This window comes from Rubritalea tangerina, assembly GCF_042683245.1.
Lineage (GTDB): Bacteria > Verrucomicrobiota > Verrucomicrobiia > Verrucomicrobiales > Akkermansiaceae > Rubritalea > Rubritalea tangerina.
The window spans coordinates 1-57,671 of sequence record NZ_JBHUJB010000020.1; the positions used below are offsets into that span (position 1 = coordinate 1).

Annotated in this window: 48 protein-coding genes and 2 tRNA genes (1 of these 50 running past the window's edge); 22 read left to right on the top strand and 28 right to left on the bottom strand. The window is 51.2% G+C overall.

Annotated features, from left to right (window positions below):
- Positions 1-322: 322 nt before the first annotated feature.
- On the top strand, positions 323-1,837 hold the full coding sequence (locus ACFSW8_RS03835) for a DUF1214 domain-containing protein (protein ID WP_377177493.1): 1,515 nt from the start codon (positions 323-325) through the stop codon (positions 1,835-1,837).
- A gap of 46 nt (positions 1,838-1,883) precedes the next feature.
- On the opposite strand, the gene ACFSW8_RS03840 is transcribed toward ACFSW8_RS03835, so the two are convergent.
- Complete coding sequence (locus tag ACFSW8_RS03840; RefSeq protein ID WP_377088774.1) at positions 1,884-2,777, bottom strand: LysR family transcriptional regulator; 894 nt, start codon at positions 2,775-2,777, stop codon at positions 1,884-1,886.
- A 298-nt stretch (positions 2,778-3,075) separates the two neighbouring features.
- Here ACFSW8_RS03840 and ACFSW8_RS03845 point away from each other — a divergent pair, with 298 nt between their 5' ends.
- The 3 genes from ACFSW8_RS03845 (at position 3,076) to ACFSW8_RS03855 (ending at position 6,147) form a co-directional block, all read left to right on the top strand.
- Complete coding sequence (locus tag ACFSW8_RS03845; protein WP_377091434.1) at positions 3,076-4,101, top strand: DUF1852 domain-containing protein; 1,026 nt, start codon at positions 3,076-3,078, stop codon at positions 4,099-4,101.
- A gap of 24 nt (positions 4,102-4,125) precedes the next feature.
- On the top strand, positions 4,126-5,154 hold the full coding sequence (locus tag ACFSW8_RS03850; protein WP_377088776.1) for a methionine synthase: 1,029 nt from the start codon (positions 4,126-4,128) through the stop codon (positions 5,152-5,154).
- Positions 5,155-5,316: 162 nt separating this feature from the next.
- Positions 5,317-6,147: a sulfite exporter TauE/SafE family protein gene (locus tag ACFSW8_RS03855; protein ID WP_377088777.1), complete on the top strand. Its 831-nt coding sequence runs from the start codon at positions 5,317-5,319 to the stop codon at positions 6,145-6,147.
- Between the two features lie 343 nt (positions 6,148-6,490).
- Here the strand turns inward: ACFSW8_RS03855 and ACFSW8_RS03860 are convergent.
- Positions 6,491-6,580: transfer RNA gene (locus ACFSW8_RS03860), tRNA-Ser, on the bottom strand.
- Between the two features lie 129 nt (positions 6,581-6,709).
- Between ACFSW8_RS03860 and ACFSW8_RS03865 the strand changes: the two genes are divergently transcribed.
- Positions 6,710-7,552: a sirohydrochlorin chelatase gene (locus ACFSW8_RS03865; RefSeq protein ID WP_377088779.1), complete on the top strand. Its 843-nt coding sequence runs from the start codon at positions 6,710-6,712 to the stop codon at positions 7,550-7,552.
- A gap of 59 nt (positions 7,553-7,611) precedes the next feature.
- Complete coding sequence (locus ACFSW8_RS03870) at positions 7,612-8,589, top strand: PEP-CTERM sorting domain-containing protein (RefSeq protein ID WP_377088780.1); 978 nt, start codon at positions 7,612-7,614, stop codon at positions 8,587-8,589.
- A gap of 140 nt (positions 8,590-8,729) precedes the next feature.
- Here ACFSW8_RS03870 and ACFSW8_RS03875 read toward each other — a convergent pair.
- A tRNA-Gly gene (locus ACFSW8_RS03875) sits at positions 8,730-8,803 on the bottom strand.
- Between the two features lie 48 nt (positions 8,804-8,851).
- On the bottom strand, positions 8,852-9,760 hold the full coding sequence (gene metF, locus ACFSW8_RS03880; protein WP_377088782.1) for a methylenetetrahydrofolate reductase [NAD(P)H]: 909 nt from the start codon (positions 9,758-9,760) through the stop codon (positions 8,852-8,854).
- A 207-nt stretch (positions 9,761-9,967) separates the two neighbouring features.
- Between metF and ACFSW8_RS03885 the strand changes: the two genes are divergently transcribed.
- Positions 9,968-12,214: a carboxy terminal-processing peptidase gene (locus ACFSW8_RS03885; protein ID WP_377177495.1), complete on the top strand. Its 2,247-nt coding sequence runs from the start codon at positions 9,968-9,970 to the stop codon at positions 12,212-12,214.
- Between the two features lie 61 nt (positions 12,215-12,275).
- Positions 12,276-12,794, top strand: coding sequence for a SprT family zinc-dependent metalloprotease (locus ACFSW8_RS03890; protein WP_377088785.1), 519 nt, complete (start codon positions 12,276-12,278; stop codon positions 12,792-12,794).
- Positions 12,795-12,831: 37 nt separating this feature from the next.
- Here ACFSW8_RS03890 and ACFSW8_RS03895 read toward each other — a convergent pair whose 3' ends face one another.
- The 3 genes from ACFSW8_RS03895 to ACFSW8_RS03905 all read right to left on the bottom strand — a co-directional run bounded on the left by ACFSW8_RS03895 (position 12,832) and on the right by ACFSW8_RS03905 (position 16,254).
- A complete protein-coding gene (locus ACFSW8_RS03895) occupies positions 12,832-14,100 on the bottom strand; it encodes a hypothetical protein (RefSeq protein WP_377088786.1) in 1,269 nt (422 codons plus the stop codon).
- Between the two features lie 44 nt (positions 14,101-14,144).
- On the bottom strand, positions 14,145-14,813 hold the full coding sequence (locus ACFSW8_RS03900; protein WP_377088787.1) for a choice-of-anchor R domain-containing protein: 669 nt from the start codon (positions 14,811-14,813) through the stop codon (positions 14,145-14,147).
- A 127-nt stretch (positions 14,814-14,940) separates the two neighbouring features.
- Positions 14,941-16,254: a glutamate--tRNA ligase gene (locus ACFSW8_RS03905; RefSeq protein ID WP_377177497.1), complete on the bottom strand. Its 1,314-nt coding sequence runs from the start codon at positions 16,252-16,254 to the stop codon at positions 14,941-14,943.
- A gap of 316 nt (positions 16,255-16,570) precedes the next feature.
- Between ACFSW8_RS03905 and ACFSW8_RS03910 the strand changes: the two genes are divergently transcribed.
- The 3 genes from ACFSW8_RS03910 (at position 16,571) to ACFSW8_RS03920 (ending at position 19,184) form a co-directional block, all read left to right on the top strand.
- Positions 16,571-17,959, top strand: coding sequence for a dicarboxylate/amino acid:cation symporter (locus ACFSW8_RS03910; protein ID WP_377091437.1), 1,389 nt, complete (start codon positions 16,571-16,573; stop codon positions 17,957-17,959).
- Positions 17,956-18,690: a sulfite exporter TauE/SafE family protein gene (locus tag ACFSW8_RS03915; protein WP_377088789.1), complete on the top strand. Its 735-nt coding sequence runs from the start codon at positions 17,956-17,958 to the stop codon at positions 18,688-18,690. Before ACFSW8_RS03910 ends, ACFSW8_RS03915 begins: the two co-directional genes overlap by 4 nt.
- Before the next feature lie 68 nt (positions 18,691-18,758).
- Positions 18,759-19,184, top strand: coding sequence for a hypothetical protein (locus ACFSW8_RS03920; protein WP_377177499.1), 426 nt, complete (start codon positions 18,759-18,761; stop codon positions 19,182-19,184).
- 7 nt (positions 19,185-19,191) lie between these two features.
- Here the strand turns inward: ACFSW8_RS03920 and ACFSW8_RS03925 are convergent, their stop codons facing one another.
- Complete coding sequence (locus tag ACFSW8_RS03925) at positions 19,192-19,830, bottom strand: class I SAM-dependent methyltransferase (protein WP_377088791.1); 639 nt, start codon at positions 19,828-19,830, stop codon at positions 19,192-19,194.
- A 101-nt stretch (positions 19,831-19,931) separates the two neighbouring features.
- Between ACFSW8_RS03925 and ACFSW8_RS03930 the strand changes: the two genes are divergently transcribed.
- The 3 genes from ACFSW8_RS03930 to ACFSW8_RS03940 are packed head-to-tail and all read left to right on the top strand — an operon-like array spanning position 19,932 to position 23,706.
- A complete protein-coding gene (locus tag ACFSW8_RS03930) occupies positions 19,932-21,371 on the top strand; it encodes an NfeD family protein (RefSeq protein WP_377177501.1) in 1,440 nt (479 codons plus the stop codon).
- 18 nt (positions 21,372-21,389) lie between these two features.
- A complete protein-coding gene (locus tag ACFSW8_RS03935) occupies positions 21,390-22,097 on the top strand; it encodes an RNA polymerase sigma factor (RefSeq protein ID WP_377177503.1) in 708 nt (235 codons plus the stop codon).
- Between the two features lie 7 nt (positions 22,098-22,104).
- Positions 22,105-23,706: a serine/threonine protein kinase gene (locus ACFSW8_RS03940; RefSeq protein WP_377177505.1), complete on the top strand. Its 1,602-nt coding sequence runs from the start codon at positions 22,105-22,107 to the stop codon at positions 23,704-23,706.
- Between the two features lie 245 nt (positions 23,707-23,951).
- Here ACFSW8_RS03940 and ACFSW8_RS03945 read toward each other — a convergent pair whose 3' ends face one another.
- The 4 genes from ACFSW8_RS03945 to ACFSW8_RS03960 form a co-directional block, all read right to left on the bottom strand.
- Complete coding sequence (locus ACFSW8_RS03945) at positions 23,952-26,474, bottom strand: glycoside hydrolase family 20 protein (protein ID WP_377088797.1); 2,523 nt, start codon at positions 26,472-26,474, stop codon at positions 23,952-23,954.
- 381 nt (positions 26,475-26,855) lie between these two features.
- Positions 26,856-27,287, bottom strand: coding sequence for an EF-hand domain-containing protein (locus tag ACFSW8_RS03950; RefSeq protein WP_377177507.1), 432 nt, complete (start codon positions 27,285-27,287; stop codon positions 26,856-26,858).
- Positions 27,288-27,436: 149 nt separating this feature from the next.
- On the bottom strand, positions 27,437-27,811 hold the full coding sequence (locus ACFSW8_RS03955; protein WP_377088801.1) for a hypothetical protein: 375 nt from the start codon (positions 27,809-27,811) through the stop codon (positions 27,437-27,439).
- 101 nt (positions 27,812-27,912) lie between these two features.
- Positions 27,913-28,107: a hypothetical protein gene (locus ACFSW8_RS03960; RefSeq protein ID WP_377177509.1), complete on the bottom strand. Its 195-nt coding sequence runs from the start codon at positions 28,105-28,107 to the stop codon at positions 27,913-27,915.
- A 140-nt stretch (positions 28,108-28,247) separates the two neighbouring features.
- Between ACFSW8_RS03960 and ACFSW8_RS03965 the strand changes: the two genes are divergently transcribed.
- A complete protein-coding gene (locus ACFSW8_RS03965; protein WP_377177511.1) occupies positions 28,248-30,041 on the top strand; it encodes an Hsp70 family protein in 1,794 nt (597 codons plus the stop codon).
- Positions 30,042-30,072: 31 nt separating this feature from the next.
- Here ACFSW8_RS03965 and ACFSW8_RS03970 read toward each other — a convergent pair whose 3' ends face one another.
- The 6 genes from ACFSW8_RS03970 to purU all read right to left on the bottom strand — a co-directional run bounded on the left by ACFSW8_RS03970 (position 30,073) and on the right by purU (position 34,108).
- The gene (locus ACFSW8_RS03970; protein ID WP_377088804.1) at positions 30,073-30,930 is read right to left on the bottom strand and encodes an alpha/beta hydrolase; all 858 of its coding nucleotides are present in this window, start codon (positions 30,928-30,930) and stop codon (positions 30,073-30,075) included.
- Positions 30,931-30,939: 9 nt separating this feature from the next.
- Positions 30,940-31,797, bottom strand: coding sequence for a sialate O-acetylesterase (locus tag ACFSW8_RS03975; RefSeq protein WP_377177513.1), 858 nt, complete (start codon positions 31,795-31,797; stop codon positions 30,940-30,942).
- 72 nt (positions 31,798-31,869) lie between these two features.
- Positions 31,870-32,322 (bottom strand): DUF4437 domain-containing protein, encoded by a 453-nt coding sequence (locus ACFSW8_RS03980; protein ID WP_377088806.1) that lies wholly within the window; start codon positions 32,320-32,322, stop codon positions 31,870-31,872.
- Entirely contained in the window at positions 32,300-32,722 is a 423-nt protein-coding gene (locus tag ACFSW8_RS03985; RefSeq protein ID WP_377088807.1) for a DUF4437 domain-containing protein, read from the bottom strand. The genes ACFSW8_RS03980 and ACFSW8_RS03985 overlap by 23 nt, the downstream gene beginning before the upstream one ends.
- A gap of 148 nt (positions 32,723-32,870) precedes the next feature.
- Positions 32,871-33,209 (bottom strand): nuclear transport factor 2 family protein, encoded by a 339-nt coding sequence (locus tag ACFSW8_RS03990; RefSeq protein ID WP_377177543.1) that lies wholly within the window; start codon positions 33,207-33,209, stop codon positions 32,871-32,873.
- A 50-nt stretch (positions 33,210-33,259) separates the two neighbouring features.
- Positions 33,260-34,108, bottom strand: a complete 849-nt coding sequence (purU, locus tag ACFSW8_RS03995) for a formyltetrahydrofolate deformylase (RefSeq protein ID WP_377088809.1) — start codon at positions 34,106-34,108, stop codon at positions 33,260-33,262.
- A 173-nt stretch (positions 34,109-34,281) separates the two neighbouring features.
- Here purU and ACFSW8_RS04000 point away from each other — a divergent pair, with 173 nt between their 5' ends.
- On the top strand, positions 34,282-34,950 hold the full coding sequence (locus ACFSW8_RS04000) for a hypothetical protein (protein WP_377088811.1): 669 nt from the start codon (positions 34,282-34,284) through the stop codon (positions 34,948-34,950).
- Between the two features lie 405 nt (positions 34,951-35,355).
- Here the strand turns inward: ACFSW8_RS04000 and ACFSW8_RS04005 are convergent, their stop codons facing one another.
- Positions 35,356-36,264: a hypothetical protein gene (locus tag ACFSW8_RS04005; protein WP_377088813.1), complete on the bottom strand. Its 909-nt coding sequence runs from the start codon at positions 36,262-36,264 to the stop codon at positions 35,356-35,358.
- A 284-nt stretch (positions 36,265-36,548) separates the two neighbouring features.
- Here ACFSW8_RS04005 and ACFSW8_RS04010 point away from each other — a divergent pair, with 284 nt between their 5' ends.
- Positions 36,549-37,235 (top strand): hypothetical protein, encoded by a 687-nt coding sequence (locus ACFSW8_RS04010; protein WP_377177515.1) that lies wholly within the window; start codon positions 36,549-36,551, stop codon positions 37,233-37,235.
- Between the two features lie 143 nt (positions 37,236-37,378).
- Here the strand turns inward: ACFSW8_RS04010 and leuS are convergent, their stop codons facing one another.
- Positions 37,379-40,192 carry a leucine--tRNA ligase gene (gene leuS, locus ACFSW8_RS04015; protein WP_377088816.1) on the bottom strand — a complete coding sequence of 938 codons (2,814 nt, stop codon included), beginning with the start codon at positions 40,190-40,192 and terminating at the stop codon, positions 37,379-37,381.
- A 260-nt stretch (positions 40,193-40,452) separates the two neighbouring features.
- Between leuS and ACFSW8_RS04020 the strand changes: the two genes are divergently transcribed.
- From ACFSW8_RS04020 to ACFSW8_RS04035, 4 genes are read left to right on the top strand one after another with little or no spacing between them, the layout of a single operon-like run.
- Entirely contained in the window at positions 40,453-41,190 is a 738-nt protein-coding gene (locus ACFSW8_RS04020; RefSeq protein ID WP_377088818.1) for a MotA/TolQ/ExbB proton channel family protein, read from the top strand.
- Positions 41,191-41,201: 11 nt separating this feature from the next.
- Positions 41,202-41,693 (top strand): ExbD/TolR family protein, encoded by a 492-nt coding sequence (locus ACFSW8_RS04025; RefSeq protein ID WP_377088819.1) that lies wholly within the window; start codon positions 41,202-41,204, stop codon positions 41,691-41,693.
- Complete coding sequence (locus tag ACFSW8_RS04030) at positions 41,677-42,099, top strand: ExbD/TolR family protein (protein WP_377088820.1); 423 nt, start codon at positions 41,677-41,679, stop codon at positions 42,097-42,099. Before ACFSW8_RS04025 ends, ACFSW8_RS04030 begins: the two co-directional genes overlap by 17 nt.
- Positions 42,080-44,008 (top strand): hypothetical protein, encoded by a 1,929-nt coding sequence (locus ACFSW8_RS04035; protein WP_377088821.1) that lies wholly within the window; start codon positions 42,080-42,082, stop codon positions 44,006-44,008. Before ACFSW8_RS04030 ends, ACFSW8_RS04035 begins: the two co-directional genes overlap by 20 nt.
- A 94-nt stretch (positions 44,009-44,102) precedes the next feature.
- Here the strand turns inward: ACFSW8_RS04035 and ACFSW8_RS04040 are convergent, their stop codons facing one another.
- The 7 genes from ACFSW8_RS04040 to ACFSW8_RS04070 form a co-directional block, all read right to left on the bottom strand.
- A complete protein-coding gene (locus ACFSW8_RS04040; protein ID WP_377088822.1) occupies positions 44,103-44,981 on the bottom strand; it encodes a DUF4339 domain-containing protein in 879 nt (292 codons plus the stop codon).
- Positions 44,982-45,054: 73 nt separating this feature from the next.
- On the bottom strand, positions 45,055-47,664 hold the full coding sequence (locus ACFSW8_RS04045) for a mechanosensitive ion channel domain-containing protein (RefSeq protein ID WP_377177517.1): 2,610 nt from the start codon (positions 47,662-47,664) through the stop codon (positions 45,055-45,057).
- A 323-nt stretch (positions 47,665-47,987) separates the two neighbouring features.
- Positions 47,988-49,379 carry a sugar porter family MFS transporter gene (locus ACFSW8_RS04050; protein WP_377088824.1) on the bottom strand — a complete coding sequence of 464 codons (1,392 nt, stop codon included), beginning with the start codon at positions 49,377-49,379 and terminating at the stop codon, positions 47,988-47,990.
- 28 nt (positions 49,380-49,407) lie between these two features.
- A complete protein-coding gene (locus ACFSW8_RS04055) occupies positions 49,408-50,913 on the bottom strand; it encodes a maltoporin (RefSeq protein WP_377177519.1) in 1,506 nt (501 codons plus the stop codon).
- 309 nt (positions 50,914-51,222) lie between these two features.
- Positions 51,223-52,644 carry a sulfatase family protein gene (locus ACFSW8_RS04060; RefSeq protein ID WP_377088827.1) on the bottom strand — a complete coding sequence of 474 codons (1,422 nt, stop codon included), beginning with the start codon at positions 52,642-52,644 and terminating at the stop codon, positions 51,223-51,225.
- 119 nt (positions 52,645-52,763) lie between these two features.
- Positions 52,764-54,116 (bottom strand): argininosuccinate lyase, encoded by a 1,353-nt coding sequence (argH, locus tag ACFSW8_RS04065; protein WP_377088828.1) that lies wholly within the window; start codon positions 54,114-54,116, stop codon positions 52,764-52,766.
- 98 nt (positions 54,117-54,214) lie between these two features.
- A complete protein-coding gene (locus ACFSW8_RS04070) occupies positions 54,215-55,399 on the bottom strand; it encodes a substrate-binding domain-containing protein (protein ID WP_377177521.1) in 1,185 nt (394 codons plus the stop codon).
- Positions 55,400-55,496: 97 nt separating this feature from the next.
- On the opposite strand from ACFSW8_RS04070, the gene ACFSW8_RS04075 reads away from it, so the two are divergent.
- Positions 55,497-56,285, top strand: coding sequence for a LamG-like jellyroll fold domain-containing protein (locus tag ACFSW8_RS04075; protein ID WP_377088830.1), 789 nt, complete (start codon positions 55,497-55,499; stop codon positions 56,283-56,285).
- Between the two features lie 297 nt (positions 56,286-56,582).
- Here the strand turns inward: ACFSW8_RS04075 and ACFSW8_RS04080 are convergent, their stop codons facing one another.
- A protein-coding gene (locus ACFSW8_RS04080; RefSeq protein WP_377177523.1) for a PVC-type heme-binding CxxCH protein crosses the window boundary here: on the bottom strand, positions 56,583-57,671 show its 3' end. 2,373 nt of this gene lie beyond the right edge of the window; only the last 1,089 of its 3,462 coding nucleotides appear in the window; the start codon falls outside the window, past its right edge; its stop codon occupies positions 56,583-56,585.

The window sequence follows — 57,671 nt, forward strand, 5'->3', positions numbered from 1 at the left end:
TAGTATTGGGAATATGGTGGCGCCATCAGCGGAGTTAGCCGGTGGATCTGAGAGGTATTGAGCTAAAGCTTGCAGAGGTTAATTGCAAGTAATTTGCATAATTGTGGTGGCTCTGGAATATGTCATTTGGAAGTGGGGTAATAGTGTTAGAGCGTGTTAGATAGGGGGGGTGATTGGTGTCTATAATTTTTGAGAGGAGTTTGAGGTTGCAGGAAATTGGCCTGTGGTCTGTTATACATGGAGATTGGTAACTTGGCTCGTCGGAGTTGACCGAAGCTCACAAGGGGAGGGGTTGCTGTATAAATTAAATGAGAATGTGATCATGCCATCGAGACTGTTATTGAGAAGTGTTGTATCGTCAGTAGTGATTGGTTCACTCACGAGTTTGTCTGTATCTGCTAAGGAGCTTCCAGAAGCGAAACGTTTTGATCAGACTGATGGAGTACTGGAGAGGGCGCGAGCTATTGAAGATATTGAGTATCAGATGATGGTTCAACGCGCCACCCAGACGGCTATCTATTTCATGCCAGCAGTGGGAATGGTGGACTTTATTAAGGCAACACGGCGGATCGGAGGTGATCTCAACGATGTGGTTTATTTGAATGAGCCTTTGGGGTCAGATGATGGTTTTTTAACAGCCAATGATGTGACGGCATATTGTTGGGCGTCATTAAGTTCAGAGGCAGGAGCTTTGGTGGTAGAGGTGCCGGCAGCTAGCGAAAAGGTGAGCTATTTTGGGACGATAGTGAATGCCTGGGATCAACCGATAGAAGATGTTGGACCGTCTGGTAGAGACAAAGGCAAAGGAGGAAAGTACGTGTTATTACCGCCAAATTATGAGGGGAAGAAGTCTAAGGAAGACTTAGAGAAGGAGGGCTACTTTGTGTATGAAACTGATACTTATCAATACGGTTTTTCATTTCGGCCGAGGCTCTATGAGGGAGCGAGCGATCAGGATGCTGGCAATTATGCAAAAGGGGTGAAGATTTACCCTCTGGCCCAGGCTGACAGTCCGCCAGCGACTAAGCATATTGATGCAACTCAGAAAAGTTATGATTGCCTACCGTATTATAACTTTACCTATTTTGAGGATATCAACGACGTGGTTCAGGGGAACCCTGTGCGAGTCCAAGACAAGGCTATGACTTCGCTGCTCAAGGACTTGGGTATTGAGAAAGGGAAGCCATTTGCACCAAGTGAGAAGCAGAAGAGGGCGATGCATGAAGGTTTGTTGTTAGCTTATGCTTCGATGCAGGATTTTTTTGTAGCTGATGGGAAGGCATGTGTTCCGCTCTGGAAAGATAAGAGTGGGAAGCTCAAGTCTCAGTGGTTGGTATGGGACTTCGCAGCCGGGCAAGCGGAAGCTGGTTTCCCCTATGAGACTGAGGAATCTATCCTCGTGGATGACCGTGCTGGTGGTAGCTATTTCTGGATCACCTATTTACCCAAATACCTTGGAGGTGGGACCTTTTACCTTACTGGTTTACGCGATTCGGAAGGTGCTATGTACGACGCGCAATCCAGCTATAAATTAAATGTGCCCAAGGATACACCTGCGAAGGATTTCTGGTCAGTTATTGTCTACAGCATGGAAACCAAGAGCTTCATTCGAGACGTGGAGCGTGTGGGACTCTCATCTCGTGATGCTGACACCATGCAGGTCAACGATGATGGTTCTTACGATATCTATTTTGGTCCGAAAGCGCCTGAAGGAAAAGAGTCTAACTGGATTCCTACGGGAGAAGATTTCTTTTTGCTCTTCCGACTGTATGGCCCTGAGAGTAAGGATTTCCATAAGACGTGGATGTTAGGGGATTTGGAGAAAATCCAGAAATAAAGCGGATCAATTGTTGTGTTAGAAAAATGTATTTGTGTTAGGTCGCTTAATCGGTGGGTGTTTGAGCACTTTCGAGGAAGGCTTGGATATAATCGACTTTGGCATCCTCTTCTCGAATGCCGAGGTGGATATGTTTATGGACGCCTTTCTTACCGAGTTTGAGTGGGTGGATATCATAGCGTTCGGCGTATTCGTTGACGAGCCAGCGTGGGAGGGCGGTAACGCCACGGCCGCAGGCGACCATTTGGATCATGATTTCAGTGGTCTCGATCATTTTCTGGTATTTGACGGTTCTGCCGACTGGGGTAAGGAAGTTGGTGAAAATATCGAGGCGGTCTGAGCAGACTGGGTAGGTAAAGAGCGTTTCATCGCTGAGGTCTTCGGGTTTAACAAAGCTGCGGTCTTTGAAGGGATGTTCGCCGCTCACAACGAGGACTTGTTCGTAACCGAAGACAGGAATGAATGTGAGTTCGGGGCGTTTTACTGGGTCAGGGGTGACAATGATGTCGATTTCATGTGCAAGCAGTGCTTCTATCCCGGCGAATTGGAATTTCTGAATGACATCGAGGTCGACGGAAGGCCAGTCCTGTAGGTAGGTCTTCGTGATTTTTTGGAGCCATTGGTAGCAGGGGTGGCATTCCATTCCAATTTTGAGGATGCCTCGTTCACCACGGCTGAACTGGATGAGTTGGCCTTCGGTGCGAATGAATTGTGGTAGGAGGCGTCTTGCTGTGCTGAGCAGGTGTTGGCCGGCCTGTGTAGGAATGAGTTGCCTTCCTTTTCTTTGCCAGAGTTTGACGCCGAGTTGGTCCTCAAGTTTGGACATACTGTGGCTGAGAGCAGATTGGGTAAGGTGTAAGGACTCGGCAGCGGCCGTCATGCTTCCTTCTTTTTCAACGGCGAGAATGATTTCGAGATGGATTCTTTCTAAGTAGGTCATGACTGGAATTTTTTAGGTGGAAAGCGAGGGTGAGATTGAGAGCCTGTTAGGCTGGTGGGATTGTGATTACTTGGTGGGTGAGCCGGCTGTGGGAGTGGGGCGATGTGCTCTGCTTGATCGATCATTGGGGTGTCGGCAATCAATTAATTTTGCTCATGGATGTATGATTAATGACCATTTTTATTCATAGATCAACCCTGATAGGGTGCGAATCATGAAAGCAAAGCCACCCATGCTGCATTGGGAGTGTGGTTTGTGGAGCATATCAGAATCAAACCACAACTATTCAGAGAGAGTGATGAAAACAGAACAGAAAGTATCGGAAGAGATAGGATGCGAGTTGGGGAAGCACAAGGGGTTTAGCTACACCATCAAGAGTCTTCATTTTGATGAGAATTACCAACCGTCTGACAGTACGCGGGTCACGACGAACTTTGCGAATTTGGCGCGTGGGGAGAGTCGGCAAGAAAACTTACGCAATGCGCTCAGGATGGTTGATAGTCGATTTAATGCTTTAGCGCATTGGGACAACCCGCGAGGCGACCGATATTCTGTAGAGTTAGAAATTATCTCAGTGGATGTCGATGTTGAAGGGAAGGGGGAGACATTTCCATCGATCGAAATTTTAAAGACTAAGATCATCGACCGCAAAACACAGAAGCATATTGAGGGCATTGTGGGGAACAATTTTTCATCCTATGTGCGTGATTATGATTTCAGCGTTCTATTGCGCGAGCACAACAAGAGCCGATCGGAATTCAGCATTCCTGAAGGTTTTGGGGAGCTGCATGGGAAGTTATTTAAAGATTTTTTGGAGTCGGCGGAATACAAGGAGAACTTCAGTAAGTTGCCGGTTATTTGTTTGAGTGTTTCTGACAACAAGACCTACCAGCAAACAGAAAATCAGCACCCTGTCTTAGGGGTTGAGTATACGCCAAATGAGACGTCATTGACGGAGCAATACTTCAAGAAGATGGGTTTTGATGTGCGCTACTTTATGCCGCCTAACAGCGTAGCACCTCTGGCATTTTATTTCTTTGGCGACTTACTGAGTGATTATACCAATTTGGAATTGATAGGAACCATCAGCACGATGGAGACATTTCAAAAGATCTACCGTCCAGAGATTTATAACGCCAATGCTGTGGCTGGCAATTTGTACAAGCCGGATTTGAAGCACGCGGACCATTCACTTACTCAGATTGTTTATGATCGTGAGGAGCGCAGTCAGTTAGCTGTCAAGCAAGGGGTATTTGCAGAGGAGAATTTCATCAAGCCCTACCAAGCGATTTTGCAGCAATGGTCAGAGAATTTCGCAGTCTAACAAAAAAAGAAAATAATCAGTAAGATGAAGCAATTATTACCGACCTCGACAGCAGGAAGTTTACCGAAACCATCGTGGCTAGCGGAGCCTGAGAAGTTATGGTCGCCGTGGAAGTTAGAGGATCAGGAATTAGTAGATGGAAAAAAAGACGCCTTACGTATTTCACTACAGGAGCAATGTAATGCTGGAATTGATATTGTTGGTGATGGCGAGCAAACGCGGCAGCATTTTGTGACTACCTTTATTGAGCACTTGGATGGGGTAGACTTTGAAAAGCGAGAAACGGTAAAAATTCGTGATCGTTATGAGGCGAGTGTGCCGACGGTTGTTGGGCCGGTGAGTCGTCCTCGTTCGGTTTTTGTGGAAGATGCTCGATTTTTACGCGAGCAGACTGATCAGCCGATTAAGTGGGCATTGCCTGGGCCAATGACGATGGTCGACACGCTGTATGATGCTCATTACCAAAGCCGAGAGAAGCTCGCATCGGAGTTTGCGAAGTTACTTAACGATGAGGCACGAGAGTTAGAGGCGGTGGGTGTGGACATCATCCAATTTGACGAGCCGGCATTCAACGTCTTCTTTGAGGAGGTAAGTGAGTGGGGGGTGAAGTGTTTGGAGAGAGCCATTGAGGGGCTTCAGTGTGAGACGGCGGTTCATATTTGTTACGGGTACGGCATCAAGGCAAATACGGACTGGAAGAAATCGTTAGGAGAGGAATGGCGTCAGTACGAAGAAGTCTTTCCTCAGCTTCAGCGTTCGAATATCGATATAATTTCGTTAGAGTGTCACAACTCGCATGTTCCTATCGAGTTGATTGAGCTCATCCGTGGGAAGAAAGTGATGGTTGGGGCGATAGATGTTGCGAGTGACAAGGTTGAGACTGCTGAAGAGGTGGCTGCGACCTTACGTGAAGCGCTGAAGTATGTGGACGCCGACAAGCTCTATCCGTGTACGAACTGTGGGATGGCACCTTTATCGCGCGATGTGGCAAGGGGGAAGCTCAAGGCATTACGTGCGGGGGCTGAGATCGTAAGAAATGAACTCATGGCCTAGTGTGGTGTCAGAGAAGTTCTGCCTAAATGCCTTGTTTGCAATTTTGGTAGGACTTTCTCTGGCGTCTCATGGGGTTTACTTTATCTCTTTTGCCTAAGTAAAGGGGCGGCTAGCAAAGGCTTGAAAAGTCATTGGTAGCCGCTTCTATTGCAGTAGTTGATTATGGGAATCATAGATTTTATCACAGCGAACCTCAGCACTGTCCTAGGCTTAGTTGCCACGGGAGCATTTGCTGGAGTTTTGGCAGGCTTGCTGGGAGTGGGGGGCGGTATCGTGATTGTCCCAGTGCTATTTTTTCTTTTCCAGAGTTTTGGGGTGTCCGCGGAATCGGCGATGGTTGTGGCGACGGCTACTTCATTGGCAACGATTGTACCGACATCTATCAGCTCGATTCGGTCGCACCAGCGCAAGGGGAATGTAGACTTCGTGCTGATAAAGCGATGGGCTGGCTGCATTTTGATTGGTGTGCTTGTAGGGAGTTGGTTGGTGACGCAGGTGGATGGCAGATGGCTCACTGCGTTGTTTGGAGTGATTGCGACATTATCGGCCTTAAACATGTTATTTAGGACCGGTAAGTCAGCACTCTTTCCTCAACTGCCCGGCAGGGGGGGGCAAACGGTGATGGCGACATCGATTGGATTTTTCAGTTCGATGGTGGGTATCGGTGGCGGGACGATTTCTGTGCCTTTGCTGACAATGTATCATTACCCAGCGCATCGAGCAGTGGGGACAGCGGCTGCCATTGGGTTGATCATTTCATTACCTGGAGCTTTGACGATGTTGGTCATGGGGAGTACACCGAGTGATGCACCAGCCGGGACTTTTGGTTTGGTGAATCTGTTAGGGTTTCTTTGCATCATGCCACTGACCGTATTGTTTGCTCCGTTGGGTGTGGCCATAGCTACTCAGTTGGATGCGGCAAAATTAAAGAGGGTGTTTGCCGTGGTCTTGCTAATCACTGGCTTGCGGATGCTGGGGCAGCTCTTTCTATAGGGGCTCTCCTGATCTGCTGATTGCAAAATGCTCCTCTGCATTTTGGGAGGATGGATGCGTGATACACGCATGGCAGTCGCACTGCGTTCTCATCCCTCTCAAGGACTGCCGTAAAACAAAAAGACTCCAGCAAGCTGAAGTCATTTTTTATTTTAAGATGGCGGACAGGGAGGGATTATTGTTGCTCCGCTCCTGATCTGCAGGTTGCAAAATGCTCCTCTGCATTTTGGGAAGATGGATGCGTGACACACGCATGGCAGTCGAACTGCGTTCTCATCCCTCCCAAGGACTGCCGTAAAACAAAAAAGACTCCAGCAAGCTGGAGTCATTTTTTATTTTAAGATGGCGGACAGGGAGGGATTCGAACCCTCGGTACGCTTTCACGCACACTCGCTTTCCAGGCGAGCCCATTCGACCACTCTGGCACCTGTCCTGATATCCTGTGGTCACCTCTTGCGAGGTGGGCGGAAGCTACAGAGCGAGGAGGGGGCTGGCAATTCTTTTTTTAGAAAAATCGCCATTGGATTTTGACGTGAGGGAGGATGAGGACTAGATGGGGGGTATGGTAGGCAAGCGAGAAGGGATCATTTTATTGGATAATGGATCATTGCGGGCGGGGGCGACCTTGCAGTTAAGGCAATTAGCAGCTGCGCTAGGGAGCTGCTTGGGGCAAGAGGTGCATCCGGTTTCCTTGCTGCATTCCAGTAAGGTGGCTGCTGAGGAACTGGGAGGAGAGAAGGCGATGACTTTGGTGCCTTTTATGCGTGCGCAGAGAGAATTGGGAGTGAGCCGTTTCATTATCGTGCCTTTATTTTTTGGTCCTAGTGGGGCACTCGTGGATTACTTGCCTAAGCGTGTGAAAGATTTACATGACGAAGGTTGGGCGGAGCTTGAAGTCGAGGTTGCAGCAAGTTTGGTGCATGCAGGTGACCGGCGTGTGGCCAAAATCATGGCTGAGTTGGTCAGAGAGCGGATTGCAGAGAAGGGCTGGGTGCGACCAGCAGTGGCGATGTGTGATCATGGTACACCAGTTAGGGAAGTGAATGCTGTCAGAGAGATCGTGGCGGAGCAACTTTCTGAGGAATTGGGTGATGTAGTGAAGGTGGTGCGGGCGTGTTCTATGGAGCGGCGTGAGGGGGCGGAGTACGATTTTAACGAACCATTGTTAGAGAAGTTATTGGGTCAAGAAGGCTTCGATGGCCAGGTTGTGGTGTCGATGCTTTTTGCTGGGCCGGGTAGGCATGCAGGTGCGGGGGGCGATGTGGCGATGATCTGTGATTCAGCGAGGGAACGGTGTGAGGGCTTGGAGACAGTGATGAGTGATTTGGTTGGGAGAAAAGTTGAGGCTCTGGCGGAGGTACTGGCTGATCGCTATCGCGAGCATATTGGTGTGGTGAGAAAGTAACATTGACGTAAGAGTTGTGATCCGCTACCTCCTGCTCACAACTTAAGTGTTAGTCTACTATGCAGTTTCTCTCCCAAAAAATGACAATGACGGTATTTGCGGCCAGTGTGTTACCCATAATGGCGCAGGAAAAGGTGGAAGTCTTTTCTAGTTTGGAAAGGTATAATTACCAGACGGGTGATGCGAGCTTGAGTGTGAGATCGTACGATGGGTTCGATGACATTGGCGGGACTTCGATTGAGGAGGACAGTTTCAATGGGGTGGGTGAGTATTATGCGATCAACATCAATGGAGGTGGTGACCAGCAGATCCCCTATAGCCAGTTTTACCAGCAATATAAGCGCGGGGTGGAGTATGCAACATCGGCTGCGATGCTCGCGGCACGTCCGATTGATGCCACGTACACGCACGTTTTGCAGACGGCGGATGAGGGACGCATTGAGTTTGAGATCACGGCACCGAATGTATCCTTAGCGGACGGCATACCTGTGGACCCCTTATTCACGATTTCTGGAGTTAGTGGAACCTGGACATCAGGGAACAATGGGATTGGGCGTTTTGAGTTTGATCCGATGTCGGTGGCTGAGTTTACAATCACGCTGAATGCTTATGTAGCGCCAACAGGAGTAGGGACGCACTACACATCTCAGGTTCAGGTCAATAGTATTGGGAATGGCTTTTCTGAGGTAGATACTACTTCTAGTGGTTTGTTAGCGAGCTCGGTCGACCCGAGTGGTTTGAGCCCTTTGGTTTTGACATTTAAAAGAGGTTTGGCGGATGACGCTGAGGATGGTGACCCTACGACTTTCGGTTATCAAGACGGCTCGGTTTTTGAACTTGAGGGTGAGCATGTGAATGCTTGGTTAGAGACGGGTCCTGGATCGATTGGTGACTATGATTTTGAGCTCACAAAGGGTTTTGTGATGCAGACCGTGACTGGAATGGAAATCGCTGCAGTGGCGAGCATTCCTGAGCCTAGCACATCGGCACTTCTGATCTTGGGGATTGGCGGCAGATTGATGCGTCGTCGTCGCTAGTCTAGCGAGGTAATTATCTACGTATGTCCCCTCTGTGATGTTCTGTCACGGAGTTGGGCATTTTTTGTGGGTGGAAAGTGTGATGTGTGCATGGTGGGCACAAAAAAGCCGCAGAGTGAACTGCGGCTCGTTTTTATCGGTGGAGCGGGTAGAGGGAATCGAACCCTCCTAATCAGCTTGGAAGGCTGGAGCATTACCACTATGCTATACCCGCTTTACCGTTAGAAGATCGCCGTGCTGGCGATGTGGGAGGAGTATTAGGCTAGGCCGGAGCTTGGCTCAAGCCTAAATTTGCATAAATTTCACGTGTGGCCTTTGATTTGTTGAGTGTGTAGAAGTGGATTCCATCGACACCTGCATCGAGCAGTTCGTGGCATTGTTGTGCAGCGTAATGAATACCAATACGTTCCACCGATTCTTGGTTGCCATTTGCGCGCTCGAGGGCTCTCAAAAGTTTGGCTGGGTAGCGAGCGCCTTCAGCGAGTTCTGCCATGCGTCGCATGCCTTTTACTGAGGTAACGGGCATGATTCCTGCGATAATGGGGATATCAATGCCTGCGATTTGGCAGCGTTCACGGTAATCGAAAAAGTCGTGATTATCGAAGAATAGTTGGGTGCAGATATAATCGGCACCGGCATCGCACTTGGCTTTCATGTATTCCATTTCGAGGACTCGGTTGGGAGTGGCTGGGTGGCCTTCTGGGAATCCTGCCACGCCGATACCGAAGCCGCGAGGGTCTGGGTGGCGTCCGGAGGCGTTAAATTGTTTAATGAATGCTACGAGGTCGGATGCGTATTTGAAATCGTCGTTGGAGCGGTCGTAATTGGGCTGGTCACGTGGTGGGTCACCACGGAGTGCGAGGATATTGGAGACGCCGGCATTGGCGTAGCGGGTGAGGATGGCATCAATTTCGGCCTCGGTATGTCCGATACAGGTGAGGTGGGGGACGGGAGGGATGCCGGTGGTTTCTTTAATTCTCAGGACGAGGTCATGTGTGAGATCTCGTGTGGTGCCGCCCGCGCCGTAGGTCACGGAGACGAAGGAGGGCTGGTAGGGTTCGAGCTCTGCGATGACTTCGTAAAGTGCGTCTGAACTTTCTTGAGTTCTGGGTGGGAAGAACTCGAAGGAAAGTGATGGGCCGTCTTGGCTGAGAATGTCAAAAATGTGCATGGACGACGGAGTTGTGGAATAGATTGGGGTGGAAGCAAAGCAAAAAGAAAGTCAGCGGTTTGGAGCTGAGACTGGGGTGCTGGGCGTAAGACGGCTTGGGGAATGCGCGTAAATCCTAGGGCAAATGAGGAAAGGATTCGACAAGTTGGGATCCGTGGACGATGATACTAGCCTCAAAGCTAAGGATTAGGTTGGGAAATAGATGCTATGAAGATGAAAAACACGCTCAAACACGTTGTGCTCAGTGGTACAGCGGCTCTTACGACAGTGTTGCCGATGACGGCTGCGGAGACCGACTTCAACGAGGTGGGGAAGCAGATGTCGATTATGCTGCAGAACCGCCACTATGACCGACTTCCATTCGACGCAAAATTGAGCAACAAGATCTTCCGGATGTACGTCAATGAATTGGACTACGGTAAGATGTTTTTCACGCAAGAGGATATTGATAAGCTTGAGAAGCAATACGGTTCACGTCTTACGGAGTTGTTGTTGCACAAGGAAAGCATGCAGCCGGCGCAGGCAATTTATAACCTCTACCGCAAGCGCGTGGATGAGCGCACGGAGTACGCCAAGGCAGTATTGAGTGAGAACAAATTTGATTTTACGGGCGAGGAATCGATCAAGCGATCCCGCCGGGACTTGAAGGAGCCATCGGATAAGGGGTGGCCCGCGAATAAGGCTGAGGCTGACGCATTGTGGGATGGCATGGTGGAAGATGCGATGTTAGCTGAGACTCTTCGCCGCTCGATTATTGAGACGCGGGCGAAGGAACAGGGGAAAGAAAATCCACTGCGGGATGAGAAGCCCATCGCGGAAAAACTCAAACTCCGATACGAGCGTGTTAAGCGATCGGTTGATGATGTTGATAACGAGGATATTGCGAACTTCTTTTTATCGGCGGTGGCAAAGAGTTACGGGCCGCACACGGATTATTTCAGTGCACGTGAGATGGAGCGATTCATGTCCGGCATGAGCAATGAGTTTGTGGGTATCGGTGCATTATTGCAGGCCGAAGAGGATGGAGCGACTAAGATCATGGGGATCGTCAAAGGTGGGCCAGCGGAGACTCAAGGTGAGTTGAAGCTTAATGACCGCGTGGTAGGAGTGGACATCAACAATAGTGGCCAGATGAACGATATTATGTTCATGAAAATCGACAAGGTCGTGGATAAAATTCGCGGAGAGAAGGGGACGAGCGTGCGTCTCAAGGTGGAGCCTGCGGATGGAGGTGAGCCAAAGTTCATCGTGATTAAGCGTGGCAAGGTAGAGATGGGTGAATCCTTTGCTCAGGGCGAGATTATCGAGCGCAAGAATGTAGAGGGTGAGTTGAGCCGCATTGGGGTGATCACCTTGCCGTCGTTTTATGCGAATTTCGACACGGGAGAAACCCGTTGTTCGGTAGATGTTGAGAAGATTTTGCGTCGCTTCAACAAGGAGAAGGTGGAGGGGTTGATTTTAGACCTTCGCGGCAATGGTGGTGGATCACTTGAGGAAGTGCGTCGGATGACTGGCTTCTTCATTGGTAAGGGCCCTGTGGTTCAGGTGAAGGACTACTTGGGTCGGATAGATTTGAAGAGTGCCTACGACAAAGCTATTTTCAACAAGCCGATGGTGGTGTTGATTGATAAATCGAGTGCTTCGGCGAGTGAGATTTTGGCTGGCGCTCTGCAGGACTACAACCGTGCGATTGTGGTAGGGACAAGCTCAACCTTCGGTAAAGGGACAGTGCAGCAGCCAATGGATATTTCTCGCTTGATGCCATTTTTTGCGAATCGCGAGCGCGCTGGTTTCCTCAAGCCGACGATTCAGAAATTCTATCGTGTCTCTGGTTCATCTACTCAGAACAAGGGTGTTGAAGCGGACATCGTGTTGCCTAACATGATGGATGCCATCGATGTGGGAGAGAAGTACCTCTACTATGCCTTGGCCTACGACAAGATTCGTCGTGCACCGGGTTACAAGGCGAGTCCACGTGAGAACCTTTTCGTTGCGCAGCTCAAAGGAAAGAGTCTCGAGCGTGTGAAGCAATCGCAAGATTTTGCTTACCTTGAGGATGATGTGCAGCGCACGAAGGAAAGAATCGAGAAGAACGAGATTTCCTTAAACTTGGAAACGCGTCAGCAGGAATTGGCGGAAGCCGAGACACGCACCAAGGAACGCAACAAGGAACGCATTGTTCGCTTTGCTGAGATGCAGAAGGCTGACAAGGCAGCCATGACCTTCTACAAGGCGCATTTAGAGAATTTGAAGGACGAGAAATTGCCTGTATTTGATCCATCATCTGAGGACGACGATTACATGAGCCGTGCGAAGGATGAGATAGAAGAACTGGATATCACTCCGGAATGGCCATCGGGGCTCGATCCCGTGAAGCGCGAGAGCATTTTCATTTTGGACGACTTGATGCAGATGACGAGTCAGGCCAAGATGGCTGGCGTTCTCAACAAGTAAGCTGCAGATTTTAAGACCCACCCGCTTAGCTAGTGCGCTGAGCGGGTGTTTTATTTCATCGATGGAGGAGGACATTAAGCAGGCTCTGGCTGCCATTTTAGAAGAGGCGATGTGTCGGCTGGAGGAACTTGCTGGTGCGAAGTTTGCTCGGAGTGTGAGTGTGGGGTGGAACAAGCGGATGCGTTCGACTGCTGGGAGAGCCTTTTGGCCGGAGGCACGTGTTGAGCTCAACCCGAAGTTGCTCAGTATTAGTTTGGAAGAAGTGCGCAGAACATTACTGCACGAGTTGGCGCATTTGTTGGCGTACCACCGGTGTGGCAGACGAAGGATAGCGCCTCACGGGGTGGAATGGCAGCAGGCCTGTGCTGACTTAGGAATTCCAGGGGAGCGTGCTACCCATCAATTAGCCTTGCCGAGGAGGCTGCAAGCGAAGAAGTGGCGCTACTGTTGTCCGAGTTGCGGTGAGGCTATCGAGCGGGTGCGTAAGATGCGGCGTTATGTGGCTTGTTACAGTTGTTGTCAGAAATACAACGGGGGGAGATACAACAAGCGTTTCGAGTTAGTTGTCGAAGCGCTGTGAGTCTGAGGCTTATACCATTCCGTTTCGATCAATGGTATTAGTCGCGCACGACGACATCCCAGCCGGCGGCTTCAAATCCGGCTTTGGCAATGGGGCTGATTTTTCCGTAGATGAGGGCGCGGTATTTCATTTGGGGCATCTTGGGGGCGCGCGCGAAGTCTGCAATTTTGGGAGTCCATGCGATGAAGTCGACGGGGGCGACGACTTCGACAACCCCTTGTTTTGTGACGCCCGCTGGCATTCTCACGACAGTGGTGAGAGCAGCATAAGGAGTGGCTTTGTGTTGGGAGGAAAGTTTGTTTAACACTTGGTTGAGGTAGCGGGCTTGGTCTTTGCTTTGGCAATTTGCGGCAATTCCAAGGGCATTCACTCGGTCACCATTTTTGGGCAAGGAAGCGAGTGACTGGATGATACTGTGACGTTTTGCGATGCTGAGGTTTGGGTTGTTGAGTACAACATCGATGAGGGTGTCGCTGGCTCCCATGCTTTGCATGGTCTCGCGATCGCGCAGGAGGAGTTCACCGGGGGTGATGTCGTAAATGTCTTCTGGGAGTCCGACAGTTTTGGTAGCGGTCATTGCAGCAGATGCTCCTCCAGAGACAGCAGAGACTCCGAGTCTGAGAGGGAGGCCGCCTGCGAAAAAGGCCCAAGTGACTTTTTCCATTTCAGCTTGAAGCAGGGCGTTGTCGCTATAGGGGTCGACACCTAGCTTGCGGGCACAGTCGAGTTTGGCTTTATCGAAACCCGCGACGCTTTTGGCTGATTTGGCGAGACCTTTGCCTGAGTTTTCTATGATCTCGGCATTGGATTGTGGGTTCTTATCGCGGTTTTGCCATTTATCTTCGACTTTGTCAGCTGCGTGGCTCACGGAGGAACCGACTTTTTTGAAGAAGTGTCCGACAGTGGCGGGTGCTTTACGGAAGGCTTCCTCTGGGTCTTCGGCGATATTTTTAACGGCATCGATGGGGGCTTCGATAGATTTTTGGAGGCCTTCGGCGAAGAGGTCACTGCGGCTAGTTTCGGCGAGGACTTTGATGGCTCGGACTTCATTGAGTCGCTCGGCGAGTTCGTTCATGCCGTGGCAGCGGATTTCACCGTAGTTGGTATCGATGGTGAAATGGATCATAAAGCCATCGCTTGGGCTGAATTCGCGAATCCGATGGAGGTCGCTTTTCAGGAGGTCGGGGGGAAGGATTTCCGAGGCGCGGAATGTGGGTGGTTGCTCGTATGCCTGTGGGGTTTGGGCTTTGAGAGCGTGGCTGGAGATGAGGATAGCGGCAGCGAGCTTAGGGAGAGCGTATTTCATGGCACTAACAGATAGAATAGAGCGGGATGTGTGGCAAGGAGAAGCTACTGACGAGAGCGTCTCATTAATGTTAGGAGTGCTGGCAGAGCAATGAGGGTGGAGCTGTGTGGTTCGGGGATAACGGTGGCATCAATTTCTAGTCTCAGTGGTGCGCCGGTGAGTCCATCGGATGACCAACTGGATCCTTGGCTTCCAGAGGAATACGACTGAATGATAGGTGAGCCCATGAAATCGGTTTCGAGCAACCAAGATCCTTGATCGACACGGAAGTCACCGAAGGTGGGGGTGACTGGGTCATTGATATTGATAAAGTTTCTCCACTGGCCACCGCCATTGTCGACACCGACGACGACAAAGTAGCTAGTATTAGCTGAGAGGATGAGGTTACCTGTCCATTCTTTGGCTCCGTTGAAATCTTGGACGAGATTGAGTCGTTGGAGGTTGGCATTAGGTTCAGCGAAGCCATCGACGCTCCAGATTTCCATGAAGAGGGTACCGGCGGGGTTGAAATCTCCGATGTTTGCAGTGATGGAGTTAATTTGGTAGCTTGCGTTATCGGTGGTGATGGGGGTGGCTTGCCAGTTGAGTGGGGAGACGGTGATGGAGGTGCTTTCGATGCGGTCGGGGAGGTCATCTAGATTACTGAGAACTACGGCACCATAGCTGAGGGCTTGGAGTGAGAGGAATATGGGGAGGGAGTATTTGAGAGACATAGTGTGGTATGCTAACAGTCTCTAATAGAATGAGTCAATGAGGAACGGGTTGTGATGAAATGTAAAAAGCCTGCCGGTTTTTTCCGGGCAGGCTTTTACAAAGAATGGAGGCTCTTGCAGAGCTGCACTAGCTGAGCTGCGAGACGGCGCGCTTGATGCGTCTGATGGATTCTTCTTGGCCGAGTATTTCGAGGATGGCACCGAGATCGGGGCCACCAGCAGCGCCGGTGAGAGCGACACGCGTTGGGAACATGAGCTGGCCGGGTTTAGCGCCATTGGCTTTGGCTGTGGCGCCGATGCTCGCTTTTGCCTCATTCCAGTCGTTGAGTTCGGAGAATGCGGCAGCGAGTTTTGTGAGGAGCTCTGCGGCTGCCTCATTTTTCTGAACTTTTGCGAGGGCTTCGGAATCGAAGGGGTAGTCGGCATCATAGAAGAAGGCGATCATAGCTGGAACTTCTGTGAGGAGGCGGACTTTTTCTTGGATGGAAGCAGCGATTGCAGGGTATTGCGCATCGGGAGTGATATTGGCGGCCTCGACGTAGGGTTGGGCAGCAGCGGCGAAAGCTTCGGGACTGAGTTTTGCGAGGTGTTGCTGGTTGACCCAGCCACATTTCTCGATATCGAACTTTCCGGGGGCTCGGTTGATCGCTTCGATGGTAAATTTCTCGATGATTTCGGCAGGGCTAAAGATTTCGTTTTCATCTTTAGGTGACCAACCGAGGAGGGCGAGGAAGTTAAAGACAGCTTCGCTGGTATAGCCTTGTGTGGCGTATTCTCCCACTGCAGCGCCTTGGTCACGCTTGGACATTTTGGAGCCATCCATATTGAGGATGAGTGGGATGTGAGCGTATGCGGGTGGTTCGACGCCGAAAGCCTCGAAGAGCTGGAGGTGTTTCGGGGTATTCATGAGGTGGTCTTCGCCGCGGAGGACGTGGGTCATCCCCATTTCGATGTCATCGACCACATTAACGAAGTGGAATGTGTAGGTTCCGTCTGAGCGTTTGACGACCATGTCTGGGTTGATTGACTCATCAGTGTAGTCGACAATGACTTCACCGCAGACTAGGTCCTGCATGGTGATGGGCTTGCGTTCGAAGCGGAAGCGGTAGGCTCCATCATCTTCGTAGACACGATCTGCAGCGACAAGTTTGTCGAAGTAACGGTGGTAGATGTCTAGGCGTTCTGATTGGTTGTAGGGGCCATGGGCTCCGCCTTTCTGAGGGCCTTCATCCCAGTCCATTCCGAGCCAGCTAAGTCCTTCGAAGATGGCAGCGCGCGCTTCATCCGTATTACGTTCTTTATCTGTATCTTCGACGCGGAGGATGAAGGTGCCTCCATGTTTGCGTGCGAAGAGGTAGTTGAAAAGTGCGGTTCGTGCACCGCCCACGTGGAGGTATCCGGTAGGTGATGGGGCGAATCTGGTGCGGACTGGCTTGCTCATGGCTGTGGTTTAGATCGCCAGCATGGATTCGCCTAGAGAAAAATGTGAAATATTGTGGAGGGGTAGGTAAGTGGATCGCGGGGCTGGTTCTCGCTAGATACATGCATAGATGTAGCGGCTGAAGCTCGAGCTAGAGGTGGTAAAATGGGGGCTGTAGGGCACTTTACGCGATTTGTTTATTTCTGCTGGTTCGCGAGTCGAGGCGTGGGTGCGCGGTGGTGATGATTTTGTTTGGGGGGGCTTTTGAGTGAAAAGGGGAGTGAAAATGGGAAAATGCTCTCTTGTCTCTCTCAGCTTGCTTGTTAGCCTGCTGTCTATGAAGAAGGTGGCAGCACACTGGCAGATTTTGATCGCACTAGGTTTAGCAGTTTTGCTGGGGGTGATATTTAGGAATTTCTCGATAGCGTATGGTGGGGAATCTAGTTTCACGGAATTTGCGAGCAAGACGATAGCGACGAGCACATTTATTGGCGACATGTTCATGAGTGCGTTGAAGATGATCATCGTGCCATTGATTGTGAGTTCGATCATTGCGGGGATTGGAGCGTTGGGAGGAGTGAAGGGGTTTGGGCGGATGGGCTTGAAGACTGTGGGGTTCTACACCTTGACGTCTTTGGCTGCCATTTTGGTGGGTTTGAGTGTGGTGAATTTATTTGAGCCAGGTTTGGTCAACGGGCAGCCGAACGAGGAGATTCGCGCGGCATTTGACCGGAGTGTGGATGAAGCTTCTGAGAAGGATTTGGCAAAGGTAGAGGCTGCAAATGAGAAGCAAGCAACTGACTATCTTGATTTTTTCAAGAAGCTCTTTCCACCCAATATCATCAGTGCGGCTAGCGACAATGGCCAGATGTTAGGGCTGATTGTATTTAGTATTTTATTTGGAGTGGCGATGACGAGGTTGCCGACCAAGGAGATGACGACGCTGCAGGGGACGGTGCAGGGGATTAATGATGTGATGATTTTGATCACGCGTTGGATCATGATGTTAGCTCCAGTGGGTGTATTTGCATTGATGTTCCCGGTAGTTTACAAGTCTGGTTGGCAAATTTTCATTGAGATGGGCAGTTATTTTGGGACGGTGCTAACAGCTTTGGCGGTTCACATGTTCATTACGCTGCCATTGATTTTGAAGTTTGTGGGTGGGTTGAACCCTTTATCGCATTTCAAGGCAATGCAGACGGCATTGTTGACGGCGTTTTCGACGGCCTCTTCCTCAGCGACATTGCCAGTGACGATGCGGTGTGTGCAGGAGAATGCAGGAGTGAGTAAGCGCACTTCGAGTTTTACCTTACCCTTAGGGGCGACGGTGAACATGGATGGCACGGCTCTCTACGAGTGTGTTGCAGTTATCTTTGTGGCGCAGGTGATGGGAGTGGATATGAGTTTTGGCCAACAATTTGTGGTGGTGGCTGCCGCATTGCTCACTAGTATTGGTGTAGCAGGGGTGCCATCTGCAAGCTTGGTGGCGATTTTGTTAATCTTGAAAAACTCTAACATCGACGGAGCTGAGACAGCGGTTGTGGCATTATTGAGTGTGGATCGATTGCTCGACATGTCGCGCACTGCAGTGAACGTGTTTGGTGACAGCTGTGCGGCAGTCGTGGTGGGAGCTAGTGAGGGAGAAAAGGTGTTACAGGGTGATTTGCACCATTTTGAGGAAGACATCGAAGAAGAGGGTGACCGTCTGATGCATGATGATCGATGAGTGCTGAGCAGGTCTTAGTTCTAGCTATTTCAGCTTTCTGCCTAGGGGTATCGAAGGCTGGATTTTCTGGCGTATCGCTGATTTCAGTTTTTTTATTAGCGGAGCATTTTGGGGCGAAGGCATCATTGGGTTTGGCATTACCCATGATGTTGGCGGCCGACTTGATGGTGTACCCCTTGTTTCGGAAGTATGGTAGTTGGGGGCCTGTTTGGAAATTTTTGTGGCCGGCCTTGATTGGAATGGGAGTGGCTTTATGGGGACTGAGTGCGTTATCGAACGAGGTTGTTCGGGTAATGATTGGGTGGATTATATTGGGGATGGTAGCGATTCAATCATTCAAGAAGTGGGCGCCAAAGGCGTTTGATCGGATGGCGCATTCACATGGATTTGGGATTGGGGCGGGTGTCTGTGGTGGGGTGGCAACGATGATGGCGAACGCGGCTGGGCCGATAATGCAATTGTATTTGCTTTCAAAGAAGATGCCTAAGATGGAGTTGATCGGAGTGGGGGCGCGTTTTTTCTTATTGGTCAATTTACTGAAGATGCCATTGAATGCGGGCTTGGATTTGATCAGCTGGGAGAGTTTGCGATGGAATGCGTGGATGTTACCGGCGATTGCGATTGGGGTGCTTTTAGGGAAGAAATTGTTAGTGAAGGTACCTCAGCGTGCATTTGAAGCGATGGTGGTGGTGTTTTCTTTGATTGCGGGATTACGTTTGGCTTTTGGATGATTAGGCATGGGAAAATAGCGGGGCCATTGTAATGGCTGTGAGTAGTGAACAGATGGCAGAGTATCTGCATGAAATTCCCCAATGTTAGAAAACCACCAACTGATCCAGGAAATGGAATGGGTTTGTATGAGCCGAGTCTTCGCGGGAGTGGCGTCTCTGGTGCTTGTCGCTATGAGAATCCGCTGCACGAGAAGATTGGTAAAAAGGTAGCGAAGTGTTGTTACGCGTTAAGTTACGGCTACCACCTGATTGTATTTCCAGTGATGACTGGTGTGGTATTGACGCTAGATAGAGCGCATTTTGCGAACTTGATGATGATGTATTGGCTCATAGGTTTGATTGGAGGTGTGATTCTACTGGGCCTTGGGCGTTTGGTATCGAACCACCTGACGCGCAAGGAAGAGCATTTATCCTACAAGGCACTGACTGTACTCTTTGCAGGTGCGGTGGTTCAGTTACTAGTGATCGCCAGTATCGGGTATATGGTGAGCTAAATGGGGACTATGAGGTGGGGAGTTTTCCCAGATGAGGCATGGGTATGCTGTCCTTGATAGAAAAGAGAGCGATGTGGCGGTCGACGGATTTGTCGGGGGCGTCTGGGATGATACGCGAATGTGGGTTTCTGAGTGTGCTGATAAGTTGTCCGCCTAATGCTGAGATGGCGTGGACTGCTTGTAGGTGTTCTTGGTCGAAGTAGGAGGTAATGACGAGGGTACCATTGGGGCTGAGTCTATGGAGGGCGTTGTCATAGATGCGGTGCCAGACTTCGGCGCCATTCCAGTAGTTTTGGTGGCGCATAAAGATGAGGTCGTATGGGCCGTCTAGGGTATGGACGTGATTGAGTTGGCTAGCATTTTGAGTAAGGAAGTGGGCTGTGGCGTGAGGGAGATTTCCCCATCTTTGGTTAGCTTCACCAATTTCTCGGCTACGGATATCGAGGCCCGTGATTTCTAATTGGTGGCAGAGTGGAGCGAGGGTATCGGCGAGAATCCCTGTTTCATCGGCTCTTCCGCATGCCATATTGAGGAGGCGGATGCAGGGAGTGGGTGCGGGGTAGCGTTCTGCAAAAAGTGGAGCGAGGAGTCGCTTGAGCTGGAGGAGGTCGGCTTGGGTGTGTGGGTTGGAGAAGGGCAGAGGCATGTGGGCAGTGATGGATGAGTACGCAGGGCATCTTAACAAGTTTCAAGAGTTGATGCGGATAAATTGTTGGGTAGCAGGTAGGGCTGTGCTAGAAGAGGTGTATGAAGTGCTTGTTTCAGTTGATTTTAGCTTATCTTTTCAGTTTTTCTCTTGTGGCGCAGGAGCAGGAGCCTGAGACGACAGCGCCTGTGGCAGGGGCTGATAGTTACACAGACAAGGTGGTGGTGATTAAGGTAGGGGAAAAGTCATTGATGAATAAGCATTCATTTAAGTACTGGCGCAAGGTGATGCGACGGGCCCAGGACCAGAAAGCGAAGGCGGTGGTGTTTGATATTGATACGCCGGGTGGTTACGCGATTGAGACGGCTGATTTGATTACGCGCGTGATGCCCGATTTGACGATTCCATCGATAGCTTTTGTGAATCCGGAAGCGACGAGTGCTGGTTCGATGATCGCATTTGGTTGTGACAAGATTTACATGCACCCTAGGGGGACGATTGGTTCGACGGGGATTGTGGCAGGAGGTGGTGGGGAGATTGACCCGGTAATGCGTTCAAAAATCGAGTCACTTTTTTCTTCTTACATCAAGATTGTGGCGAAAGAGAAGGGGCGGAATGCTGACGTGATGAAAGCAATGATGTTTCGTGATCAAGAATATGAATTCGCTGACGGCAAAGTTAAAGTTGCGAAGGGTGAGTTGTTAAATTTGATAGCTGACGAAGCAGTATTGTTAGTAGATGGGAAGCCTTTGTTAGCGGATGGAATCTGTAAGGATTTAGAGGAGGTACTGAAGGCTGAGGGCTTGGAGGGTACAGAGGTGGTGGTGGCAGAGCCGAAGGGTTTGGAGGCATTTGCGCACTGGGTTGGCTTGGTCTCACCTTTATTGATCAGCATAGGAGTCTTAGCATTATTTATGGAGTTCAAGACACCGGGGATTGGTATTTTTGGGGTTGTGGCTTTGGTGGCCTTTGCATTGTTTTTTGTGGGTAACAACATTGATGGGAATGTGAGTGGAAGTTGGTTATTTGTGTTATTTATCGCTGGCTTGATTTTGGTTATTTTGGAGTTTTGGGTGATCCCTGGGACTTTCGTGGCGGGAGCTGTGGGGGTAGTTATGATGGGGGCGGCTCTGATCTTGGCGATGGTCGATGTGGATATGCTAGATAGTTTTAAGGACACCAAGGATGGATTGATTGGTTTTACAGCGTTGTTGGGCTGGCCGTTGATTTATATGACTATGGGATTATTTATTGCGGTATTGGGGAGTTTTGTGGCGATGCGTTTCATGCCTGTGATGCCGATGTATGGGAGTCTAGCAGTGGAGGCGGAGCTGGCATCAGGCACTGGTGAAGAGAACCATAACGATGAGTTAGTGGGCAAAGAAGGAATGACAGTGACTGAGTTACGTCCGTCTGGGCGCGTACGCATTGATGGGGAGATTCACGAGGTTGTGAGCCAGGCTGGCTTTGTGGAGGTGGATGCTAAAGTGAGAGTAGTTTCTGCTGATGGCATGAGGATTTTAGTGGATCTCGTCGGCTGATCTTGATTGCATAGGTTGATGCAGGGGAATAGTTCATTTCAAGCGACTCGCTGGACATTAGTTCAGCAGATCAAGGAGTCTAACGCAGCAGACGCTCAAGAGGCGTTGAATGTGTTATGCAGCATGTACTGGAGGCCTCTGTATGCATTTGCTCGAGGTTATGGTCGCAGCATGGAAGATGCGGAGGATGTGGTGCAGGGGTTTATGGCAAAGGGGATTGAGAAGGCATTATTTTCTGCTGCTGATAAGGAGAAGGGAAAAATGCGCACTTTTTTGCTGACTGCATTCAAGCGGTATTTACGTGATGAGCACGTAAAGTCGACGGCACAGAAGCGTGGAGATGGCAAGGTTGACACGACGGATATAGCAGCTGAGGAAGAACGTTGGGCGGATAGTGATGCAGTGGATCCGACAGCGAGTTTTGATAAGCGTTGGGCAATCATTGTTGTGGAGAGTGCCAGAGAGCAGTTAGAGAAAAAGTACGAGAGTGAGGGGAAGACTGAATTGTATGAGGCGCTGGCGGATAGTTTGACTGGCGAGTTAGAAGAAAGCTACCAGAGTATTGCAGATAGGCTGGAGATATCACTCTCGGCAGTGAAAGTGGGAGTGCACCGCTTGAGAAAGCGCTTTGGGGAGATGTTACGAGCTGAGATTGTGGAGACGATAGGTGAGGGTGAGGACCCTGATCAAGAATTGCGCTATTTGATAGGTATTTTAAGTGACTAGTGGGCTTGTGAGTGAGCAAGAGAAAAAGGGGCTGGAGAAAGCGGACGCGCAGAAGATGCTTTCGTGGGCATTGACCGATAAATTAGAGGGGACGCCTAATGATGCGGACCCGGATCTGCCTGGCTTTGAGATCTTAAACATATTAGGTCGGGGTGGAATGGGGACGGTGTACAAGGCCCGTCACGATGGTCTGGGGCGGACGGTGGCACTAAAAGTATTTACTGCGCGTGGTGGTGGCGACCACGAACTTTTCATTGAGCGATTGAAGCGTGAGGGGCGGTTGATGGCGCAACTGGAGCACCCGAATGTTTTAGGGATTTATGATGCGGACATGCTTTCTGACGGGACCCCTTACCTAGTGTTAGAGTATGTCAAGGGTGACGACTTACAGAAGCGGATTTATGAGAGCAAGCGGTTGAAGTTAAAAGAGGCGATTCGAGTGGCGGTGAAGGTATGCAATGGGATATCTGCGGTTCACTCCCTTGGGGTAATTCACCGGGACATCAAGCCTGCGAACGTATTGTTAGGTGATGATGGGTCTGTGAAGGTGACCGACTTTGGCGTTTCAAAGGAGACGAGTGCTGAGGACCGCACGGCATTGACGATGACAGGAACGGCGATTGGAACAGTGGATTACATGTCTCCTGAGCAATCGAATGGGGGGACTGTGGATGAGCGTTCGGACATTTATAGCATTGGGGTGATGCTGTACGAGATGATAGCTGGGGTAACGCCGAGAGGCGCTTTTGAGCCTTTGGCTAAGTATGGAGCTCCTAAGGATCTGGATCGTCTGGTGATGCGGTGTTTACAGCGCGATCCAAACAAGCGGCCAGATTCGGCAGCGAGTGTGGCGATGCAGTTAAAGAGGGTGTATAAGCAGTTGCGGGGGAGGAAGGTTCAGAAGGCGAGTTCGGGGATTTATGCCGCTTTAGCGGGCTTGGCCTGTATAGGGGTATTGGCGATGTTTATAGCTAGAGAGATTCGGGAGAAGAAGTCGGGTGGTGAGGTGATTGGTTCGAGTGGTGGTGGCGTTGTTACTGGTGGAGCTGTGGCGCAGGCCAAAGAAGGGGTAAAAGTATATGGACAATGGATTGATTTAGTGGATGGGCTGGATGTGCAAGAGGCCTCGTTGAGCGGGCAATGGTGGAAGCATGAAAACAAATTAATCACGAACAGCTCGACGGCAGCTTTGATAGAATTTGCTGAGCCGGTGAGTGGGCGTTATGCGGTACGCTTGAACTTTACGAGGGTGTCTGGTGAAGGAACGATTGTTGTGGTGTTGCCTACTGAGTTGGGGAGCTTGAGTGTTGTGTTAGGTTCGGATTCGATTGAAATTCCAGAGTTAGGTGAGGGCAGTAAGGGCGTAAGTGAAAAGCGTCTGCATGATTTACAGTTGGGAGTGGCTTACTCTTTAACAATTGATGTTCGGGGGGGGAAGGTGATTGGAAAGTTGGACGATGCGACTTGGGCAGAATGGCAGTTAGAGGAACCGCTGCGTGTATTACCTCGGAGGTGGAGGAGGGTGGATGAGGGAAGGATTGGGCTTGGAGTGACTGGCGCTCAAGTGATTTTCAATGAGAGCAAGGTAGTGCATCGGGAGCCTAAGTAGCAGGAAGGAATAGGTTTTATCGGTCGATCTGAGGCCGCCAGCTAAAACATAAAAAGCTGGCAAGGATTTTGCCAGCTTTGAGGTGGTGTGGGGGCTTGTTATAGAATTACGAACTGGTATTTGGTGGGGGGAGTTGTGGTGTTATTCCATCTCTCGACTCAAAATAGAGGAATGGAGGGTGGTTACGTCTTGATACTCTGTATGCTCATTTCGACCATTCGTCCGTTCCGGTGCATTCAATGGTATTACTTGAGCTGAGGGTCGCGGATGATGAACCAGCTTTCTTGGTCGGCATTGACGGTGATGCGGATGGATTTGACAGGTGTTAGTTTATCAAATGTTAGGGTGGCGGTGCCGAGTGCAAACACAGTCTTTGAGGAGAAGTTCTTACCATCGCTTGAGTATTCGACAATGCCGTTGGCAATGATGTCATCATTACTGTTAGATTTGCCTGTTGGGACAACGATTTCGCGTAATTTCTGAGCATTTTCGAATGTTATCGTGACTGAGTCTCCTTTTTTTGCACCACGTGACGACCAGAAATAGGTATTACGATCCCAGTCGGTAAGTTTATTAGAGGAATGGTTACCGTAGTTGGGGACTTCGGTAGAAACCGAGCTATTGATGGGTTCGATGTATGGTGAGCGATCGAAGGTGATGTGGCCTTTAGATTGTTCACCAGTGGCTTTATTTTTGAGGACGAGTTGGTAGTGTGCGCCTTTGGTGAAGGTGGGGAGGTTTAGGCGGACAAGTTGTCTACGTTGTTTATTATCGAGGGTGAATGGTGTTGCGGTGGCGACAGCTTTACCATCTTTGAGCAAGGTGATTTCAGAGAAGTTGAGCCCATGTTTGCCGCGAGTGTGGGAGAATTCAGCGATCCAGGGTCCAGCTTGGTCAATGACATCGCTGAGCTCGATTTCGAAGGTGCCGCTTTGTTTAAACTCCCAGTTGAAAACAGGGGCTTTGTTAGCACCGCGTTCGACTTTGCTAAGACGTCCATCTGGACGGATGTGGCGGTAGCGCAGGGCATTCAACTTGTCTACGGGTATAGCTTGTCCGTTGTAGACAGAGCTTTGAGCGGATGGGGCAGAGCCGTCGAGGGTGTATAGGACTTTGGCGTTTGGGTAGGGTGGGTTGATAGTGACTTCACCCTTGGCTTGGGTGGCTGAGGGAGGTTTGACGCGGTACTGGACTTGTACTGTGTCGAGGTAGTCGAGGTGCTTACCTAAGCGTGCATTGAACTGATCCCAATCGCGCTTTGACTGTTTGGTCCAAGCGACTTCGGAAGTGGCACATGCGCGTGGCCAGAGTTTGTAGTCGGCGTTTGCGGGGTCTGGGACAAATTCGGTCCAGAGGGCGCATTGAATGCCTTTGATGCGCTTTTGTTCATCGGCGTTGAGTTGGCCATCGAAGACGGGGTTCCATTGGTAGGCATTCTGGGTGGAGACGATACCAGCCCACCAATGGCCAGTTTCGGAGTGGCCTGGGTATTTCATGTCGAAATAGCAATGGGGGCCGACAGCCATGATTGTGGGGTGGCCTTTTCTGGCGGCGTGGAGTCCTGCGCCGACGCTAATCCATGCCATGACCCCGGTGTCTTTAGAGAGGTGGCCGCCGTGCATGATTTCGTTCCATCCCATCATGGTTCGATCATGTTTTTTGAGAATTTTTTCGAGACGGAGCATGAACATGTTTTGGAGTTGGCTGGGGTGTTTCATCCCGTGTTTTTTCATATACTGACGGTGTTCTGGGGATGCCTTCCAGGAATTGACGTTCACTTCATCGCCGCCGATGTGGATATATTTTGAAGGGAACAAGGCTGCGATTTCGCCGAAGATGGTATCGAGCATTGTATAGTTTTCTTCACGGACGACGGAGAGGACATTTTGTTTGTATCCGTGGAGGCCTTTTTCCGTGTCTTGGTCGGTGGTGGGGAGGGTTTCTGGGTAAGAAGTGGTGATGGCGAGAGCGTGGCCAGGGACATCGATTTCGGGCAGAATTTCGATATGGCGAGCTTTGGCGTAGGCGACGATTTCGGCAATATCTTTTTGGGTGTAGTGGCCGGAGTACTTCGGGCCATCGGGGTCATTTTTATTTTTTTTATCCCAATCGGGTGTGGGGATCTGGGTGCCAGCGCCGCGGTGTGAGCCAATTTCTGTGAGCTTTGGATAGGCTTTAATTTCGATGCGCCAGCCTTGGTCGTCAGTAAGATGCCAATGGAAGACATTGAGCTTATGAGCGGCCATGGTGTCTAGCAGGTGCATGATGTATTTTTTACCCATGAAGTGTCTGGCTTCATCGAGCATGAGACCGCGCCAGGCGAAGCGGGGGCTGTCCTCTATCTTGGTGTAGGGGAGGCTGGTGGTACCATTGTTGTCCTCGGCTAGCTGGAGGAGGGTTTGTGTTGCGTAGAAGATTCCGGTGTTGGTTGCGGCGCGCAAGAGAATGCCATCTTGGTTGACTTCTAACTGATAGGCCTCATCTCCAAGTGTGTTTTTGAGGGTGGGGTCTAGGGTGATGTTGAGAGTCGTGTTTTGTGTGTTTGGTGTGGCATTCCAGCGTTGTTTTACTGCTTTTTGAAGCAGGTCGACTTCTGAATTTAGGCTCTGAGGTGCAGTGATTTTGAGCTCTCCCTGGAAGCTGAGTTTCCCCTCTTGGAAGTTAAGCTTATTGGGTAAAGGAATGAGAGAAGGGGCCGCTGTGGTGGTGAGGGGAAGGCAAAGGGCGCAGGTGGCCGTAGCTAAAAACTGAAGGGTAGGTGTCATCATCTGTATTGTTTGTTGCGCTTAAGAACAGCGTGGGTGGTTGGATTCTTAACAGCGATTTCCTAACGTAGTTATACCATCTCTCGACTCGGAATAGACGAATGGGGTGTGGTAAGGTCTTGTAATTTTGCGCTGCGCGATTTTAGAGTGTATCGGATTATCTTGCATAATGTCATTGTTGTCATTCAGTTGTGATGCCCACCTCACGCCTTCACTCCGCCTTGATATTCTGCAAGCTCATCCCGACCATTCGTCCATTCCGTTTCGATCAATGGTATTATGAGGGGGGAACTTTCAGATGGGAGGCGTAGGGTGATGAGACAAAAAAATCCCACAGTTCCGGAGAACTGTGGGACTCTACCTAGTTACGTGTATGAAATGGGATTATTCAGCACCACCGCCGCGAGGGCCACGCTTCCCTTTTTGGCAGCGCTTCTTGTGGTGGAATGGGAATTTAGCACCAGCTTCACGAGCGGCTTCGCGTTCTTCAGCTGAGAGTTCACCGTCGCCGTCGGTATCGTATTGGGCGATGAATGCGTCTTTAGCAGCTTTTTTCTCTTCATCGGAAAGTTTGCCGTCACCATCGGTGTCGTGCTTAGCAATGAATTCCGCTTTGCGTGCTTCCATGGCTTCACGAGCAGCTTTGCGTTCCTCTTCCGAGAGTTTGCCGTCACCGTCGGTGTCAAATTTTTCAATGATGTGAGCGCGGCGCTTATCGCAGCCTTTCTTACCTTTTTCACATTTACCTTCTTCAGCCTGAGCGAGAGCTGGGATGGAGAGGGCGGCGATAGCGAGAAGTAATGTTTTAGTCTTCATAAGTTTTTGTTGGTTACGAGGACTGAAACCGTGGGGGGAAAGAGAAGTTGCAAAAGTTTCAGATTTTTTTTGAGGCATGGTCGGTGCACAAAAAAATCCCGCAGATTCGGCTGCGGGATTGGCTGGTGAAAAGGATTTAAAGATGGGAGTTACGCCCAGCTGAAGCGCAGGCGGATGTGCTGAGCCTCTTTGTGTTCGAGCGCGATTTGGCGCATTTGGTCTTCGCAATAGTCTTCGAGGTCGTGGTTGTTGCCGAGAGCGAGGCAGGCATTGCGTCGTTCTTGGGTTTCTTGGATGACGATTTCTATTTGGATACGGCTTTCGAGGTGATCACGGAGGGTATTGAGCTTGGAGTCGTACCAGGCTGAGAGTTGGCGTTTGAGTTTGAAGTAACCGGCAACGCAAGCTCCTGGTTCATCGTTGTGCATGAGAGAGAGACGCATGTCCAAGAGTGTGTCCATCTGGTCTGGACAGGCTTGGATGAGAGAATCGAGGTAGTGGATGGCGTCATTGGAGTGCTTCACGCCATTGGAAGTAGATGAGAATGGATCTCAATAGCAAGGTGAAAGCAAAAAAAAGCCTGATGCCATTGAAGGCACAAGGCTTTGATACTGATGGGAATGCTTTACTTTTCCTTATATTCTCCGCACCAATCGGAGGAAGCGGTGACAGGGAAGACAGTGGTGAGTTTTTTTTCTGAGCTCACTTCGAACACGACGGTTTGAGGTGAGGAGCGGCGGCAGTTCCCTTCAGAGCCATTGCTGGAATCCCAGTATGCGCAGGCAGCGCAGGTTTTTGTTTTAGTAGCGGTATCACTCATAACTACCTTAGTGTTGCAGAGAAGTGTTAGGTGGGTAAAGTTCTTTATTTACAAGGGGTTGGAGAGTTTGAGACTCATTTTCAATTATGGGGGGAGTGACATAATTCTTGCATGGTGAGGGAGAGGGTTTAGCTAAGGGCATGGACATCATTGGGATAGATTTGGGGACGACAAATTCGGCAGTGGGAGTGGTAGAGAGTGGGTTTCCGATTTTATTGGCCAATGAGGTGGGGGAGAGGATCACGCCGAGTGCGGTGAGTTATTTGGATGGTGGCGAGGTAGTGGTGGGAGCAGAGGCTTTGAGACGGAGAGGGGCGGGTGGAGAGGTGATCACCTCTGTGAAGCGCTATATGGGGCGTCGTTTTCGGGAAGTTGCAGGCGAGGATTATTGTGTGGAGTTAAGTGAGGCGGCAGATGGTGGGGTATTGGCGGCTGGGAGAAAGCCGGAAGTGGTGAGTGCTGATATTTTAAGAAAGCTTAAGCAAGTTGCAGAATTGCAGTTGGAGAGGGAAGTGGAGAAGGCGGTGATCACGGTGCCGGCGTATTTCAATGATGCGCAGCGGAATGCGACGAAGCTGGCGGGTGAGATGGCTGGGTTAGAGGTGGTGCGGATTGTGAGTGAGCCGACGGCGGCGGCTTTAGCGTATGGTTTGGACAAGTTGGGGGAAGAGGCGCGTGTGGCGGTGTATGATTTGGGAGGTGGGACCTTTGACATCTCGGTTTTGGAGATGCGGGAGGGAGTATTTCAGGTATTGGCGACAGATGGTGATACGCAGCTTGGGGGGGATGACATTGATGAGGCTTTAGCGTATTGGTGCTGGCAGAGTGTGGGAGATGGTGAGCCACTGGCTGAGGGGGAGAGGCAGCGTCTCGTGGATGCGGCGCGAGAGGTGAAGGAACTGTTGTCTAGCGAGCAGGAGGCGGTGTTACGGATTCCATTTTTTAGAGAGGGGATGCACCTTGAGCAGGAGGTGACGCGAGAGCAATTTGAGCGTGTGGTTTCAGCGGTGATTGGGCGGACCGAGGGGCATTGTCGCAGGGTGCTGACAGATGCAGGCATCAAAGATCCATCTGAGGAGCTTGATGCAGTGGTGTTGGTAGGTGGATCAACGCGTATTCCTGCGGTGCGTGCTTTGGTTGAGCGTGTGTTTGGTCAATCGGCTGATGTGAGTCAGCATCCAGATGAGGCGGTGGCATTGGGGGCGGTGATTCAAGCGGGAGTGCTGTCGGGAGCATTAAGGGAGATGGTTTTGTTAGATGTCACCCCATTGAGTTTAGGGATTGAGACCTTTGGGGGATTAATGAATGTGTTGATTCCCAGGAACACGACGATTCCCTGTAAGGCTGGTGAGATGTTTACCAATGCAGTAGCGAACCAGCAATCGATGCGTGTGCGCGTCCTGCAAGGGGAGAGGGAAATGGCCCGCGACAACTGGGAGCTTGGCAATGTGGATGTGTCATTCGATCCAGCGCCGAAGGGGCAAGCACGTGTTGGAGTGCAGTTTTCGATTGATGAGAATGGGATTTTGGAGGTTCTAGCGCGGGATACACTGACGCAGCAGGATACGGTGTTAGAGATTGATAGTGCTGCTGTGGATGTGGATGATGAAGCGGTAGAGAAGATGGTGAGTGAGAGTGTGGACTACGCTTTTGATGACATGTCTGAGCGTATATTCACTGAGGCGAAGCTGAAGGCTGAAGAGCTATTGCCGGCGGTGGAAGCGGGGATGTCGCAAGTAGGAGATGTGATGGCAGCGGAGGATGTGGCTCAGATTCGGGAAGCAGAATCCGAGGTGCGTGCAGCATTGGAGGCGGGTGAGGCGAATCCATTGAAGGCCGCGGTTCAGAAGTTAGACAAAGCTACTGAGCATATGGCAGCAGTGCTGGTAGAGAAGGCGATGGAAGCTGCGCTGATGAAGAAGCTGGGGGAATAATGGCCAAGGGGGGAGGCTGACACCAACTAGGTTATTTTTTACTCAGAGGTTGTGTTAGGACATTTTTATTCAGCCATTTGATGCAGAGGTTAGGCCAGGTTTCAGCGGCTGGGTTGCCTGGGCGTATACCGTAGCCGTGTCCACCCTTTGGGTAGATATGGAGCTGGTAAGGGCGTTTCTTGCTTTGAAGGGATTTTGCCATGACGAGGCTACTGTTAGCGAATCGATCATCGCCGGTGACAAAGAGGAATGATGGGGGGAAGTTTGGATCGATTTGAATATCAGGGCTGAGTGATTGCTGGGGCCCTTGGTCGAGAAAAGCTGGGTAGATGAGAATAGCGAAGTCAGGTCTGGGAGTGTGATTGTCTATTACATCTATTGGGGGATAGAGGGGTGTGGGGTGGAGTGCGCTCACACGGGCGCTGAGTGAGCCGCCAGCGGAAAAGCCGAGAACTCCCACTTTGTTGGTGCTCCATTGTTGAGATTTTGAGCGGGCGAGACGTATTGCGCGTTGGGCATCTTGAAGGGCGCCATCTTGGTTACGCGGGACTCGGTATTGGAGGACACAGGCGGTATAGCCGTGTTTACTGAGCCATTGGCCGATTTCATAGCCTTCCTTGTCGATGGCGAGGATATTGTAGCCTCCGCCTGGGCAGACGATAATGGCGGTGTGGTTATTTGTTTCTGGGGTGGGGTGATAGACGGTGAGTGTGGGGGTGGTGACTTTGGAGAGCCGGGTGACATTGCCTGCTTTGTTAGGGGAGACTTCTGGTGCTTGTTTAGGTGTATTTTGGCCGGGGACTGAGTGTGGCCAGAGGTCGATTACTGCGGGCGTGGCTAGGGTAAGGGAGCTAAGTAGGGTGGTGAGGGTGAGTAAGCGAAAGAACATAGATGAGAACTATTTTTGAAGTTCGAGCATAGCGTCAGCAAAAGCTTGGCCAAGGAGGAGTTGACCTTCAGCATTGTAGTGGACTTTGTCCTTGAGGAGTGGGAAGGGGTCGGTGGAAACCATGGTGGTAGTGGGGATGCTTTCGGACTTGCCTGATTTGGAATCGGCGGCTGCCATTTGCTGGCGGATTTCGGTGCGGTGAGTGAAGCGATCGAGAGCAGGCGTGTAGGGGAGGACTTGACCGAAGACCAGGGGGAGTGGGTCGACATTCATATCTTCAGAAAGGCGATTTTTCAGGAGTTTGAGATGCTTAGCGTAGGTGGTGGCGGAGGTTTGATTTTTTGAATCTTGTTCTCCTTGCATCCAGAGGAAGCCGCGGATTTTGGGTGTGTGTCCAGCGGCTTTGAGTGATTGGACACCTGAGGCGAAGCGTTTTTGCATGGCGAGGTAGAGGCGACCTTTATTGGGGTCTTGCGCATTGGTACCTGGGTAGAAGTTGGTACGTTTCGGGGCCGCTGGGAGCCCGACCCATTTGTTTCGATTCCAGCCGGGGTGAAGGGGCATGCCGCTGGCGAAGTACTTGATGATGTAGATTTCTTTTCCCTTCTGGTTCATGACTTGGCCGAAACCGATCTCGGGGCCGAAGTCAGCTGGTCTTGCAGAGGTTTTAGTTTTCCCTAACTGGATGGTTTCAAAACCTTTGCCAGTGAAGAAGTGCGTGCGGGAAAGGTCGATATCTTGGGCGTTGGGGAGTTGGGCGATTTTGCCAATCCCTTGCATGTTAGACTGGCCACCAAGGAGGTAGACATCCACTTCGGCGGCGGTGAGTGGAAGAACCAAGAGTAGGATAGAAGTGAGTAGGCGCATGGACAAGATACTGCCAAGCGTGGGGGGATCTTTCAAGTTCTGGGAATGGAAATAATCGGGGAGTCGGCGGGGCTACTCGGCAGTGGTTACTGTGTAGGCGCCGTCCGCATGGATATAGAGGGTGCAGTCGTTGTCAGCCTCTGTTTGGATCGGCATACTTTGGTTGTCTTTGATTGTAAAAAACTCACCAGGGCTGAGGGTAAGGATCGGATCTTGGGTGTCATTCAGCTGTCCTTTGACCACTACGATACGAAGTAGACCATTTTGGGATTTGATCTCACCCTTGAAGGTATTTGGGAGGCGGAGGAAGGAGCCGCTTTTCTGTTGGGCGCTAGGGTTGCCCCACAGAAATGCAATTTCTGGAGAAGGGCTTTCGGAGGTATGTGGAGTGATCCAGCTTGTTTGGGCGTGTTTGAGCCAGACAAGGTTAGATGGCACGATATTGACTGGGCGTTCGCCTTTATCGAAGGCCTTTTCTTTAGGCATGACAAGATAGGGGCCGCTATCGATTTCTATGTATGCCATAGCGTCTTTTCCTTTTTCCTGAGGTGACGTGCACTTCTCCGGCTGGTTGTGTCCAGAATGAGCCGGGGGGCATCCACATTTCCGTGGCCTCGGGGTCATCGTTGTGAATCTGACCGCTGATAACCACACCACGGTAGGTGACATTATGGATGTGTGGAGGAGAGGAGAATCCATCGGAGAAGCGCACGAGAAAGCCGGAAGGTTTTTTTGTTGTCCGGTCGTTCCAGAGAGCTCCAGCTCTGGGACCTTTATCTCCGCGTGCTGGATTGAGGGCGCCCCATGAAACTTGGGCGGCAGTTACGACGTCTCTCTTCTTTGTGAGGAGTTCATTCGTTGTGATTTGAGCGATCACGACCGTAGTGGTGAGGCACGCTGTTAGAATAGGGAGGTGTTTTTTCATGAGATGAGAGTAGCTTGTTTAAGGGGGCTCTTGGAATGTGTTGCCTGATTGGGGGAGAGAGGTAGCTCGTAGTTTATAGGCAGCGGGTAGTGGGAGCAAACACGTTTTGTGCGAGCTGAGTTGGAGGTCTGATAGGCTGACTAGATTTCTAATCTGGAATGGGGAGGTTATGCATTCGAAGAAATGAAAGTTTATCCCAATAGCCTCTTTGGAGGACGATTTTGCTGTGGTGGATGTGGAAGAATGCACAGCCTCTCAAGCCCAGAGGGTCTTTCCATTCAAGAATGGCCCAATCACCATCTAGGAAGATATTTTCGATAAGGCAGGTCATCTTCGTTTGGGAGAATTCTGCGGCAAACATTTCGCGGATGGCAATTTTGCCGACAAATGGGGAGTTGGCAACTTGGTGATTGATTGCATCCTCTGAATAAAAGTTAGAGAGGGCTATGGCATCACCGCGGTTGAAGGTCTCCACCCAAGACTGAATGAGCTGTTTGTTATCTAGGGGATGGGAGGGGGGAGTTTTTTGTTATGGGATTAATCCTCGAAGACGATGGCGCGGTTGCCGTCGATAATGGTGCGGTCGTAGGCGTGGTAGCGGATGCCTCGGGCGAGGGCGATTCGTTCGCAATCACGACCAAGGCGCATGAGGTCTTGGGGGGAATGTGAGTGGAGGACGCGTTTGACTTCTTGTTCGATGATGGGGCCTGCGTCGAGATCAGAGGTGACATAGTGGCAGGTGGCACCGATAAGTTTGACGCCACGGTTATAGGCTTGGCGGTAGGGATTGGCACCGATGAAGGCAGGGAGGAAGGAATGGTGGATGTTGATGAGTTTACCTGAAAATTCCTCGCAGAACCAATTGGGGAGGATTTGCATGAAGCGAGCGAGGATGCCGAGTTGGACGTGTTCGTCTCTGAGGATTTTGGCAATGTGTTCGAAGCCGGTATTTTTTAGTTCTCCATCCATTTCGACGTGGTGGAAGGGAATGCCCTCTTTGTCAGCGATGGTTTTGCAATGGGCGCGGTTGCCAATGATGGAGGTAATCTCGAGTGGGAGGTCATTTTCACTGACTCTCCAGAGGATTTCATTGAGGCAGTGTGTGGTTTTGGTGACAAGGATGGCAGTGCGGAGCTTGAAGGGAGCTTCCCGGAAGTGCCATTGGGCTTTAAGTGATTCACCGAGGACGGCGAAGCCTGCGATGAAGGAGGCGAGTTCGACATCGAGGGATGAGGTATCGATTTCTACGCGGGCGAAGAATTTACTATCGAGAGTATTGGTAAATTGGTTGAACTCGAGGAGGTTGCCATTATGGGAGGCGATATAGCTAGCGATTTTTGCGACGATACCGTGTTGGTCTGGGCAGGAGAGTTTGAGAATGAGCATGGCAGTGGGATTCTTTTATAGGATGGTAGCAGTGGGTTTGAGAATGTTTAAGTGCGGCAGCATTTCAAGTGTGGAAAGCTGGCAATAGGGTCAAATGGTCTAGCTTATGGGATGAATATTGACTTTCAATGAGATAGCTTACTAGAGTGGTAGGCTAAAACCCCATAAATGAAATGATGCTATTAAGATCACTGACAGGATTGTTATTAGGAAGTGCATGCGCAGGAGCAGCGATTTTGGTCACCCCGACTGGCTTGACGAACTCGAGCGGAGTGTCGGAGTTTTTTCCCGCTGCCAATTTGATTAATGATTCTGGTTTAAGTGGGGCTGCTGATTTTTCTAATTATACTAGCATCACACATGCCTCGGCTGCGAATACGAATGCTTGGACGACAACGAATCCTAATGGAGCTGATGACTATTTTTTGGTAAGCAGCCCTGGGGTGACGCCTGTGTTCGAATTCGATTTAGGTGGAAGCTATGCTCTGACGGATTTTGTATTTTGGGGTTATCATTTCAATGCTGCGAATGGGAATGAGGCCCGAGAGTTTTTCTTTGAGTTTTCGACGGATGGCGGCGGCTCGTATACGTCATCGACGACTGTGAGTAACAGCTTGAGTGATTTTGCAGTGCAGAATGCGGAGACTTTAAATTTGGGAGGGACATTTTCCGCCAATACGGTGCGGATGACGATTCAGGACAATCATTTTGGAGGCAGTGCGAGTGGAGGTGATCGTGTGGGATTAGGGGAGGTAAAATTTGTTGCTATACCAGAGCTGAGTTCTTTTGGGTTGCTAGTCATTGGTACTGTGGGGGTTTTGGGTTTTAGGAGGCGTGGGTGAAGGCGTGTGCATTTTTTAGGAATCGATGTTTTTTGTCAGGAAATGAAAAAAATGTATCGATTTTGATAAATACCCAATGAGCCGTCGTATAGGTAGGCATGTGAATTGCTGCGCGTCAGCAAATCTCATGTTTTCATTGTGTAGGAGAGGCCGTCTGGGGGAAACCCTTGGCGGCCTTTTACGTGGGATGGAGGATTGATACCAAATCGCAGTTCAAAAGAGGCAAATGATAATTTTTTGGGGGGCTTGAGGCATTGCGTTACGCGAGAGAAGTGTGGATCGGTCTGTTTGTTTATCAATCAGCGCTTTTCTTCAGTTCTCCCGTGCGTACGGGACTTCTTCATCTCGTCTTGATTTCTGAACAAATTGCAGCCTCATTTGGCACTTTTGAATCACGAAGTGGTATTAGAGTTGGAGGTGGAGGAAGTGTGCATGTGGAATTTTCCGATGCACTTTGGGGGCGAAGCAGGGGCGTTGGTCGGTCAACTCGAAGCAGAACTTTTGGGGAAGTTTGGTATAGATGGACTTTGGGGCGTCTTGTGCAGATTCGCCTTTGTAGGCACTTCCTGAGAGAGGTGTGTGGTAGAAGATGGAGCGGAGTCCAAGTTCTTCACGAATAAACTTCAGAGTGGCACTGAGCATGGCTTCATCCCAGAAACGACTCAGAGGTTGGATGTGTTTGTTCCAGTATTCCTCAAAGAATTTCACTGGATATTCGGTTCCCCATCGCTTGAAGGTCTGACCGTCTCCGTGTTTTTTGGCGCTATGGAGGAGGCTTTTTGCTTCACGGATGCGGTCGTTTTGGATTTCCTCGATGAGGACTTCGCCGCTTTCCCAGTCTAGGTCGATACGGGCCCAAGCGAGTGTGCGATGGCGGGATCGACTGACAGGGTGGCAGAGCCACTCAAAGGGGTCATTCTCTCGCAGGACGTTGTATTGGTCGAGAAAGCGAGCATCTGATTCATTGAGGTTGAGCTGGAGGACGAGATTCCAGCATTGTTTGTTTTTACGGGTGGTTTGAATCCATCCATCGAATGAGTCGACAGCAAGGCGGAAGGTTTCCGCTTCCTCGGGATAGATGAGGTTGATGTCTTGAGGGGCGATAGTTGAGCCTCCGAGTGCACCTAGCCACTGGCGGACTTTCGGTTTTTGCATGAGTTTGCCGAAGCGTGATTCGCGGAGTTGTTGGATTCTTGTGGGTTGGGTGATTTGGTATTTGAGTAGTTCTATGGCATACCAATCTTTGCCATAGGTGTAGAGGCTGCGACCGCTAGGTAAGCAGTCGATCAATTCCTCGAGATCGGATTGTTTCATCTTGTCTGGGGCGCAAACCATGACACGGAGAAAGTGGTGTGCATACAGGGTCACGACTTTGTAAAAATCATAGCGATTCGAGAGCCAGAGGTTGGCTCACGGAAGAAAACTGCCAATGTTAAGTATCAAGGGCAGTGGCGGGAATCAGCTATGGACAAGAGGAAGAAGCATGGCTTTAGTCGTTGCGTTCTAAGAGGTAGTGGTAAGTGTTTGGGTGGTGGGTCGTCAAGTCTACTTTTCTAACATTCTAACAATTTTTGATATGTCGAGAATACGACTTGTCAATGGGGGGCTTTGGTTCATTCAATGCGCGTGTTGTTTTGACACGTAATCGTTTTATTAGATTTATGAAAAAATTATTGCTTACGAGTGCGATGGGAATGGTCGCATTTTCTGGTGTTCGGGCGAAAGATGCTGAGTGTGTGACTGACGGAAAGACTGGTTTGTTAGATCAAAATTTTGTGACTCTTTCAGGTGGTTACTTAAAGGGTTTTGAACAACCTTATATGGCTGTGAAATTGGGGTCTGAAGTGGGTCAATGTGGTAATATTTATCTTCAAGTATTAGGTCTAACTGATGACGAATTTTACGCAGATGGGATTCCAGAAATCAGCGAGGATGTACAGTTGATTACCTTTGGTGGAGGTTACACCCATTATGTTCCTGTTAGTGATGATGGGGCATTTTTTGCGGGAGCGAGCATGGGGGTTGCATACAACTCATATGATGCAGCATTTCAGGGGCTAGATCTATTGAAGTTAGAAGGGAACTCATTCTATGCTGATGGGAACATTGGTTATGAGCATTTCCTGACAGATAACCTTATTTTGAGTGTGTCAGGAAAACTTCTTTGGGTAGGTGACTACAGTGATGGAAGTACTATTAATGAAGAAGGTCTTCCTGCGCATTGGAAGTTTGAGCACAAGGACATCTACTATGGTGTTGAAGCTGGTTTGACCTTTATTTTCTAGGTCTACCTGGACGGCTTTTGGTCGGCCAGATTTACAAGTGACCGCATGGTTTTTACCATGCGGTTTTTTTATGGTGTGGTGGGGTAAGAAAAAAGCTGCAGTTAGATAAACTGCAGCTTTTGAGTGAATTATGTTAGGTCGTGTTAGTTTGCTACGATATTGACGAGGCGACCAGGTACGACGATGACCTTGCGGATGGTGTTGCCGTCGGTAAAGCCTTTTACTTTCTCGTCGGCTAGGGCGATGGCTTCGACTTCTTCTTTGGGGGCGTCTTTAGCGACCATGAGCTTAGCGCGGACCTTGCCGTTGACCTGAACGACGATCTGGATTTCAGATTCGACGAGGTATTCTTCGACGTACTGTGGCCATTGCTGTTCTGACAGCAAGTTGGCAGTTTTCAGTTGGCAGTTTTCAGACTGAGTTTGGCTGCCTGTGGCAGCATCATTTTCTGAACACTGAACACTGAACTCGGACACACTTTGAATCTGTTGGTTGATTTCCTCGGTGATGTGTGGCGCAAATGGATTGAGCACCTTGAGGAAGTCGACGAGCAGGCTCACTGGGATCTTCTCAGCCTTGGTGAAGGCATTGGTGCAGATCATCATCTGTGAGATGGCTGTGTTGAAGGACATGGATTCGATGTCTTCGCCTACCTTCTTGATGGTTTCGTGCACGACCTTGAGGAGTGCTTTGTCAGTCGCTTCTTCCTCAGTGATCTTTTCGGAGAGTTCCCACTCGCCAGCTTGGTTTTGCGTGAAGACTGCGCGCCAGACTTTGCCGAGGAAGCGGGAGACGCCCTCGACGCCCTTCATCTGCCACGGTTTCACTTGCGTGAGTGGACCCATGAACATTTCGTAGAGACGGAGGGAATCCGCACCGAATTGCTCAATCACATCGTCAGGGCTCACGGCGTTTCCAAAGGATTTACCCATTTTGCGATTGATAGGTTCAAGTGTAATACCTGTCTCTTTTTCTGTGAAAACTTTACCATCAGAGTTGATGTGCTGTTCCTCGACCTTGTGACCTTTGTAATCAATATTCGCTTTGCGATTTTGCGCATCCACCACATTACCCTCAGGGTCTGTATAGTAGAAGTATTCTGTCTCCCCAAGTATGAGGCCTTGGTTGACGAGCTTCTGGAATGGCTCGTTTGTGGAAAGGTGACCGAGGTCGAAGAGGACCTTGTGCCAGAAGCGTGCGTAGAGGAGGTGGAGCACTGCGTGCTCGGTGCCGCCAACGTAGAGGTCGACGCCGCCTGGGTTGTCATTGCCACCCATCCAGTATTCTTCCGCTTCCTTGGAGATGAAGCGCTCGGAGTTGTTAGGGTCACAGTAGCGGAGGTAGTACCAGCAAGAACCTGCCCACTGCGGCATGGTGTTGGTCTCGCGCTCAGCGGTTTCGGAGTACTTGATCCAGTCAGTCGCTTTTACCAATGGACCACGTGGGTCGCCTGTTGGTTTGAAGTCGTCCATCTCTGGTTGGAGCACAGGAAGTTCGTCTTCAGGCACGACTGAGTGTTGGCCATTTTCCCAAAGAACTGGGAATGGCTCACCCCAATAGCGCTGGCGTGAGAAGAGCCAGTCGCGGAGTTTGTAGTTGGTCTTGAAGGTGCCTTTTTCGTTATCGAGAAGCCACTTGATGATCGCCTTCTTGGCGTCCTTGGTCTTCATGCCATCGAGGAAGCCAGAGTTGATCGACTTGCCGTTGCCAGTGAAGCCGCGCCAGTCGACTTTTTCGTCGTTTGGCTGAACGACTTGGATGATTGGAAGCTCGAACTTGGTGGCGAATTCGAAGTCGCGCTCGTCGTGCGCTGGCACCGCCATGATAGCACCAGTGCCGTAGCCCATCATCACGTAGTCAGCGATCCAAACTGGGATTTTCTCACCATTGACTGGGTTCGTGGCGTAAGCACCAGTGAAGACACCGGACTTGTCCTTGTTGAGGTCGCCGCGTTCGAGGTCGGACTTGGAAGCACATGCCGCGATGTAGGCTTCGACTTCGTCTTTCTGATCAGCGGAAGTGATTTCAGCCACTAGGTCGTGCTCAGGTGCGAGCACCATGTATGTCGCGCCGAAGAGGGTGTCTGGGCGGGTGGTGAAGACAGTCACTTCGTGACAGTTTTTAGTTGGGTCAGCGGCTTCGCCGTTTGCCCCATGAATAGTGAACTGGACTTCAGCACCAGTGGACTTGCCGATCCAGTTGGTTTGGAGGGCTTTGATAGAATCTGGCCAATCGAGTGGCTCGAGTTCGTCGATGAGGCGTTGGGCGTACTTGGTGATGCGGAGCATCCACTGCTTGAGTGGGCGGCGCTCCACGGTGTGGCCTTTTGCTTTCCATTCCTCGACTTCCTCGTTCGCGAGCACCGTGCCGAGGTCTGGGGACCAGTTTACTGGAGCTTCAGAGATGAAGGCGAGACGTTGCTCGTCGATTTCCTCGCGGAAAAGCCCTTTTGCTTCGAGGTCGGAGATTGGCTTTGCCTTTTTCTCTTCTTCGCAGAAGTAGGAATTGTAGAGCTGGATGAAGAGCCACTGGGTCCACTTCACGTAGTCAGGATCAGTTGTGTTGATTTCACGGTCCCAATCGTAGCCGAAGCCGAGTGACTTGAGCTGCTTGCGGAATTTGTTGACGTTCTGCTCGGTGGTGATGCGCGGGTGTTGGCCAGTTTTGATGGCGTATTGTTCCGCAGGAAGGCCGAATGCGTCCCAGCCCATTGGGTGGAGGACGTTGAAGCCATTCATGCGCTTGTAGCGGCCAAGGATGTCAGTCGCGGTGTAACCTTCTGGGTGTCCGACGTGGAGGCCTGCACCAGATGGGTAAGGGAACATATCGAGAACGAAGTACTTCGGCTTAGACGGGTCGAAGTCCGCATCGCCTGGATTTGGTGTGCGGAATGTTTTGTTCTCATCCCAAATGGATTGCCACTTAGGCTCGAAGACGTCGAATGGGAATGGTTTCATGGTATTGGCGGAGCCGAAGTCATTTTTCAGGAATCAATGGGCATGGGAGCCAGAGTTCTGATACGACTTGCAGCTAGAATTGAAGTTGGTTGTTGGTGGGCGAGGGGCAGTTTACCACTCGCATGAAATTGATGTAGAGCTGTGTAGCGGATGTGAGGCGTTGGTAAAGAAAAACTGATTTCGCCGATTGCATTTGGATAAATTTTTAGACATTTCGGGAAACGCGCGGCGCTAGAGGGCATATTTACCTACACGTTACTATGAAACACACACGATCCATCACGATGGGGATGCTCAGTTTTGCTGGGCTGATTTTACTTCGGCAGCAATGTTTTGCGGAGGCAGCGAGCGGCGAAGCGGAAGCAGCTGCGAGTATCGACTGGGTAAGCGAGTTACAGAAGGGGGGGGCGACAGGCGTGGCACTTTTTGTTGTGGCAGCAGCGGGTGTGTTGTTTGTGGTGGAGCGTTTGGTAAACATGAGACGCTCGCACATTGTGGGGGAGCAGAGTGTGGTGGCGCAGGCTGTGGCATTGGCTGAGAGCAAGGATTCAGATCAGGCCAAGGCGTTGTACCAAGAGCATCCATCAAGTTTTACCAAAGTGGTTCAGCATATGGCCGAGCATCAGGATTTAGAGCCTGCGGAGGTGCTAGAGAGTGCCGCGGATTTGGCGGGACGTGATATTGAGAGCCACCGCCGCAAGATTTATGGGCTTGGAGTGGTGTCGACCATTGCCCCCTTGCTTGGATTGTTAGGAACGATGGTTGGCATGATTGAAGCTTTTTCAAAGTTTTCTAAGCTCACTGATAGCAGTGAAGCTGCATTGGTTTTGGGGGATTCGATTGGTAAGGCTTTGATAACAACGGCAGTTGGTTTGATCATAGCGATTCCTTCATTGGCTGCATTCCATTACTTTAAAGTACGATTGGGAGCTCTTGCTGATCAGTTGGAGGCTGAGTTAGATGCTGTGCACCGCAAGTGGTTTCGTAAGAACGCATAAGAGTCGGAGTTGTGCGAATCAAAAGAAAAGGGGGGAGTGATGAGGATGGTGTCGAGGTGTCGATGTCTCCTTTGATCGACTGCGTGTTCTTGTTGTTGATCTTCTTTTTGGTGACGACGATGCTGAAGAAGACGGAACGGAGGATTCCGATCCAGCAGCCGGTCGCTGAGTTAAGTTTGGCGACGCGTGCGCAGAATGACGCTCAGTACATTGGGATTACCGAAGAGGGGGCATTGATGCAGCCCAATGGGAGAATGGATGCTTTTGGAAATCGACTCTATGATCCGATTGGAGATTTGAAGCTGCATCTGCAGCAACTAGCGGCACAAGGTGGACAAGAGAAGCCACTCGTGATTCAAGCTAACAAGAATCTCTATTTTCAGGAGACATTGAAGGTGTTTGATATTTGTACGATTCAGGGGTTTAAGAATGTGAAAGTGACGATGGACTCGGACAACTTTCAATCAATCTATCGAAAGGGGGGAGATGAAACTTCGGAATAAGCATGGGGATGAGGACGAGATTGAGGTGTCGATGTCTCCCTTAATTGATTGTGTCTTTTTGTTACTCATTTTCTTTTTGGTGACGACGATGCTCAAGAAGCCGAGCAAGGACATTGATGTGAATCTGCCGTATTCTAATGCGGCGGTGGAGATGGAGCCGAATGATGACACGGTGATCGGGATTGATCGTCAGGGGCGGTTTTATTTTGATGGGGTACGTGTGGGAAGGATGGAGCTGCGCCAGTACCTTAGCGAGATTGCTGCGAGTAATCCCGAGCAAGGGATCCGATTGGACTGTGACCAAAAGACAAAAAACATACACGTCTCAGAAGTGTTAGATCTTTGCAATTTTTATCAAATTAACAACGTGGGAGTCCGCACATACGATGAAAGCTACAACCAATAAGCAGGACCCAATGGAGCTACGCCAACGCAGGGGGCGCAGGGTAGCAGGAGGGGCGACATTAGCATTGGCGGCGGCACTGGGTGTTACGGCCATAGTGCATCCGGATTTATTTAGAGCGGAGCTTTCGATGCCAACGGCTGAGGAGCGTGAGAAGGCGAAGCAAGAGCGCAAGAAAAAGAAAGCGCAGAAGCCGAAGCGTAAGTTGAGCAAGAAAGACATTGAGAGGTTGGCAAAGCATCGGGATGCCAAGGCTCGGAAGCATCTGGTAGAGATATTGGTGCGGCTGGAGAAGCGGATTGTGATAGCGGAAGAGAAGGAAGCTGAGACAACGGCTAAATTTAGAAAGAGCGAGGATTTATTTGAATCGCTAGTGGGGTTGATTGGCCAGCACACTGAGAAAGGCAAGGTGGCTATCAGCGAGGATATTCGGGCATATAACGACATGCGGATGCATGGGCGAGGTGGTTCGTTAGAGGTCGCCAAGGACTTACGTGTGGTATCACGTGGGGCGTATGAGATGGAGCGGCTGGGTAAGCAATATGCAGCAAACCCAAGTGAGGCAGGGCTTGAGATGGTAGTAGCGAGAGCGGAAGAGCTCCAAAAGCAACTCGCTGTGGCTGAGGGGAATGGTGTGATGGTGCGAGCTCAGACTCAACGTTATCTGAGTAGTATTTTGACGAATGCGAAGGCCTTGCGGACACAGGATAGAAATCTTGCTGTTCGTGGATTTGCGCAGCCAGAAGACCATCCGTTGAGTCAGCCTGAGCGTCGGGTGTTGAGGAAGTACTTGGCACCCTTAGAGATGGATCAGCTGCATGCTCTTTCACAGGAGATGGCGAGTCATTATACGAATTTGATGGGAGACGTAGAGGCTGGTGAATTAGCTGAAGCCGCGGATATTCCCTATCCTGAGGCTCTGGATAAGTTAGCGCATCAAGCGTTTGCGAAGGACAACTTAGAGGAAGGATTGAATCAGGCCATGCCAGAGAATATGGATCAGTTAGACAACTTCACTGATGCTCTCAATGAGGCTCAAGCGAGTGCTGAGCGGGCGCTGGCGGAATCAGGTGGGCAGGTTCCAGGAAAGCCTGGCGAACCAGGTGAAGGGGAAGAGGATAGCGAGGGCGAAGGTAAGCCTGGCGAGGGGGAACAGGGTGAGGGACCGTTTGGTAGTGGTGGTGGAAAAGGCACTGAGAACTCGTCTGAGAGAGGAGGAGCGGATGGACTTGGGCAGCGCAGTAAGGAAGCGGTCTGGAGATCGTTAGCGTTAGAGAGTAGCTTAGCGGCGGCTCAGGACCGGCTCAAAGAGGTGAGGGTGGATGGCAGGGCTGTGTTAGCGAATGTGCTGCCGGGACGGAGGTTTACGGCTAAGAGTCCGAGAGAAGGTTATGTATTCATTGATACCTGGCATATTATTGGGCCATGGGATGCGAGTGTTTCTCGCTACAATGCGGTGGATTTTTCTCGGATTTACCCACCTGAGACAAAGTTAGACTTAGATGCGGTATTCACGAGTGGAAAGCGCAAGCGGGTATACGACGACGAACGTGGTTATGCTGGGCGGGGGGAGATGGATGGAAGGTTGACCTGGCAGTTCTATCAGAGTCCTACGGTGGAGGTGCGCATTCCGCGTGAGCAACTGGCTAACGATGCACTCTATTTTGCGTACACTGAGGTGTTTTTTGAGCAAGAGACGGAGATGTACATGGCGTTTGCCTCTGATGATGCTGCTAGGATCCGGGTGAATGGTGAGATTGTGTTTCAGGACACGGGGTTATCGCCCTATGTGATTGCCGAGCAGGTTCGGAAGGTGCGGTTCAAGCGAGGCATCAACAAGGTGTTAGTACGTTTGGTCAATGGTCCTGGGCCTTGTCGATTCTCGCTCTTACTGACACCGGGCAACGAGTAACATTACCGTTCAGAGGGGGCAGTGGTTTGTGAATGAAGGCTGGGTGATGTGTGGGTCAACCAGCCTTTTTCTCTAGGAGTTGGGCTGCAGGGCGCTAGCGATTTGTTGGAATCGTAGCGGGGCCGAAGTTGAGGCCAGATCCAGCGCTGCCTGAATTTTGTGAAGCGTAGTTCATGCGGCTGAGGCTGACCATGAAGTTGATTCCTTTGATAAGTTCATTGGCCCAGATGAGCATACCAACGATAGGGATCAGGAGGAGGCAGACGAAGGCGCCGATACTGAGGCGTGGGGCGTTTTGGGTATTTTCGTAGCGCTCCATGATGGAATTCCATTGTTTAGGGAGGCCACCAATGGCGATGAAGAGCCAAACGATGTTAAAAAATGGGATGAACAGAAAGCCAATGGCCTTACCTGGAGTGATAGTGGCTCCGCCAGGCTGGAGGCATTTGTATGCCTTGTAGATGAAGATGTAATGGAGGATACCAACCCACATGAGGGAGAGATAGCCGATACCGAAGAGTGCGAGACCGGCTAGGGCTTCGTTTTCACCTAAGGTTGAGAGGTAGGCGCCAAGGACCATGATGACGAGTCCACCGAAAAGGAAGGAGCAGTATTTGGCAAAGCTGGCGCCGGTGACGATGGTGGAGGGGTATTGGCCACCAGTAGTTCCTGCTTGGCTTGGGTCGGAGGTTGGGGCTGCATAGGCATTTTGGGCAACTTGCTGCGGCTGGCCAAGTGCTGGTTGAGCTGGTTGAGCTGGTTGAGCTGGTTGAGCTGGTTGAGCTGGTTGAGCTGGTGCGGGAAAGAGACCTTCGACTTGAGCTGCGGGGATCCAGCCTTCGAGGCCTTCGGTCCAGACTTGTGAGGTGGGAGTGATATGCCCTTGAGCGGCGAGAGCTTGGAGCTCAGTGCCAGCGATGGGGCCCTGTTGTTGGTTATTGGCATCGAGGTAGTGCCATTGAGGGTCGCTCATAATTGTATCTAGGTAATTGCCCAATGTACCTATCTGATAGGAGGGGGAGGAAGCAAGAGAATCTTACAGGAAGTCAGTCATCCTGTGCTTGGTTATGAATGACTTGGAGTGGTTCAGGAAGTGACCGGATATGGATATCTGTTTGAGGGAAAGCGATTTCGATGTCTGCATCACGGAAGGCGGCGTCGATTTGGTAGTGGAGGTTTGATCGGGTTTCGATGAGGTCATCGTAGTGGTTAACGAAGCCGCGGAGGATGAAGTCGAGTGAGCTAGCACCGAAAGCTTGGAAGAGGACGGAGGGGGCGGGGTCGTCGAGGACGCGTGGGTGGTCGTGGACGATTTTGGTGAGGATGTCGGTGGCTTTTTGGGTATCGGAACCATAGGCGATACCGACGGGAATTTCGAAGCGCTGCATGTTATCGGCCAGGGACCAATTGATCAGTTGTCCGGTGATAAATTCTTTATTGGGGACGAGGAGTTCTCTGTTATTAAATTGTTTAATGGTGGTGGCTCGAATTTTGATTTGGGAGACTCTACCAGTGATGTCACCGATCGTGACGATATCGCCGAGGCGAATTGGACGTTCGAAGAGGATGATGATACCGGCGACGAAGTTGGCGAAGATTTCTTGAAGTCCGAAGCCGATACCTAGGGTAACTGCGGCAGCGAGCCATTTGACGCTGCCCCATGAGACACCGACTTGTGCGAAGGCTGCGAGGCCACCAGTGGCGATAAGTCCATAGCGCAGGACGGTGGTGATCGCGTAATTTCCACCAGGGCTGAGATTAAGTTTACGCAGGACGCTGAGTTCGAGTAGGCCGGGAATGTTACGGGCTGCGACTAGGGTGAAGGTGACGATGATGATGACTCCGAATATGTCTCCTAAGCTGATCCCCTTGTGGAAGAAATGGGAATCATCGGTGGTAGTGGCGTTTGAACCGGAGGCAGTCTTTGCAATATCTGTGATTGGTGTAGCTGGGTCAGAGGTTGTTGTGTGGGAGGCTGGCTCCGAGCTAACAGGGGCTTGGACGATAGAGACTTTATCGAGTGCGCCGAGGGCAGGGAGTACGGGTTTCCAGATATTCCAGAGGCCGAAGACGATGATGATGACGGTGAGGAAGCGGACGATCCGTCTGGTCTGGTGGGTGACGGCTGTGATATCGACTTCTGTGGCTTCGAGTTCTTCTAGTGAGGGGGGGGATTCTTCAGTATTGTTGGTTTCTGCGGCACGTAGTGCTTGGTATTTCTTGCGAGCTTGGTGTTTAGCGAAGTTGCGTCTTGCGACGAGGATCCAACGGTAGCAGAGGCTCGCAAAGAGGGCGGTGGCTCCGACGAGAGTGATGCTGATAATGGTGTCCGTGAAGAGTGTCTGAACGGAGTCGATGTAGCCAATAGCGTAAGCCAGAATGAAGAAGAGGGGGAGGGCGAGCCCAATAAAGTAGAGCAGTTTGAGTGCCCAGCTAGGCGTATTCTCAAATGCGAGGAGTTGTTTTTTAGGAAGGAGCAGGCTGTGGGTAAAGGCGATGCTCAAGAACATCGCTAAGATGAAGCTGATGCGGCCGGCTGGTTGGGCTGTCGCGGCAGGGAGGGCAAATGCCAGAAAGAGAAAGATGGGGATTGTGTAGAGTGCCCAGGTGCTGTGGAAGTAGATGCGTTTGAGCTTGTGTTTGTCGGTTTCGATGTGGGCATCTAACAATCCGTGGCTCACTGAGAGGCTTTTGAGAAATGATAGAAATGAGAGTGAGAGGGCGGCGATGGAGAAACCGATAGACCAGCTATGTGGTGAAGGGCTTCTCCACGCTAGGAATATGAGAGCGACAGGCAGTACTTGTGAACGGACAAGGGTGACGAAGAGGGCAAGCAGTGATGGCTTAATAGAATCGCAGTGGCGGTCTTGAACATGCACAGCGAGGGTTTCGATACTTCTCTTTGCTTTCGATTGGACGGCAAGCAGGAGGGTGAAGGCGAGAGTGGCGATGATCCAGAGAATGGGGAAGTTCTTGCAGTCTTTTAGGAGCCCATCGGATAGTTCGCCGAGGGATTGTTTCGAGAAGATGCTTGCGATGGCGTCAAGTTCGGTTGTGAAGTCGCTGGAATTGATAGGTTGGGCACTGGGAATCCAGAGCAGGCGTTCGTCTAGGTAGTTTGTGTAGTTTTCGGTGGCGTTGAGTGTTGTTTTGGTTGCTTCACTGAGTTGGCGCAGGGTGGTGATGTAGGCTTGGTATTGATTGACGAGAGTGGGTGGTGAATGGGGTTCAGGTGAGGCGACGAGTGGAGGGGGCGTTTCGGTGAGGTCGAGAAGTTCGATTTCGGCATTCGTTGTCTCGATATTGACTTGTTTGAGTTGTTTGCGAAGGGAATAGGTTGTTGGGAGGCTGAGTCTTTGTTGGCGGAGAAGCTGGCCGGTTTTGGCATCGATTCGCAGGTCGGCTGACTCGATTAGTTTGATGCGTTTTTCAGCATTAGATCTGTAGTCGTTAACTCGGTCGAGTTGGGATTGGGTTTGGGCGAGTTGTTTTCTTGCGGCGTCGTGCTGGGTCTGAAGCTCAATGGAAACTTGTGCTGAGGAGGGAGCAGAGTTCGGAGTGTCCGCGCTTTGAGCGATGAGAGGGGGGCTCAGAAGGAAAAGGAAGAACAGAAGGTAAGCCTGAATCTGTGTGGGATGCTGTGAGGTGGTCGCCATAGTATCCAAGAGTGTTAGGGAAGGAGAGTCGTCTTTGTTAGTTAAGTTGTGACATACGCGCACGGAGATTAGTTCTCCTGTGAGTGTCTAAATGTTAGATTAAAGATGTCACAAATGTGTTAGATGTTTGGTGATCTATCAATCTTCTAATAAAGCAGAAAATGTGTTGGGAGGCAAATAGATCCAGTTGTTTTAGTGAGGGGGCTAGGATGTTGAAAGCAGGGGTGGACATCTGGTGGAGCGATGTGGGGGGCTGCTTCGGATCCTGGGCGATGGTGAAGCTTGGCCAGAGCTTGGCTAAAGATTATGGTGAGGAGGGGAGTTCAGCCCTGCATTTTTTCGAGTTCGATGCCTTTGGTTTCGTGGACGAATTTACGGACAAAGAAGATCGAGATGAAGGCGCAGATGGCATAGAACCCGTAGGCTCCACCGAGGCCGACACCGGTGAGCATGATGGGGAAGGTCATGGTGATACCGAAGTTGGCAAGCCATTGGGCGAGTCCACTGACAGCGAGGCCTGAGCCGCGCATTTGGTTAGGGAACATTTCGCCGAGCATGACCCACATGACTGGTCCCCAAGAGAAATTGAAGAACATGACGAAGAGGTTGGCAGCGACGAGAGCGGTGGGGCCACTGGCTCCGGTGAGTTCTAGATTACCTGCTTCGCCATCGGCCGAGATAAAGACGATAGCCATGAGGCTGAGGGTGATTGCCATTCCAATGGAGCCGATGAGGAGCATGGGCTTGCGCCCAAGTTTATCGACGACCATCAATGAGACTGAGCAGGCGGCGATACTGAGACCGCCGCTGATGACATTGATGAGGAGGGCATCGCTTTCGTCAAAGCCGACAGATTGCCAGAGCACCGAGCCGTAATAGAATACGACATTGATGCCGACTAATTGTTGGAAGACGGCGAGGCCTATCCCCACCCAGACGAGTGGGCGAAGGCCTAGCATGGGACCCACAATATCTCGGAAACTTGGACGGTGGTCTGCTGCGAGCGAGGCCTTTATCTCCTCGTATTTTTGTTCTGCCTCGTCACCCATGAGTGATTGGAGGACCTTGAGGGCTTTTTCTTTTTGATTTTTGGCAACGAGGTAACGCGGGCTTTCTGGGATACAGAGGAGGCCGAAGAAGAAGGCAAGCGAGGGGACAATTTCTACCCAGAACATCCAGCGCCAGGCGTCATGGCCGAAGGCAAGTTCGTTGAGTGCTGAGCCACCCGCCATTTTGACGATGACGAAGTTGCTTAAGAAGGCGATGAAGAGGCCGCTGATGATGGCCATTTGTTGGATTGTGGTGAGGCGGCCGCGGATTTCTGCTGGAGCGATTTCACTGATGTAGGCAGGTGTGAGGACAGAGGCTGCACCCACAGCCATGCCGCCAAGGATGCGATAGAAGATAAATTCACCTGAAGCATTGGCGATTCCGGAGCCCCAGGCACTGATGGTGAAACACACTGCGGAGACAATGAGGATGGTTTTTCGGCCAAAGGAGTCGGCTAGGCTGGCGGCAAAGAAGGCGCCAAGTGCACAGCCTAGGAGCATGGAAGCCACATTGAAACCTGAGCCCACATTGTCGGTTTGGAAGGCGTCCTTCATGCCGTCGACGGTGCCATTGATGACACCGCTGTCGAAGCCGAAGAGGAAGCCACCAATCGTAGCGACGATGGAGATGAGGATGATGCGACTCAGGTGAGATTGATTATTCATGAGGGTAGTGTGGAGGTGTTAGGGCGGGTTACCACCAGGCTTCGGCTTGCACGCCCATATTGAAGCCTTCAGAGGCATCGCCGTAGTTTTGGGGTGCGACGGTGCCTATTAGATCATCGGACCAGGCAGCATAGGTGAAGAAGAGGCGAATGGCTGGGCGGGAAAAGATGTCGCGTGCGGGGGAGATTTGAGGAGCAAAGGTGATCTTATAGACTTCTCCGGAGAGCCCGCCCGATTGGTCACCGTGGTCGACGCCTGCTTCGAGAGCCAGGGAGAGGTAGTCATTGAAGTAATAGACTGGGCGAAGACCTAATGAAAACCAATTGACGGAACCATTTGCAGCTAGTCCCGTGTCGTAGTAGTCGTAGACGAGGGTAGCTGATAGATTGAGCTGGTCAGAGGGCCTGATCACCGTGTCATTGACCAAGCGGAAGTGGTGGACATCGTCGGAGTTCAGTTCGGTAGGTGGCTGGCCATCTGGAGCGGCAACGAAGTTATAGTCAGGTTCGGTGGCTTTAAAGTTCGAGGCTGCACCTCTGCCGTATTGCAGCGCGGTTCGGATATTTCCATCACACCAGCTCTGGTAATCGTGGATGAGGCCGATAGCAAAGCCGTTGCCACCATTGACGCGCACGTTTTGATTGTTCGGCATTTCACTATCTTTGATGTTAGCGAGGTCGAACCAGAACATGCCTTTACCTCCGAGGAGGTCGACATCGGAGAGGCGTAGATCGAGGCTATTTTTGCCACTTTTTTGGTCCACCTCGCCTGAGCCGTTACTGTTGAGTTTGTCGATGCTGCCGCCTAACCACGCGACTGAGAGCTTGCCGAAGTCGCCAATGGGGATGTGCTCTACTCCTCCGCCAAAGCCGCTCATATCGAGGTAGTAGAAGTCGTTCATGTGGACGTCATAGCGATTGTAGAAGCGTTGACCTGCCCAGAAACTGATGTCTTTTTGGTCAAACCAGACTCCCTTGGCTTGGGCGAAGGCTTCACGCAGTGAAATGGTAGAGTCTGAGGTACTCGAGCGTGGAATAGAATAGGCTGGGCGGAAGTGGACAGAGAAGTCGACATCCTCAGGCAGGTTCTGGAAATGGTAGCCGAAGGCGGTTTCTACATAGGTGTCGTCTTCATTGCCCAGGCGGTACTTTGCTTGTGCAAGAGGGTTACGGAATGCCTCCATAGTATTACCGGTCGAGTCGACACCTAGGCCTGAGCGGAAATAGCCATTGAAGGTGAATCCACGAGAGATGTCATCTGCGGCATCAAGCTCGTTCTGGAGCGCCTCATTGGTTTGTTCGATAGAGGTGGCCTTCTGGACTGCTAGAGCCTTGGTGTTACGTGAAGCCGCAGCGGCTGCAGATGTGGCTTTTTTCTCAATGTTTTGATAGCGTGTTTTCTCTGCCTGCTTGGCTTGTTCCATTTCGGCAATGCGCGCCTCAAGGCTCGCGATTCGATCTTCATAGGACTTTTTTATCGCGGTGACTTCGTCTCGCAGAGCAGCGATCTCTGGGTCATCACTTGCGTGAGACACCGTTGATAGGCTGGCTAACAAAAGAGAGCAGCAATAGAAAGAGGGGACTGGGCGTCTAACTAGATAGGGGATTAGCATTATCCTTACTCATAACCTATTTTGTTATAGGAGAAAAAGATAAATCCGACAGGTTTGGTGTTAGGTGGGCGAATCTTTCAAAAACTCGAGACGCATTATGGATGCGCTGGGCTAGATGCTAGTGTGGAGGTGTCGCAGCCTATGTTAGATTTATGGATTTTATCCATCACTTCATGATGGGAAGAAAGGCATGGTGGAGCAAAGAGACTTAGAGGTTTTTGTGTGGGGGGATTATTTTGAGATATCGGGTCGTTTTGGCTGTGGGTCAAAGAAGCGGGCGCCGGATCCGATACGGTTGTAGTCACCGATATCGGCACGTGCTTGATTAGCGAGTTGGGTGAGGTCGGCGACGATTTCTGGGTGATGGGATGCGAGGTTGGATTGTTCTGAGGGATCGGTTTTTATGTTAAAGAGGAGTGGGGCGGAGTGGTCTAGGATGTCTTCATCTTTTGTATAGACATTCCATTTTTTAGCGACATTGGTGGTGCGAGGGAGGTGGAGTTTCCAGTCCCCTTTTCGCACTGCCATGAGTTGGGTGAGGGAATAGTAGAAAAAGGAATTTGAGGGGCTTGTGGCGTCTTTCGTATTGTGAATGAGCGGGGTGATATCTTTTCCATCGATGATTCGGTCTTGGGGAAGAGGGGCGCCGGCTAGAGCTGCGAAGGTGGGGAGGAAGTCGAGGGTGCGAGCGATCTCAGAATTGGTGTGACCTGGGGGGACGGATTGAGGATTCCAGACGATGCAGGGGACGCGGGCGCCTCCTTCCCAGGTATTGACTTTATAGCCACGGAGTGGGTGAGCGGAGCCACCGTGTGAGACCTCTCCGCGTTTCTGGTGGAACTTACTTTTCGCCATATACCAGGGCCCGTTGTCACTGGTGAAGATGACGTAGGTGTGTGCGCTCAGTTTGAGTTTGTGGAGGGTATCGATGAGTCTCCCGGTGTGGAAGTCGAGCTCTTCCACGACATCTCCGTAGAGGCCAGCGGAGGACTTACCTTTGAAGCGTGGGGTGGCATCGAGTTTCACGTGGGGCATTGGGTGGGCGAGGTAAAGGAAGAAGGGTGAGTTTTGGTTTCTCTCGATGAATGCGATGGCTTTATCGGTGAGTAGTTGGGTGCAGGTGGCCATATCAGCCTTTTTGGAGACAGTGGTTTCATTCTCCATGAGGTGGAGGGTGAGGTCGTTACTCGATGGGGTGCCAAAGAAGTAGTCGAAACCTTGTTTTCTGGGCATAAGGTCGGGGTCGAAGCGGGTTTGGGAGTGGCCAGCTTGGTCCCATTTTCCGATGCATGCAGAGAGGTAGCCAGCGGGCTTGAGGACTTCTGCGATGGTGAGCTCTTTGGAGTGGAGGAAGGGGTGGGTGGTTACCTTGTTTTGCTTTTTTGCATTTCTGAGTGGATAGCAGCCAGTGAGGAGGGCGGAGCGTGAGGGGCCGCAGACATTTTGTGCGTAGAAGTGGTCGAACTTCATGCCTTCTTGAGCGAGTTGGTCGATGCGGGGGGTGCGGATGTTTTGGTTACCAAAGCAGCCGAGGTCGCCATATCCGAGGTCATCGGCGAAGATGACAATGAAGTTCGGTTTCTGGGCGTTTACTGAGGTGAGGGTGGCAATGAGGCCGAGGAGGGTGAGTGTTGTGAGGATGATGTGGCGCATGATGAGGTGGTCTTAGGGGCCTTCTGGATACGAAAAATGGCCAGATGATCTATCTGGCCATGCAGAGGGTGAGGGTGTCACCTGAATGAACTGGTTAGAGGGACTCTAAGTTCAAAAAGTTAGAGTGACTGTTTCCAGCGAGCGACTTCGGCTTTAACGTTTTCGATACTTGGGGCACCGGGGTTGGTACGCGCTTTGAGAGCGGTCTCGAGTGAGAAGACGGCATTGGCATCGGCACCGTAGTGTTCGGAGATTTTGCTGAGGTCGATTTTGTCGAGGGGGGTTTTTGATTCGACGGAGACGGCAACGGCTTGGCCGACGAGTTCGTGGGCTGAGCGGAAGGGGACCCCATTTTTTACGAGATAGTCGGCGAGGTCAGTTGCGAGGAGCATGGGGTCAGAGGCTGCAGCTTCACAGGCCTCGACATTGACGGTCATATCGGCAATCATCTCGGCATTGACTGCGAGGGCAATCTTGAGTGTGTCGATCGAGTCGAAGAGAGGTTCTTTATCTTCTTGGAGGTCTCGGTTGTAGGTGAGTGGTAGTCCTTTGGCGGCGGTGAGGAGGGAGACGAGGTTGCCGTAGAGGCGGCCGGATTTGCCACGCGTGATTTCACAGACATCTGGATTTTTCTTTTGAGGCATGAGGGACGAGCCGGTGGTGTGGGCATCGGAGAGTGTTGCGAAGCTAAATTCGCTGGAGCACCAGAGGATAAGGTCCTCGGAGATGCGGGAGAGGTGGGTGCCAACGAGTGCGAAGTCGAAGAGGAGCTCCATGATGTAGTCGCGGTCAGAGATCGCGTCCATGGAGTTGGTTGTGACTCTATCAAAGCCTAGTTCTTCGGCGATTTGTTGGCGGTCGAGATTGATCGTTGATCCAGCGAGAGCGCCGGATCCGAGTGGAGAGACATTGACGCGTTTGCGGGCATCGGCAAGGCGGTCGATATCGCGGGCGAACATTTCGACGTAGGCGAGGAGGTGGTGGCCTACGGTGACGGGTTGGCCACGTTGGAGGTGGGTGTATCCGGGAATGACGGCATCAGCGTATTGCTCGGCTTTTTTGAGAAGCGCGGCTTGGAGCTCTTTGAGCTGTGTGGTGATGGTGTCGATTTCCTCACGACAGTAGAGGCGGGTGTCGGTAGCGACTTGGTCGTTTCTGGAGCGGGCGGTGTGGAGTTTTCCGCCGGCTGCGCCGATGCGTTTGGTGAGTTCCGACTCGATATTCATGTGGATGTCTTCGAGTTCGATGGAGAAATCGAAGTTACCGGCGTCGATGTCTTTTTCGATTGCTCGGAGGCCGGCTTCGATTTGTTGGAATTCGTCTTGGGTGAGGATACCAGCTTTGACTTGGGCACGGGCATGAGCGATGGAGCCTGCGATATCGTGTTTATAGAGGCGCCAATCGTAGGAGATGGATTCTCCGTATTGTTGTACGAGGTCTGCTGTAGCTTTTGAGAAACGTCCTTTCCACATGAGGGGTGTCTTAGAAGACAATGGGATGGGTGTGAAGTGATAAGTGCGAAATGGGTTAAGAAAGTGCGAGCGGGGATTTTGCCGGGGGCGATATGGGGCTAATCGCTTTGGGCGGCAAGTTTTCGGATTTGGCTGGTGGTTTGGCCGGTGAGTCGTTTTACGAAGCGGCAGACTTCATCTGCGGCGGTGAATCCGAATTCGCTGGCGAGGGCATCGAGTGTGGCATCGGTGGTGCGAAGTTTTTCGGTGACAAGGCGGCAGCGGATGGATTCAATTTCTTTTTTGGGGCTATGTCCGAGAGCGGTGATAAAGCGTTGGCGGAGGCTTTCGCGAGAGACGCCCAAGTGTTTCGCGAGTTCGGAGACATGGACGGGGCGCGAGTGGCTGGCTTTGCGGATGTAGGCGAGGGCGTCTGAGACGAGTTGGTCAGGCAGGGTGACGTGGTGGGTTGATTCTCTGGGGATGATAGGGGCTGGTGGGAGGGTGAGCCAAGTTTCAGGGGGGATGGTCTCTCGCTGCATGAGGCTATCTAGGAGTTTGGCTGCGGCGTGGCCGATGAGCCTTCCCGGGTATGGGATGGAGCTGAGGGGTGGTTGGGTGGTGTGGCAAAAAAGGATGTCATCTGAGATGCCTAGGAGGGGCATTTCTTGGGGGCAAGCAATGCCGAGGGACTTGAGCAGGCGTGCAGTCCAGACACCGGCGATATCGTCTTTAACAAGGATGCCGCATGGGCGCGGGAGGTCTTCAATAGCGGGGCGTAGGAGCTTTTCAATTTGTTGTGGGCGTGTTGCGTGGGGGAAGGCTGAGGCGGGGATGTCGATCTGGTGGAAGTGTCCGTGGTGTTTGAGTACTTGTTCTTTAAAGGAGGCGAGGCGGATACTGGAGTAGAGACGCGTGGATTCGTGGACATAGGCGAAGTGGCGCAGTCCGAGAGCGGCGAGGTGTTCGTGGGCTAGGATGGCGAGTGCGTGGTTGTCGATGGTGACGCGTGGAAAGTCTGGGGTGGGAGTGGGAATTTCAGCGCTGAGGTTGACGACGGGGATTCCAGCTTTCTTCCAGGCTTGTGCTTCTTCTTTGGTGTGGCGGTAGACGAGGAGGCCGTCACCGCGCCACTGGGCATCGATGGGGCTGGGTTCGATATCTCCCCCACTCGGGTGATCGAAGTGGAATTCGAAAGGGCTTTGGGTTCGGCAGTAGTCGAGAAAGCCTTCGAAGAGTCGTGAGGCGTAGCCGCTTGTCCAGTCGGGGAGGCGGACGCCGACTTTTTTTAATTTGGGGGTCATGCTGGTGATGAGGGTGGCGGTTTTTTGCGTTTTTGCCAAGAATCTCTGCGTTGCGCCCATTGTGGGATTGTGAGTGCTTGTGCATGATGGGCTTGCTATGAAAAAACAATCATCGGTTTTAGTAGGTGGAGTGCTGTTAGCGACGGCGCTTCCGATGTCGGCAGCTCAGTTAGTGGGCTTATGGGAATTTAACAACGCGGGGAATTTGGGGGAGGCGACTGTGGGGACTGACTTAGAAATTAATGGATCGGCTCCGACATATTCTGCAAGTTTGGCAGATGGTGGGGCCACTTCATTGACGGGAGTGATTACGACGACTCAGGGCGTGGGGAATCATCTGACGGCGACTCACGGGATTGGTGCTAATGGTGGGGGGAGTTTCACGAATGCATACACATTGGTATTTGATGTGAAGCGGCCAGCGGCTGGAGCGTGGCGCTCATTTTATCAGACTGATCTGACAAACTCTAACGACGCTGAGTATTTCACGCGCAGTTCCAATAACACCCTAGGGCGTACTACGATCACGTATACTGGGTCGGGAATGGCAGCGGACACCTGGATGCGTTTGGTTATCTCGGTGGAAGCGGGCAGCAGCTATGAAACGTACATTGATGGGTCGTTATTCCACACACATAGTGCTCCGGGAGTAGACGGTGGTTATGCCTTAGATACTTCCAAGGTATTACTTTTTGCCGATGAGAATGGCGAGAACAACTCACTGGATATAGGCATGGTTGCGATTTATGACGATGCGCTTAGCGCTGCTGAAGTGGCGGCACTCGGGGGGGTAAATTCTGTGGTTGCTGTACCAGAACCTACGAGCGTCAGTTTGTTAGGTCTCGGTGCTGTGGCATTAGTTTTTCGTAGAAAACGTCAAGGCTAAGAGCTCTTTTCATTCTCTACTCGTTGGCCCCTATCGCGATGCGGTAGGGGCTTTTTTGTGGTGGCCAGTCTACGAAGAACTGGGTGGGTTATACCATCTCTCGACTCGGAATAGACGAATGGAGTGTGGTTGAGTCTTGTGAAGAGTGCGCTTCGCGATTTTGGAGTAAATCGGATTATCTTACAGAATGTCATCGTTGTCATTCAGTTGTCCCGCGCGTGCGGGAGGCCTTCACTCCGCCTTGATATTCTGCAAGCTCATTCCGACCATTCGTCCATTCCGTTTCGCTCAATGGTGTTAGAAGTCGTAGAGTGAGAAGGAATGGATTTTTCCGGCGAAGAGCGGGTCGTTGAAGAGGGAACGTCCGAGCCAGCAATTGAAGTCGGGGAGAGATTCTAACTGAAGTTTATTCGGCATTACTTGGGAGCCCACTTTTTTTCCATTTACGATGAGGTGGAAGGCGTTGGGGGTGTATTGGGCACGGACATGGTAGGCTTTATTGAGTTCGAGAGGTTTCCAATCGATGAAGACTTCTTTGCCTTTATGTCTGGCCGTGAGGCGGAGTTTACCTGAATTTGCTTTGGGGATGAGAGCGATGTAGTCGAGTCCTGAGTCTGAGACTCCCTCGCCGCCGCGGGTAGAGCCGAAGCTCCAGACTTGGGCCCACTGGTGGTTTTTATTTAGGGTGAAGTGGGTGTCGATGGTGAGGTTACCTTTGACGCCTAGTTTGGCGGCTTTGCTGGCGGAGTATTTGGGGAGATTGAGGTAATTATTTGTGTTGGCTTGGGCTGATGATTTGCCACCGGTGAGGGTGATATTGTTTTTGGTGAGGATCGGCTGCGAGTGGATATTTTCGAGTGATTGGGTGGTGATGGCACCTGAGTGGTCTGCGTACTTTGAACGGGTTTGTGTGACGAGCTTGGTGGGGATATCACCGAGTTGGAGGCTGAAGGCGTTGCGCGTGTAGTTGAGGACATCGGCAATTTCTTGGTCATTGAGGGAGTTATGTGCGGGCATCACGCCATTGTATTTTTTTCCATTCACCGTGATGGGGCCACTGAGGCCGTGGAGCATGACCATGATGGCGTGTTCTGGGTCACGGCTGAGCCAGTCAGAGGTATCGAGTGGGGGGAAGACAGAGGGTGTGCCTTCGCCATCTGGTTGGTGGCAAGCGATGCATGTGGCTTTATATGTTTTTTCACCGCGTTTGGCACTGAGGGAGAGGGGGACGCGGGGGATGGCAACGGTAGTGATAGCTTCTGATAGTCCGTGATGCTCTCTGGCGAGCATGAGGGCGCGTTTGAGGAGAGGGTCTTTAGCAATTTGGTTTTGGAGTATGCTTTGGGACTTGCGCAGTTGGGACTGGGTCTCTGGGGTTTTTGGTAC

Bases quoted from the DNA above. Each gene is read 5' to 3' on its own strand.
- ACFSW8_RS04020 (WP_377088818.1), top strand. From the start codon at position 40,453: ATGAAACACACACGATCCATCACGATGGGGATGCTCAGTTTTGCTGGG.
- ACFSW8_RS03850 (WP_377088776.1), top strand. From the start codon at position 4,126: ATGAAGCAATTATTACCGACCTCGACAGCAGGAAGTTTACCGAAACCA.
- ACFSW8_RS03910 (WP_377091437.1), top strand. From the start codon at position 16,571: ATGAAGAAGGTGGCAGCACACTGGCAGATTTTGATCGCACTAGGTTTA.
- ACFSW8_RS04075 (WP_377088830.1), top strand. From the start codon at position 55,497: ATGAAAAAACAATCATCGGTTTTAGTAGGTGGAGTGCTGTTAGCGACG.
- ACFSW8_RS03975 (WP_377177513.1), bottom strand. From the start codon at position 31,797: ATGCGCCTACTCACTTCTATCCTACTCTTGGTTCTTCCACTCACCGCC.
- ACFSW8_RS03840 (WP_377088774.1), bottom strand. From the start codon at position 2,777: ATGACCTACTTAGAAAGAATCCATCTCGAAATCATTCTCGCCGTTGAA.
- ACFSW8_RS03865 (WP_377088779.1), top strand. From the start codon at position 6,710: ATGGTAGGCAAGCGAGAAGGGATCATTTTATTGGATAATGGATCATTG.
- ACFSW8_RS03950 (WP_377177507.1), bottom strand. From the start codon at position 27,287: ATGAAGACTAAAACATTACTTCTCGCTATCGCCGCCCTCTCCATCCCA.
- ACFSW8_RS04005 (WP_377088813.1), bottom strand. From the start codon at position 36,264: ATGAAACAATCCGATCTCGAGGAATTGATCGACTGCTTACCTAGCGGT.
- ACFSW8_RS04070 (WP_377177521.1), bottom strand. From the start codon at position 55,399: ATGACCCCCAAATTAAAAAAAGTCGGCGTCCGCCTCCCCGACTGGACA.
- ACFSW8_RS03870 (WP_377088780.1), top strand. From the start codon at position 7,612: ATGCAGTTTCTCTCCCAAAAAATGACAATGACGGTATTTGCGGCCAGT.
- ACFSW8_RS03855 (WP_377088777.1), top strand. From the start codon at position 5,317: ATGGGAATCATAGATTTTATCACAGCGAACCTCAGCACTGTCCTAGGC.
- ACFSW8_RS04045 (WP_377177517.1), bottom strand. From the start codon at position 47,664: ATGGCGACCACCTCACAGCATCCCACACAGATTCAGGCTTACCTTCTG.
- ACFSW8_RS04050 (WP_377088824.1), bottom strand. From the start codon at position 49,379: ATGAATAATCAATCTCACCTGAGTCGCATCATCCTCATCTCCATCGTC.
- ACFSW8_RS03945 (WP_377088797.1), bottom strand. From the start codon at position 26,474: ATGATGACACCTACCCTTCAGTTTTTAGCTACGGCCACCTGCGCCCTT.
- ACFSW8_RS03930 (WP_377177501.1), top strand. From the start codon at position 19,932: ATGAAGTGCTTGTTTCAGTTGATTTTAGCTTATCTTTTCAGTTTTTCT.
- ACFSW8_RS03890 (WP_377088785.1), top strand. From the start codon at position 12,276: ATGGAGGAGGACATTAAGCAGGCTCTGGCTGCCATTTTAGAAGAGGCG.
- ACFSW8_RS03960 (WP_377177509.1), bottom strand. From the start codon at position 28,107: ATGAGTGATACCGCTACTAAAACAAAAACCTGCGCTGCCTGCGCATAC.
- ACFSW8_RS04035 (WP_377088821.1), top strand. From the start codon at position 42,080: ATGAAAGCTACAACCAATAAGCAGGACCCAATGGAGCTACGCCAACGC.
- purU (WP_377088809.1), bottom strand. From the start codon at position 34,108: ATGCTCATTCTCAAACTCTCCTGCCCAGACCAACACGGTATCGTCGCA.
- ACFSW8_RS04040 (WP_377088822.1), bottom strand. From the start codon at position 44,981: ATGAGCGACCCTCAATGGCACTACCTCGATGCCAATAACCAACAACAG.
- ACFSW8_RS04060 (WP_377088827.1), bottom strand. From the start codon at position 52,644: ATGCGCCACATCATCCTCACAACACTCACCCTCCTCGGCCTCATTGCC.
- ACFSW8_RS03885 (WP_377177495.1), top strand. From the start codon at position 9,968: ATGAAGATGAAAAACACGCTCAAACACGTTGTGCTCAGTGGTACAGCG.
- ACFSW8_RS03915 (WP_377088789.1), top strand. From the start codon at position 17,956: ATGAGTGCTGAGCAGGTCTTAGTTCTAGCTATTTCAGCTTTCTGCCTA.
- ACFSW8_RS03835 (WP_377177493.1), top strand. From the start codon at position 323: ATGCCATCGAGACTGTTATTGAGAAGTGTTGTATCGTCAGTAGTGATT.
- ACFSW8_RS03845 (WP_377091434.1), top strand. From the start codon at position 3,076: ATGAAAACAGAACAGAAAGTATCGGAAGAGATAGGATGCGAGTTGGGG.
- ACFSW8_RS03980 (WP_377088806.1), bottom strand. From the start codon at position 32,322: ATGGCATACATAGAAATCGATAGCGGCCCCTATCTTGTCATGCCTAAA.
- ACFSW8_RS03985 (WP_377088807.1), bottom strand. From the start codon at position 32,722: ATGAAAAAACACCTCCCTATTCTAACAGCGTGCCTCACCACTACGGTC.
- ACFSW8_RS03905 (WP_377177497.1), bottom strand. From the start codon at position 16,254: ATGAGCAAGCCAGTCCGCACCAGATTCGCCCCATCACCTACCGGATAC.
- ACFSW8_RS04000 (WP_377088811.1), top strand. From the start codon at position 34,282: ATGATGCTATTAAGATCACTGACAGGATTGTTATTAGGAAGTGCATGC.
- leuS (WP_377088816.1), bottom strand. From the start codon at position 40,192: ATGAAACCATTCCCATTCGACGTCTTCGAGCCTAAGTGGCAATCCATT.
- ACFSW8_RS03965 (WP_377177511.1), top strand. From the start codon at position 28,248: ATGGACATCATTGGGATAGATTTGGGGACGACAAATTCGGCAGTGGGA.
- ACFSW8_RS03970 (WP_377088804.1), bottom strand. From the start codon at position 30,930: ATGTTCTTTCGCTTACTCACCCTCACCACCCTACTTAGCTCCCTTACC.
- ACFSW8_RS03895 (WP_377088786.1), bottom strand. From the start codon at position 14,100: ATGAAATACGCTCTCCCTAAGCTCGCTGCCGCTATCCTCATCTCCAGC.
- argH (WP_377088828.1), bottom strand. From the start codon at position 54,116: ATGTGGAAAGGACGTTTCTCAAAAGCTACAGCAGACCTCGTACAACAA.
- ACFSW8_RS03935 (WP_377177503.1), top strand. From the start codon at position 21,390: ATGCAGGGGAATAGTTCATTTCAAGCGACTCGCTGGACATTAGTTCAG.
- ACFSW8_RS04030 (WP_377088820.1), top strand. From the start codon at position 41,677: ATGAAACTTCGGAATAAGCATGGGGATGAGGACGAGATTGAGGTGTCG.
- ACFSW8_RS03920 (WP_377177499.1), top strand. From the start codon at position 18,759: ATGAAATTCCCCAATGTTAGAAAACCACCAACTGATCCAGGAAATGGA.
- ACFSW8_RS03900 (WP_377088787.1), bottom strand. From the start codon at position 14,813: ATGTCTCTCAAATACTCCCTCCCCATATTCCTCTCACTCCAAGCCCTC.
- ACFSW8_RS04010 (WP_377177515.1), top strand. From the start codon at position 36,549: ATGGGGGGCTTTGGTTCATTCAATGCGCGTGTTGTTTTGACACGTAAT.
- ACFSW8_RS03925 (WP_377088791.1), bottom strand. From the start codon at position 19,830: ATGCCTCTGCCCTTCTCCAACCCACACACCCAAGCCGACCTCCTCCAG.
- metF (WP_377088782.1), bottom strand. From the start codon at position 9,760: ATGCACATTTTTGACATTCTCAGCCAAGACGGCCCATCACTTTCCTTC.